The sequence below is a fragment of the Paraburkholderia sp. J76 genome, from assembly GCF_905220295.1.
In the GTDB taxonomy this organism is placed as follows: Bacteria; Pseudomonadota; Gammaproteobacteria; order Burkholderiales; family Burkholderiaceae; genus Paraburkholderia.
Map to the genome: position 1 here is coordinate 1 of NZ_CAJMZJ010000021.1, position 57671 is coordinate 57671.

At 63.2% G+C, this 57671-nt stretch carries 49 protein-coding genes and 1 pseudogene (1 of these 50 running past the window's edge); 21 read left to right on the top strand and 29 right to left on the bottom strand.

Going from position 1 to position 57671, the window contains the following annotated elements:
* Positions 1-617: 617 nt before the first annotated feature.
* From U5768_RS29435 to U5768_RS29445, 3 genes are all read right to left on the bottom strand, one after another.
* Positions 618-1655, bottom strand: coding sequence for a ParB/RepB/Spo0J family partition protein (locus tag U5768_RS29435; RefSeq protein ID WP_322033841.1), 1038 nt, complete (start codon positions 1653-1655; stop codon positions 618-620).
* The gene (parA, locus tag U5768_RS29440; RefSeq protein WP_322033842.1) at positions 1645-2331 is read right to left on the bottom strand and encodes a ParA family partition ATPase; all 687 of its coding nucleotides are present in this window, start codon (positions 2329-2331) and stop codon (positions 1645-1647) included. The genes U5768_RS29435 and parA overlap by 11 nt, the downstream gene beginning before the upstream one ends.
* 915 nt (positions 2332-3246) lie before the next feature.
* Positions 3247-4620, bottom strand: coding sequence for a replication initiation protein (locus U5768_RS29445; RefSeq protein ID WP_322033910.1), 1374 nt, complete (start codon positions 4618-4620; stop codon positions 3247-3249).
* A gap of 1484 nt (positions 4621-6104) precedes the next feature.
* Here U5768_RS29445 and U5768_RS29450 point away from each other — a divergent pair.
* Together U5768_RS29450 and U5768_RS29455 are read left to right on the top strand one after the other, a co-directional pair.
* Positions 6105-6281: a hypothetical protein gene (locus tag U5768_RS29450; protein ID WP_322033843.1), complete on the top strand. Its 177-nt coding sequence runs from the start codon at positions 6105-6107 to the stop codon at positions 6279-6281.
* 447 nt (positions 6282-6728) lie between these two features.
* The gene (locus U5768_RS29455; protein ID WP_322033911.1) at positions 6729-6989 is read left to right on the top strand and encodes a helix-turn-helix domain-containing protein; all 261 of its coding nucleotides are present in this window, start codon (positions 6729-6731) and stop codon (positions 6987-6989) included.
* 555 nt (positions 6990-7544) lie between these two features.
* On the opposite strand, the gene U5768_RS29460 is transcribed toward U5768_RS29455, so the two are convergent.
* Together U5768_RS29460 and U5768_RS29465 are read right to left on the bottom strand one after the other, a co-directional pair.
* On the bottom strand, positions 7545-8987 hold the full coding sequence (locus tag U5768_RS29460) for an MFS transporter (RefSeq protein ID WP_322033844.1): 1443 nt from the start codon (positions 8985-8987) through the stop codon (positions 7545-7547).
* Between the two features lie 45 nt (positions 8988-9032).
* Entirely contained in the window at positions 9033-9635 is a 603-nt protein-coding gene (locus U5768_RS29465; protein WP_322033845.1) for a TetR/AcrR family transcriptional regulator, read from the bottom strand.
* Between the two features lie 174 nt (positions 9636-9809).
* Between U5768_RS29465 and U5768_RS29470 the strand changes: the two genes are divergently transcribed.
* Positions 9810-10898, top strand: a complete 1089-nt coding sequence (locus U5768_RS29470) for an HPP family protein (protein WP_322033846.1) — start codon at positions 9810-9812, stop codon at positions 10896-10898.
* Between the two features lie 7 nt (positions 10899-10905).
* Here the strand turns inward: U5768_RS29470 and U5768_RS29475 are convergent, their stop codons facing one another.
* Positions 10906-11904, bottom strand: a complete 999-nt coding sequence (locus tag U5768_RS29475; RefSeq protein WP_322033847.1) for a sodium:calcium antiporter — start codon at positions 11902-11904, stop codon at positions 10906-10908.
* A gap of 773 nt (positions 11905-12677) precedes the next feature.
* On the opposite strand from U5768_RS29475, the gene ugpB reads away from it, so the two are divergent.
* A complete protein-coding gene (ugpB, locus tag U5768_RS29480) occupies positions 12678-14024 on the top strand; it encodes a sn-glycerol-3-phosphate ABC transporter substrate-binding protein UgpB (protein WP_322033848.1) in 1347 nt (448 codons plus the stop codon).
* 87 nt (positions 14025-14111) lie between these two features.
* Here ugpB and U5768_RS29485 read toward each other — a convergent pair whose 3' ends face one another.
* The 5 genes from U5768_RS29485 to U5768_RS29505 all read right to left on the bottom strand — a co-directional run bounded on the left by U5768_RS29485 (position 14112) and on the right by U5768_RS29505 (position 20719).
* A complete protein-coding gene (locus U5768_RS29485) occupies positions 14112-15968 on the bottom strand; it encodes an acyl-CoA dehydrogenase (protein WP_322033849.1) in 1857 nt (618 codons plus the stop codon).
* Positions 15969-16079: 111 nt separating this feature from the next.
* Positions 16080-17102 carry a CaiB/BaiF CoA-transferase family protein gene (locus tag U5768_RS29490; RefSeq protein WP_322033850.1) on the bottom strand — a complete coding sequence of 341 codons (1023 nt, stop codon included), beginning with the start codon at positions 17100-17102 and terminating at the stop codon, positions 16080-16082.
* Positions 17103-17146: 44 nt separating this feature from the next.
* Positions 17147-18277: an acyl-CoA dehydrogenase family protein gene (locus U5768_RS29495; protein WP_322033851.1), complete on the bottom strand. Its 1131-nt coding sequence runs from the start codon at positions 18275-18277 to the stop codon at positions 17147-17149.
* Positions 18278-18359: 82 nt separating this feature from the next.
* Complete coding sequence (locus U5768_RS29500) at positions 18360-19895, bottom strand: acyl-CoA synthetase (RefSeq protein WP_322033852.1); 1536 nt, start codon at positions 19893-19895, stop codon at positions 18360-18362.
* The gene (locus U5768_RS29505; RefSeq protein WP_322033853.1) at positions 19874-20719 is read right to left on the bottom strand and encodes an IclR family transcriptional regulator; all 846 of its coding nucleotides are present in this window, start codon (positions 20717-20719) and stop codon (positions 19874-19876) included. Before U5768_RS29505 ends, U5768_RS29500 begins: the two co-directional genes overlap by 22 nt.
* 349 nt (positions 20720-21068) lie before the next feature.
* Here U5768_RS29505 and U5768_RS29510 point away from each other — a divergent pair, with 349 nt between their 5' ends.
* From U5768_RS29510 to U5768_RS29520, 3 genes are read left to right on the top strand one after another with little or no spacing between them, the layout of a single operon-like run.
* A complete protein-coding gene (locus U5768_RS29510; RefSeq protein ID WP_322033854.1) occupies positions 21069-22262 on the top strand; it encodes a thiolase family protein in 1194 nt (397 codons plus the stop codon).
* Between the two features lie 24 nt (positions 22263-22286).
* Positions 22287-23066 (top strand): SDR family NAD(P)-dependent oxidoreductase, encoded by a 780-nt coding sequence (locus U5768_RS29515; RefSeq protein ID WP_322033855.1) that lies wholly within the window; start codon positions 22287-22289, stop codon positions 23064-23066.
* Between the two features lie 12 nt (positions 23067-23078).
* Entirely contained in the window at positions 23079-23843 is a 765-nt protein-coding gene (locus U5768_RS29520; protein WP_322033856.1) for a crotonase/enoyl-CoA hydratase family protein, read from the top strand.
* Between the two features lie 24 nt (positions 23844-23867).
* Here U5768_RS29520 and U5768_RS29525 read toward each other — a convergent pair whose 3' ends face one another.
* From U5768_RS29525 to U5768_RS29550, 6 genes are all read right to left on the bottom strand, one after another.
* Positions 23868-24629: an aldolase gene (locus U5768_RS29525; RefSeq protein WP_322033857.1), complete on the bottom strand. Its 762-nt coding sequence runs from the start codon at positions 24627-24629 to the stop codon at positions 23868-23870.
* Positions 24630-24811: 182 nt separating this feature from the next.
* The gene (locus tag U5768_RS29530; RefSeq protein WP_322033858.1) at positions 24812-26044 is read right to left on the bottom strand and encodes an MFS transporter; all 1233 of its coding nucleotides are present in this window, start codon (positions 26042-26044) and stop codon (positions 24812-24814) included.
* A gap of 56 nt (positions 26045-26100) precedes the next feature.
* On the bottom strand, positions 26101-26649 hold the full coding sequence (locus U5768_RS29535) for a hypothetical protein (RefSeq protein WP_322033859.1): 549 nt from the start codon (positions 26647-26649) through the stop codon (positions 26101-26103).
* 51 nt (positions 26650-26700) lie between these two features.
* Positions 26701-27450: a hypothetical protein gene (locus tag U5768_RS29540; protein WP_322033860.1), complete on the bottom strand. Its 750-nt coding sequence runs from the start codon at positions 27448-27450 to the stop codon at positions 26701-26703.
* A gap of 150 nt (positions 27451-27600) precedes the next feature.
* Positions 27601-28986: a sigma-54 dependent transcriptional regulator gene (locus U5768_RS29545; RefSeq protein ID WP_322033861.1), complete on the bottom strand. Its 1386-nt coding sequence runs from the start codon at positions 28984-28986 to the stop codon at positions 27601-27603.
* Positions 28971-30458: a HAMP domain-containing sensor histidine kinase gene (locus U5768_RS29550; protein ID WP_322033862.1), complete on the bottom strand. Its 1488-nt coding sequence runs from the start codon at positions 30456-30458 to the stop codon at positions 28971-28973. The genes U5768_RS29545 and U5768_RS29550 overlap by 16 nt, the downstream gene beginning before the upstream one ends.
* 176 nt (positions 30459-30634) lie before the next feature.
* Between U5768_RS29550 and U5768_RS29555 the strand changes: the two genes are divergently transcribed.
* The 5 genes from U5768_RS29555 (at position 30635) to U5768_RS29575 (ending at position 34414) form a co-directional block, all read left to right on the top strand.
* Positions 30635-31591, top strand: coding sequence for a helix-turn-helix transcriptional regulator (locus U5768_RS29555; RefSeq protein WP_322033863.1), 957 nt, complete (start codon positions 30635-30637; stop codon positions 31589-31591).
* Positions 31592-31747: 156 nt separating this feature from the next.
* Positions 31748-32284 (top strand): peroxidase-related enzyme, encoded by a 537-nt coding sequence (locus U5768_RS29560; RefSeq protein WP_322033864.1) that lies wholly within the window; start codon positions 31748-31750, stop codon positions 32282-32284.
* 48 nt (positions 32285-32332) lie between these two features.
* Positions 32333-33157 (top strand): isocitrate lyase/phosphoenolpyruvate mutase family protein, encoded by an 825-nt coding sequence (locus tag U5768_RS29565; RefSeq protein ID WP_322033865.1) that lies wholly within the window; start codon positions 32333-32335, stop codon positions 33155-33157.
* 42 nt (positions 33158-33199) lie between these two features.
* Positions 33200-33592 carry a RidA family protein gene (locus tag U5768_RS29570; RefSeq protein ID WP_322033866.1) on the top strand — a complete coding sequence of 131 codons (393 nt, stop codon included), beginning with the start codon at positions 33200-33202 and terminating at the stop codon, positions 33590-33592.
* Between the two features lie 18 nt (positions 33593-33610).
* The gene (locus U5768_RS29575; RefSeq protein ID WP_322033867.1) at positions 33611-34414 is read left to right on the top strand and encodes a hypothetical protein; all 804 of its coding nucleotides are present in this window, start codon (positions 33611-33613) and stop codon (positions 34412-34414) included.
* Between the two features lie 108 nt (positions 34415-34522).
* Here U5768_RS29575 and U5768_RS29580 read toward each other — a convergent pair whose 3' ends face one another.
* Together U5768_RS29580 and U5768_RS29585 are read right to left on the bottom strand one after the other, a co-directional pair.
* Positions 34523-35641 (bottom strand): porin, encoded by a 1119-nt coding sequence (locus tag U5768_RS29580; protein ID WP_322033868.1) that lies wholly within the window; start codon positions 35639-35641, stop codon positions 34523-34525.
* A gap of 173 nt (positions 35642-35814) precedes the next feature.
* Positions 35815-37332: a DUF1254 domain-containing protein gene (locus U5768_RS29585; RefSeq protein ID WP_322033869.1), complete on the bottom strand. Its 1518-nt coding sequence runs from the start codon at positions 37330-37332 to the stop codon at positions 35815-35817.
* A 217-nt stretch (positions 37333-37549) separates the two neighbouring features.
* Here U5768_RS29585 and U5768_RS29590 point away from each other — a divergent pair, with 217 nt between their 5' ends.
* Entirely contained in the window at positions 37550-38494 is a 945-nt protein-coding gene (locus U5768_RS29590) for a LysR family transcriptional regulator (protein ID WP_322033870.1), read from the top strand.
* A 174-nt stretch (positions 38495-38668) separates the two neighbouring features.
* Here the strand turns inward: U5768_RS29590 and U5768_RS29595 are convergent, their stop codons facing one another.
* The 4 genes and pseudogenes from U5768_RS29595 to U5768_RS29610 form a co-directional block, all read right to left on the bottom strand.
* Positions 38669-39538 carry a MipA/OmpV family protein gene (locus U5768_RS29595; RefSeq protein ID WP_322033871.1) on the bottom strand — a complete coding sequence of 290 codons (870 nt, stop codon included), beginning with the start codon at positions 39536-39538 and terminating at the stop codon, positions 38669-38671.
* Between the two features lie 186 nt (positions 39539-39724).
* A pseudogene (locus U5768_RS29600) lies at positions 39725-39892 on the bottom strand (transposase domain-containing protein); the annotation flags it as partial.
* A 133-nt stretch (positions 39893-40025) separates the two neighbouring features.
* Complete coding sequence (locus tag U5768_RS29605) at positions 40026-40400, bottom strand: hypothetical protein (protein WP_322033872.1); 375 nt, start codon at positions 40398-40400, stop codon at positions 40026-40028.
* Between the two features lie 23 nt (positions 40401-40423).
* The gene (locus U5768_RS29610) at positions 40424-40912 is read right to left on the bottom strand and encodes a cache domain-containing protein (RefSeq protein WP_322033873.1); all 489 of its coding nucleotides are present in this window, start codon (positions 40910-40912) and stop codon (positions 40424-40426) included.
* 593 nt (positions 40913-41505) lie between these two features.
* Between U5768_RS29610 and U5768_RS29615 the strand changes: the two genes are divergently transcribed.
* Positions 41506-41655: a hypothetical protein gene (locus U5768_RS29615; protein WP_322033874.1), complete on the top strand. Its 150-nt coding sequence runs from the start codon at positions 41506-41508 to the stop codon at positions 41653-41655.
* A gap of 56 nt (positions 41656-41711) precedes the next feature.
* Positions 41712-42794 carry an HAD family hydrolase gene (locus U5768_RS29620; protein WP_322033875.1) on the top strand — a complete coding sequence of 361 codons (1083 nt, stop codon included), beginning with the start codon at positions 41712-41714 and terminating at the stop codon, positions 42792-42794.
* 263 nt (positions 42795-43057) lie between these two features.
* Here U5768_RS29620 and U5768_RS29625 read toward each other — a convergent pair whose 3' ends face one another.
* The 3 genes from U5768_RS29625 to U5768_RS29635 are packed head-to-tail and all read right to left on the bottom strand — an operon-like array spanning position 43058 to position 46760.
* The gene (locus U5768_RS29625) at positions 43058-44437 is read right to left on the bottom strand and encodes a DUF1254 domain-containing protein (RefSeq protein ID WP_322033876.1); all 1380 of its coding nucleotides are present in this window, start codon (positions 44435-44437) and stop codon (positions 43058-43060) included.
* Positions 44438-44491: 54 nt separating this feature from the next.
* A complete protein-coding gene (locus U5768_RS29630; RefSeq protein WP_322033877.1) occupies positions 44492-45457 on the bottom strand; it encodes a DUF1254 domain-containing protein in 966 nt (321 codons plus the stop codon).
* Positions 45458-45482: 25 nt separating this feature from the next.
* Entirely contained in the window at positions 45483-46760 is a 1278-nt protein-coding gene (locus U5768_RS29635) for an MFS transporter (RefSeq protein WP_322033878.1), read from the bottom strand.
* A 175-nt stretch (positions 46761-46935) separates the two neighbouring features.
* Between U5768_RS29635 and U5768_RS29640 the strand changes: the two genes are divergently transcribed.
* Positions 46936-47763 (top strand): Crp/Fnr family transcriptional regulator, encoded by an 828-nt coding sequence (locus U5768_RS29640; RefSeq protein WP_322033879.1) that lies wholly within the window; start codon positions 46936-46938, stop codon positions 47761-47763.
* Positions 47764-47810: 47 nt separating this feature from the next.
* On the opposite strand, the gene U5768_RS29645 is transcribed toward U5768_RS29640, so the two are convergent.
* Positions 47811-48722, bottom strand: a complete 912-nt coding sequence (locus U5768_RS29645; RefSeq protein ID WP_322033880.1) for an alpha/beta hydrolase — start codon at positions 48720-48722, stop codon at positions 47811-47813.
* Between the two features lie 434 nt (positions 48723-49156).
* On the opposite strand from U5768_RS29645, the gene U5768_RS29650 reads away from it, so the two are divergent.
* From U5768_RS29650 to U5768_RS29660, 3 genes are all read left to right on the top strand, one after another.
* The gene (locus U5768_RS29650) at positions 49157-50923 is read left to right on the top strand and encodes an alkyl sulfatase dimerization domain-containing protein (protein WP_322033881.1); all 1767 of its coding nucleotides are present in this window, start codon (positions 49157-49159) and stop codon (positions 50921-50923) included.
* 99 nt (positions 50924-51022) lie between these two features.
* Positions 51023-52348, top strand: coding sequence for an MFS transporter (locus U5768_RS29655; protein WP_322033882.1), 1326 nt, complete (start codon positions 51023-51025; stop codon positions 52346-52348).
* A 78-nt stretch (positions 52349-52426) separates the two neighbouring features.
* Positions 52427-54130 carry an AMP-binding protein gene (locus U5768_RS29660; RefSeq protein WP_322033883.1) on the top strand — a complete coding sequence of 568 codons (1704 nt, stop codon included), beginning with the start codon at positions 52427-52429 and terminating at the stop codon, positions 54128-54130.
* Between the two features lie 67 nt (positions 54131-54197).
* Here U5768_RS29660 and U5768_RS29665 read toward each other — a convergent pair whose 3' ends face one another.
* Entirely contained in the window at positions 54198-55100 is a 903-nt protein-coding gene (locus U5768_RS29665; protein WP_322033884.1) for an SDR family oxidoreductase, read from the bottom strand.
* 274 nt (positions 55101-55374) lie between these two features.
* Here U5768_RS29665 and U5768_RS29670 point away from each other — a divergent pair, with 274 nt between their 5' ends.
* Both U5768_RS29670 and U5768_RS29675 read left to right on the top strand, forming a co-directional pair.
* Positions 55375-56160 (top strand): SDR family oxidoreductase, encoded by a 786-nt coding sequence (locus tag U5768_RS29670; protein WP_322033885.1) that lies wholly within the window; start codon positions 55375-55377, stop codon positions 56158-56160.
* 69 nt (positions 56161-56229) lie between these two features.
* Positions 56230-57357, top strand: coding sequence for an iron-containing alcohol dehydrogenase (locus tag U5768_RS29675; protein ID WP_322033886.1), 1128 nt, complete (start codon positions 56230-56232; stop codon positions 57355-57357).
* A gap of 41 nt (positions 57358-57398) precedes the next feature.
* Here the strand turns inward: U5768_RS29675 and U5768_RS29680 are convergent, their stop codons facing one another.
* A protein-coding gene (locus tag U5768_RS29680; protein ID WP_322033887.1) for an acyl-CoA dehydrogenase crosses the window boundary here: on the bottom strand, positions 57399-57671 show its 3' end. The gene runs 1530 nt beyond the window's last position; only the last 273 of its 1803 coding nucleotides appear in the window; its start codon lies beyond the right edge, outside the window; the stop codon is at positions 57399-57401.

A 57671-nucleotide genomic window follows, 5' to 3' on the forward strand; every position in this document is an offset into this window, starting at 1 on the left:
CGGAGGTAGTCGTTTTCGTCGCCGCGGGACTGCGGGCTACCCGAGGCTCGAGCGGCTCCGGTTGTTTGGGTGGCGGGACGACTTTGGTACACCTGCATGACGGCTCCTGTATTCACTTTCGTTTTAACCAGGAGGCGGCAACAAAAAACCCGCCTCTTGGGGCGGGTTGTTGTCACTGCTGCGAGACGTGCGCTAACCCACCATTCGTTGAATGGTGCGAATAATCAGCGCAATCGTGACAAGGCGGCAGTTCATGTCTGTGAGAATGACCTGGAGGACGAAGGTTGTCAATTGCGCACAAGCTTCTGCCTTTTGATGGACTACAAATTACGTTCTATTTGTTACGTTTCTTGAGGTAGATGACTTTCTTTGCCGTTAGGTGCGTAAAAAATGTGTTTGAGCCCCACTCCGCAGGCGATACTCCGTGAAACATTCTAGAAAATACGTCATAACTCATTGTTTATAAACGGCTATATCTGAATCTCGATGTCTTCACGTCTGTTTCACGGATTCGACCCCGGTCGCTTCTTTCGATTGCGGGAGGACGACGGTTAGCCAATGAAAAAGGGCGTCTTTGACGCCCTTCCCTGCACGCCATTCAGCCGCATTCGCGACCGTCAGGTCGCTTCAGACGGATCCATTTCCGACGCCCACTGCTCGATGGCGGCCTTCACACGTTCGGCCAGGCGCTGCTGATCAGCGGGGGCGATGCCCTTCAGACTCAGCTCCGCCCGCCCGTCGCCGAACAGTTTCAGTTCGCCCAACGCGACGCCATCCCGTCGATTGAACTGGACGCGCGACTGGTAATGCGTGCGGCGCGGTCCCACGCTGCGCGCACCCGCTTCAGCCGATGCCGCCGCCTCGAGCTTGCGCACACTCGCCTTCCCTTCGATCACCTGCTGAAGCCAATGCTCGGCGACTGTGGCGCCCGCGCGGTCGAAGATCAGCTTGATGTTGTACGCGTGTCCAAGTCCGACATCCTTGCGATTCTGAGCCATTCGCTGCAGCAGATAAGGCGGCAGCGACGTGAGCGCAATCACCTTGCTGATGTGCTTCGGATCTTCGCCTACGGCCACGCCAAGTTCGACCTGGTCGACGTACACGCGGTCATCGAGCAGTTTCTTCCATGCAAGCGCGTCGTCGAATACGGTCTGCTCCTCGCGTTCCTTGTTGGCGTGATAGGCGCGCAGATACAGATTCTGGTTGTCGAGGCCTTCGCGGACATCAGCGTCGATGAACTTGTCGCCGCGCGAACGCGCAGCGCGAATACGCCGCTCGCCGTCGACGATCACATACTGGCCGGGAAACGCCGCGAGTTTCGTGACCAGGATCGGCGTAATCTGCCCTTGCGTCGCGAAGCTCTCTGCCAGCTCGTCAATCGTCTCGGCGCTGTAGAACGCGCGCGGGTTGTACGGATTGGAGACGACGGCTTCGACCGGAATCTTTCGAACGGCGTGCAGCGAAAGCGGTGCCTCGGAGATTTCGGAAGGCCGTGGGGCCGGCGTGTCGGCGACATCGGGTGGGGCGCTCGGTGCGCCAGCATCGCGTTGCGCGATATTGACGACATCGGCTTCGGCGAGACGCTCGCCAGCCGAAACGCGCTCGGCGGCCATACCTGCGCGCACCTTGCTGGTGAAATTCAGCTTAGCGGCCATCGACGACCTCCTCTTCTTCCTGAACAAGCGCAATGATCTCGTTGTAGACGGCGCTAATCTCGTCCTTCGCGACCTTCGTTCCGCGCACACCGCGCACGTCGTAGACGGTGCGACCAAGCGCTGCCGTCTGTCGATAGAGTTCCCGCTGCTTGATGGTTGCAGCGAACACCCGGACATTGCTTTCGGCAAGGATGGCGCTCATCTGCGTGTGCAGCAATGTCTTCGAATTAGATTTATTCAACAAAATTGCGAACTTTCCAGCGGGATTGGCGACACGGGTACGCTCGACCAACTCCATCATTCCTTCGCTACTCCAGATGTCGATCGGCGAAGCATCTGTCGGGATGACCGTCGCGTCAGCGACCGCAAGCACGCGTGCGGTAGTGAGGTCGTTGATATTGGGCGGACAGTCGACGATGACGACGTCGTAGTCGTTCGCCAGCGCGGCGATTTCAGGCCCAATCATCTTCTCCAGCTTATGGATGCTGCCCACACGGAACGGCAGAGGTGTTTCGGGACCAGCCGCCGCACACCAACTCATGCAAGATTGCTGACCGTCGGCATCTGCAACATAGACCTTATAACCCTCAGCCTGAAATGCCCCGGCCAGATTCATGCTGGTGGTAGTTTTGCCAACCCCACCTTTCTGGTTCGCTACGGCTATCACGAGACCCATTCGTTTCTCCATGCAATTGTTCAACAGCGGACGAGCCTCCCGGCACACTCTCCACGTGGAGACTCCAGCAAGTCATTCCGGAGTCTAACGGCAACTTAAAGTAAATTCTAGGATTTCTGCCTCAGACGTTGCCGGTTCACAACCAAATGGCTAAACGGATAAGGGAGTGGGAGCAATGAGTTGCGTTGAATGGCGGTTGAATTGGAGGAATTGGGATGTTTCATCGCGGCGACGGTGATCTCCACGTGGAGATTGAACACTGGACATTGACGATGTCACGCGACGCTGCGCAGGATTGTCGGTGGGCTCGCGTACCGGAGGGAGAGGAATAAGGTACGCGAAGTGGGTAGCATGACCCGTTCGTCGATGGGAATCTCGGCCCAGCGCTGAATCTCCACGTGGAGATTCCGCCCGGCTCGATGCGGAGCAGCTAGTGGAGGCGGTGAATCGGCGGATACGCGATTCGGCCGCGACGTGAAACCATTGATTCTCCACGTGGAGAATCAGCGATGGGCATTAAGAGCGCTTATAAGATGGACGTATCAACGAAGCCATCGTAGCGAGCAGTATCCTGTTATGAGTCTGCAGTAGATCGGCACACACATTGTCCGCACCAAAGAATGGACTCTCCACGTGGAGATCAACGATAGACGACAACCTACCGAAGTCGCATCGGCACCTAGAGTCCCCGGGATGGGGCACATAAATGACTGTGAGGCATTCACGCACTCGGAATGGAGCAGCCGGGAAAACGCGAGATCATCTTTCAGGGCAGGGGCATCAGATTTATATTTAGCTACAATTTTTAGGTCGCTATATTTATCCAAATTTTCTTGTTCGCGACCCTATCTGCACACGGAGAATCACCCAAAAAAATGGCGGCCGGAGCCGCCATCTTCCTGTCCTTCTGTCACCTCACTCGTCCCGCGCTTTCAACGCAAGCTCGATATCCCCAGCCTGTACACCTTCGGCGCCTGCTGGTGCCTGTTGTCCACTCAACAAGAATTCGAGCAGGTCAGCAGCAGTCGGCTGCCCCCAAGTGTCCAGTACCACCCACCGGAAGAAGTTCGTCGATGCCATCTTGCTCGGCACCTTCGTTGTCGACACCTTGAGCTTGTCCATGCCGACCGTCTCGTTGTAGCGCTTGATCAGCGCGGTCTGGTCGTCGTACTCGAGTTCGTTGAAGTAGGCGCGCGCCTCGTTGATCTTCGCGGCGATATAGCGGTCCTTCACCTGATCCTGGCTTTCGCGCGCACGGCTCGCGTCGGCAGCGGGCGCGGCAGCATTTGCTCCGGGCAACTCGTAGCCTTCCGTCAACGCCTTGCGGAAGTACGCCGCAACGTTCGCCAGTGGCGCTGCGTTTTTCTGCGCCACGCGCGCCGCCGTATACGCCACAGCGGTACGAATCTTCTCTTCGCCGTACTGCTTGAGCAGGCGCCGCGCTTCGGAAACCGGAATGCTGAACTTCGACATCTCCCCGATCAGCAGCGTCTCGTTTGCCCGCAGTTCCTGGGATGGGTCGGTCTCCGGTTTGCGGGTAACACGGAACTGCAGCGCGACAACCGAGCGTCCCACCTTGTGCTCGATAAGCTCGAACATGTGATCCGAAATCTCGTTCACTTCCTTGATGCAGGGCACCAGCACGCGGCTCTTGAACTGCTTGTAGAGCTTGTACGATTGCGCCGAAGTATCTTGCCCAAGGATCAGGTCGCGCAGCGTCGCGAGCGGAAAGCGCGCCGTCACACCCACGGCCTCGTAGCGGACGACGTTCTCCCACAGCGCGAGCGAATGCGCCTTCCTGAACTGACGCGTGATGCGCATGTCGATCATCGCGTATATTTCAGGATTGAGCAGTTCGCCGCGAATCTGCTCGGAAAAGGTATAGCGCAATACCGATCGCTCGAGTTCCGCGCCGGCAAGCAAACCGGACGCCTTCCAGATGCTGCGCTTGTCCTGCGTGAGGTAGTCCCAGTTGACGACCGTGCTGATAAGCGAATTGATCGTTTCCTTGACGTACTCGGTGTTGTTGCTGTTCAGATCAACGTCCTGGGAGAGGGCGGAAATCGTGATTTCGAACGATGAGCGGCCGCGATCAAGGGAATCCTGGCGAATGGCGTTCTTGATCAGCGAGCTGAACATCTTGCGCTGCTGCAAGCTGATCGACCCGGACTTCGGTGCGATATGGATCGCCGGGACGGCCTTGCGGAACAGATCAGGCGGCTGGCCTTGCTGGAATACGAGTGCACCTTGTTTGTCGGCGTCGCCGGCTTCGGCCTTTTTTCTTGCCATATGACCCACGTTGAAAGGGAACCTGGTCGGTTGGTAACTGTATACCAAGCGAACAGGTGACTCAAGGCCGCGAACGCAATCGTGGCGCAGCACGACACCCGAGGGCGTAAAGCATTGACAGTCAGAGATTTTTCAACTTACCGGCCATCGCGAAACCTCTTCGGACACCGGGAATAGATTCCGCGTAAAGACCCATAACCTGTGACCTTCGGCTCCGGAAGTCCGGAGGAACGTCCCATAGACGGCGACCTTTCAGCTGAATGTGAGTACTCACTCCAAATAACTAGCCCTAAAAGGTAGCCGTCCATGGGACTTTTCGCTTGGCGCGCCCAAGGATGGCTGCGTGTCCTTCTGCCAAGCGTTTGTGCGCCCAAGGCGCCCATAAACGGTGACCTTAAGCGACTCCCATAACTGGCTACCCAGGCTGACGCAAAATCCGCCTTGCTAGATCGGCGCATCTATCTTTTGCTCCCATAACGGGCAACCCAAAGGAGATCCCATAGCTTGTTACCTTCGTTGGGCCATGCTGGCCCATGGAAGGATGCACGCGGAGGGGGCGATTCGCCCCCCGGACCGCCCACATCTTCTTCTTCGAAAAGCCACCATATCCGGTTACCCAAGCAAGCTCCCAAAAACGGTTACCTGAGTCCATGCGAAAAGCGCTCAAGAACGCCCTCGCGCACGGCAAACCGTCCCATAACTGGAGACCTTCCCAGGCTCCCATAAACAGCGACCTACAGCCAAATTTGCTCCTTTTCCCATAGTGGGCGACCTTCTTCCCATATCCACAACCCGTAAACCCCATGCCCGGCTACCGAAGTCCCATATCCACAACCCGAAACTCCCATACCCGGGACCGCAAATCCCATAACGCGCCACCAAATCGGCCGCAAAGCCTTGCCTGATAAGGGTTTGCGGCGGCTAAAGGTTTACTAAAGTTGTTAAAGCGTAAAAGGTAAACACTGAAACACGCGTTCGATGAGAAAGACGTCTCCCAAAACCGGGGACCTTAACGCATGTAAGTGGTCACCAACCTCCGCAACCCCATTCCTGGTTACCTAGCGGGTCTAGTGACGCGGGGTCGACACCATAAATCACTACCTAAGGCGCATTTTCCTCACGCTTAACATTCAAATATGTCGTTAAGTTTATGATTTAAAAAGATAATATATCTTATGGTATCCGTCTATGGTGTCACTTCTTCGCTCAAGGTAACTGCATATGGGATTGGATTGACTGGCGGTCCAAGACGTCCGTGTAGGAACAGCGAAGGCCTTCCGGCCGGCCCCTGGCCGAAGCGTAGTTCAGTTCCCAAAAAGCGCGCACGTGAAATCCCTATGCTTGAACAGCGCCCCTCCCATGTCTGGTTACCCCGTTCAGGTCACCGGATATGGGAACGAGCATCGGTCCCAATCGGCCGATACCCAGCGGACCAGATAAAGCTCCGCGGTATCCAGCCAAGGTGCACTGCACAAAACATCTCGGTGACCTTCCATGCGCGCAGCTTCTGCTGTCACTCCGAAATCGCGGGAAAGGTCCACCTCGGCGGCGGCGTGCTGCGGCAGGCGATCGCGGCGATACACATCGGCGAGACGTTGCTGGGCGGCTTCGATATCGGCGGCGTAGTTGTCATCGTCAGCGTGCGGCTCGTCGCTCCTTAAGTCCCCGTATCACGTCCGCATGGGTGACCTCGCGAGTCTGCTTGACGAACGGGTAGCTGTGACATTCCTGTTGCGTCAAATTCCGATGTGCGCCACGTGCGCGACGAACTACTAAAGGCATTGTTCGGCGGCGGCCTCCGTCATCGCGCTCGACGGCACATTACTCTCCGCGCTGCACGGCATTCTTCCCGGACCTGCGACGGCCACCACCGGCGCGACGATCATCGCCATGCTCAGGCATCGAAACGCGCACGAGCGAGCGCTCGAAGGTGCTGTGCGCGGGTGCCGATGCTTGCTTTCGCTGTCCGTTTTCGTTCATCGAAATGCACGAGCGCATGCACGCGCTTTTGCGCACCGTGGCGACGTGCATGATGCATAGCCTGCGCGGGCCGCCACCGGCGCACAACCCGTCCGGAGCGCGCACAACTCGACGCGGGTACGCGTGAGATCGAGGAGGGCGCGCCCCGCGAGTATTTTCTCGTCGAACGTTTGCTGCGTCAGACCAATGTACCCGTACCGCGCGAACAGACGATCCGTTACGCGCGGCCCGAGAAGGACGACATCGACGCTTCGACGGTCAACGTCGTCGTTTCGCGGCTGCGTCGCAAGCTCGCGCGTCAAGGCATCGAAGTGCGCATCGAAACCATCAGCCGCTACAACTATCAGCTCACGTTGCCCGCGTTCAATGGATGCCTTGCACCGAGGTAACCGTTTGTGGGAACCGGTTACCTATCCGGAGCCGGACGCATGGGTTTGTTAACGTCGAAAAGGAAACGGCACGCTGGGTGCGTGCCGTTACTCCAGCGCTTGAAAAGCCCCCCTGTCGTGCTCAGTGTGCGTACAGCGTGGAGTTCGGATACGCAAGCTGACCGTCCTGTTCAGCCTGAACCACTTCGTGGTAGGCCTCGGCACGCGTCTTTTCATGCATGGCTTGCCCATAAGGCGGTACCCATCCGTCGGCGCCGAGGTTTGTGCAAAAGCGGACGTGGTGGCAACGAAGCCGGCGAGCGCCGCGATGATCATGAGAGCCTTCATGTGACTATTCCTTCGAAGGTGAGATCGATGCAGCACCATGAAGAAATGTTGATCGGCGTGAGGTCGTGCTCGCCGATTTCGTCAGGAATGCGTAGCATACGGTGGCGCGCGAATCCGGCGAGGTTGAAACTGCTCAGATTTCCCCTCATGGCGGTATCGCGTGCGCAATGTGTTAATCAAGAGGCCCGAAAGATGGCCATTGTTTCATGCAGCACGCGGCGCTAGCACTTACTCCGTGACCTCTTTGCGCAATTGCAGCGCGAGATGATTGCGTCCACCGGCGAGAAACGCGGCAATGAAAAGCAGAAGGCCGATTATCGCAACGGTCGTTGCAAACGCGCGAGCGACCTGCGCGCCGCTCGATTGCGGCCCGGCAAGCGCGAAAAACAAGCCGCCGAGCAGGGCTACGGCGAGCGCCGCGCTCACCTGCAACACCGAGCTGACGAGCCCCGCGGCGAGACCCGACCAGCGTCGGTCGACACATTCGACATTGCGCCTGACGAGCGCGGGCAACGCCACGCCCTGACCGAAGCCGATCAGAAAGAGCGGCGCGTTCAGCGCGTGGAGCGAAGCCGCGTGAATAAGCATCGCAGTCCAAAGTAATCCGCAACCTTCGATGACCATGCCCGCCGCCGCCGCGCGATGCCCGAACCGGCGCACGATTAGCGGATTGAGCAGCGGTCCGATCAGAAAGCCCACGCCCAGGGGCAGAATGCGCAATCCCACTTCGAGCGGGGCGAGCCCGAGCGTACGCTGCACGTAAATGGCAAACATCATGAAGAACGGTGCGAGCGAATAAAAGAAGAGCGTGGCAACGAGCCCGCGCACGAGCCCAGGCGCCGCGAAGATGATCGGCGGCACGAGCGCATCGCGCCCGGCGTTCGCCACGCGTGCCTCATAGCGCCAGAAGAGCGCGAACAGCGGCGCGGCGCCAATGAGCAGCGCCCACGTCCAGACCGGCCAGCCGCGCTCGCGGCCTTCGATCAGCGGGACCACGAGCGCGGCGAGCGCCAGGGCGAGCAAGACCATGCCGCCGGGATCGAGCTTCGCGGGGTGCTCCGAGCGGCTTTCACGCACGAGCCAGTACGCCGCGGGCGCGGCCACGATCACCACAGGCAGGTTGATGAGAAAAATGCTGCGCCAGCCAAGCCCAAAAGCGTTGGCCGAAACGAGCACGCCGCCGAGCGCCTGGCCGGCCACGGCGGCGATGCCGTAAGCGGTGCCGAACAGGCTGAGCGCGAGCCCCTTCTGATGCACGGGAAAAAGCGCATGGATCGACGCGAGCGCCTGAGGCGCCATGACGGCCGCGGCGGCGCCCTGAAGGATACGCCCCGTCACCAGCGCAGCGGGCGAACTGGCGAGCCCGCAGACCGCCGAAGCGGCCGCGAACGCCAAAATTCCCGCGAGGAAGATGCGCCGCCTGCCGTACAGGTCGCCCAGCCGGCCGCCAGTGATGAGAAAGATGGCGTACGTCGCCGCATAGGCGGAGATCACCAGTTGCGCGATGGCGGGGCTGGCGTGCAGGTCGGCCTGCATGGACGGCAGCGCGACGTTGACGATGAAGAAGTCGAGCGGCGGCAACAGCGTGCCCGTTAGCAGCACGGTTAACGCCCACCAGGTGCGTGCGCCCGCGCGCGCGGTGGGCAATTCCACAGTAGAAACGGTTGTCATACGGCCTCCATATGGAACTAATCGGTTCCTAATTAGCCAAAAAAACTAGCGGATGGCACTCAGCGCGATTTCAGCAATCGCATCGATCGCCTTTTCGCCGGCGTCGGTTTTGCCCAGCACGCGCATGCCTTCGATCGTGCAGAGCAGGAAGCGCGCGAGATCGTTTGCGTTCTGGTCGGCAGCCAGTTCGCCCGCTGCCTGGCCACGCTGGATCGCGCCGGCGAACAGCGCCTGCATGCGCGCGAACATCTGCGTAACGCGTGCCTTCACTTCGGCGTCGAAGGGCAGGCATTCGGTGGCGGCGGCTGTGACGGGACAGCCCGCAAGCCCTTCGAGACCCACGGAAAGGCGCACGTAATGACGCAGCGCCTCGCGTAGAGCGGTGCGCGCCGAAGCGTGCCGCAGGTTGCGCGTGAGCCGCGCAATACCGCGCTCGCTATAGAAGTCGAGCGCGGCGAGAAAGAGTTGGTGCTTGTCGCCGAACGCTTTGTAGAGGCTGCCGCGCGAGAGCTGCGTGCCTTCGATCAGATCGGGCAGCGACGTGGCGGCATAGCCGCGGGCGCGAAATACCTCCAGCGCGTTCTGCACGGCTTCCTGCTCGTCGAATTCGCGCGGACGGCCGGGGCCGGAACGGGTATCGGATTTCATGTGGATATTTTAGACCAAACGATTCCGAATTGCAGGAAAAATCGTATGCCACAAACTCAAACATGCATACAGAATGAATTATATGTACGCACAGAAATATCAATTGTTGATATTTGGCGCGCGTCGGTAATCTTGCCGACATACCGACCATCGAGCCTGCCAGCAAGCCCCACTATGCACCGCACCGCACTCATCGAATGGCTGACGGGTTTCGTGCCCAACCCGGCCGCGCCGCAATGGCGCGAGCGCGGCCGGCGTTGTGGCGGGGCGTTGATCGGCATCGCGTTCACGGGGCTCGCCACCCACCTGATGTTCGGCGCGACGGGCGATATTCCGGTGCTCGTGGCTCCCATGGGGGCCTCCGCGGTGCTGCTCTTCGGCGCATCGGACAGCCCGCTTGCGCAGCCATGGTCGATTCTCGGCGGCAACTTCGTTTCCGCACTCGTGGGCGTGGCGTGCGCGCGATGGATCGCCTCGCCAGTCGCGGCGGCGTCCGTGGCGGTGGCGCTCGCGATCTGCGCGATGTTCCTGTGCCGCTGCGTGCATCCGCCTTCAGGCGCGGTCGCGCTGACCGCCGTGCTTGGCGGCCCGGCTGTTCATGCGTCAGGTTTTCACTTCGTGCTCGCGCCTGTCGCGTTCCAGTCGGTCGCGTTGCTGAGCGCCGCGCTTCTCTACCACGCGCTGACCGGGCACCGCTATCCGCGCGCTGCGTTCCGTCCCACGCCGCAGGCCGTTGCTTCGCCGCTTGCCGCGCTCTCGCAACATCTGCTGGAGCCGTTGGAACTCCCGCAGAAATCGTTCGAACAACTAACTTGCGAGGAAATCATGTCGATCGGCTGTCCCGCCGTGCCCGCGACGATGGGTGCGCGGGCGGCCCACGAAATGTTCCGCCGCCACGGTGCCTCGACGCTGCCCGTCGTCGACGCGATGGACCGCGTGGTTGGCGTCGTCACGCATCACGCGCTCGGCGACCTGACGCCGTCGGCGGGCCTCGAGCGCATCCGGAGCGCGCTGCAACGCACGCTGCGGCGCGAGTCGACGCGTATGGAGGAAACGGTGGAAGCCGTGATGGCGGCCGGGGTGCACGCGGTCCATCGGGCCACGCCGATCGCGCACCTGGTGCCGATCTTCGTCGAGCAAGCCTGCCACGACATTCCGGTGATGGACGATGCGCGGCGGCTGGTTGGGGTGGTCAGGCATTCGGACATGATCCGCTGGCTCCATCACCACGCAGGCGCAGCCCAGGCCGCCGCCGCGGCCTGAGTTTGCGTCACACCACGAACAGCAGCGCCGCGAACACCGCATAAAGCCAGCCGACGTGCGTGAGTTGCTGGCTGCGCACCTTCGGCGCGCGAAACGCCCATTGCAGGAACAGGATCGCGACCATGGTCGTCACGGCCGCGAGAATCGAAGGCGTGCCGAGGTGCCATGGCGTGAAGAACAGACCGAACGCCGTGGGAATGGTGGCCTGAATCATCATCGCGCCGCTGATGTTCGCCAGCGCCAGCCGCTCCTTGCCCTGACGCACCCAGATGATCGCGTTCATGATTTCGGGCAGCTCGGTTGCGATCGGGCTGAACAATACGGCGCTCAACTGCGGGCTCAGACCGAGCCACGGCCCCACGGCTCCGATCTGCTGCACGAACAGGTGCGATGCCGCGAAGATCACGGCGAGCGCGCCCAGCGTCTGTAGCGCAATCCACACCATGGCCGGATTTTCATCGCGCGGGCGCAGCTTTAGCGGCTCGAGATCGCCTTCCACCTCGCCGCCATCTTCGGCGGAAAGCTCCTTCCAGCAGTAGAGCGCATAGGCCGCGAGAAACGCGATTCCCAGCAGGGGTTTGAAGCTGAACACCACGAGCCCGAGCGCGATCTTCGCGACGAAGATCGCGAGGAACCAGAGCTGGTCCCGGCGCAGGCGGCGCGTATTCACATCGACGGTGGCCGCGCGTTCGCGGCCCACGCGCTTCGCTGTCGCAAGCAACGCGAAGCCCACTACGGCATAGGCGATCGTGCTGAGCGCGAGCGGGCCGCCAATCGCGGCGCCCACGCCGATTTCCTTGTGCGCGGGATCGCCGCTGAACGCGACGGCAACGAGCGTAACGACGCTCTCGGGCAGCGCCGTGCCGAAAGCGGCGAGGATCGTGCCGGTGGCGGTTTGTGTGACCTTGAGCTTGTGGCCCAGCCACTCGATGCTATTAACGAAAGTCTCGCAGGACAAATAGATGATGCCGGCCGCGGCAATGAGCAAGGCGAACGTCAGGATCATGACGAACGCTCCGTGGCGCAAAAGCAGGGGGAATGCGGGGCGAGACGAGTCATTATTTTTGCCGTTATGTGCGAGCCGGGCACCGAAACCATGACGCTTCCCTTCGCCCGGCCCGGGTGAAAGGGAAAACGTCATAGGTCTCGTCAGGCCGCGCAGTGGCAGCGATACACTGCGGCACCTTGCAATACGGCTGCCGACGCCACGGTGCAGACGCACCAATTATGTTGACGGCGGCGCAACGCCGAAGCTGGCGTTGCAGACTACTCCCCTAAGACAGGGAGGCGATTATAGCCGAAGTTCATGGCAGCGGGCGGTTTCGCGCGCGCCGCGCGCTGGTGTCGCTTTTTTCGTGGCCCCTTTTTCCGATTGATAAGAATACCTAATTAAACTGTTCGACGGCGCGCATAATACGCGTTCGGGCTGCGCATCCACGAGCAAAAACGAGGCGTTCGGCTTCGTGCTGAAAATCCGCGAGCCCGACTACCCCTGGGCGGCCTGGATGGAACCGGGCGCGCCGCGCCCGCTCTGTTTCTCCTGCCACGATCCCGCAAGCAATTGACGCGCCGCCGCACGAGCCATCACACGGGCGTCCCATTCGCTGTGCTACCCTTGCCCTGCCTTGGGCCGAGGGTGCCGAGCGCTCGTACGAGCGACCGCCGGCGGACGGCCCGGTGTATTGAAGTCGAGAATCGAAGTCCTGAACCAAAGTCCCGAGCCGCGCTTTATCGCGCGCGTGCATCGGGACAACGATCAATAACAGGAAGAAGACCCAGATGAAAAAGCACGAGACACAACGCGCAGGTTCGCGCGGTCGCTTGCGCGCGCTGGTTGCCGCTGCGGTGCTGGCGGGCGGCGCGCAAGCCGCGCATGCCGCCACCGAAATCCAGTTCTGGCACGCCATGGAATCCGAACTCGGCCAGCGCGTGAACGAGATCGCACAGCAGTTCAATGCGTCGCAGAGCGAATACAAGATCGTGCCCGTCTTCAAGGGCACCTACGACCAGACGCTCGCCGCCGGCATCGCCGCGTATCGCAGCGGGGACGCGCCTGCCATCCTGCAGGTGTACGAAGTCGGCACCGCCACGATGATGAACGCGAAGAAAGCCGTGCTGCCCGTGTACGACGTGATGAAGACCGCCGGCGTGCCGCTCGACGAAAAGGGCTTCGTGCCGACCATCGCGAGCTACTACAGCGACGCAAAAACGGGACATCTCGTGTCGATGCCGTTCAACAGCTCGACGCCGGTGCTCTACTACAACCGCGACGCCTTCAAGAAAGCAGGCCTGCCCGACGCGCCCCCGAAAACCTGGCCCGAAGTCGCGGCGGATGCCGCGAAGCTCAAGGCATCGGGCATGAGTTGCGGCTTCACCACGGGCTGGCAGGGCTGGATCCAGATCGAGAACTACAGCGCGTGGCATGGCGCGCCGATCGCGACGCGCAACAACGGTTTCGACGGCCTCGATGCGCAGCTCGAAATCAACAAGCCGCTGCAGGTCGCGCATGTCGCCTTCCTGCAAAATATGGTCAAGCAGGGCACGTTCACCTATGTCGGTCGCAAGGACGAGGCCAATGCCAAGTTCTACAGCGGCGACTGCGGGATCATGATGGGCTCGTCGGGTGCGCTCGCGAACGTCCAGCAATATGCGAAGTTCAAGTTCGGCACCGGCATGATGCCGTATGACCCGAGCGTGAAGGGCGCGCCGCAGAACGCCATCATCGGCGGAGCGAGCTTGTGGGTGCTGGGCGGCAAGAACCCCGAGGTCTACAAGGGCGTGGCGAAGTTCCTCGCTTACCTGAGTTCGCCGGCCGTGGCCGCGAAGTGGCATCAGGACACGGGCTATCTGCCGGTCACGAAGGCCGCCTACGAACTGACGCAGCAACAGGGTTTCTACGCGTCGCACCCCGGCGCCGACACCGCCACGAAACAGATGCTCAACAAACCGCCGCTGCCGTGGACCAAGGGCCTGCGCCTTGGCAACATGCCGCAGATCCGCACGGTCGTCGACGAAGAACTCGAACAGGTGTGGACGGGCGCGAAGACGCCGCAACAGGCGCTCGACTCGGCCAGTTCGCGCGGCAACGAACTGCTCAGGCGCTTCGAGCAGCAGGCGGCCAACTAACGTTCGCGCGCTGGTGAAGGAAAGCGATGCCTCGCGAGGAGGCATCGCTGTGTTTTCGCTCGAAGCAGTTGCCGCAGGAGCGTCGGGTCAGAACCAGGCGTCTTGCATGTCCAGCGTCGTGCGGTCGAGCGAGGCGAGCAGATCGAACTGCGCGTTTGTCTTCGGCAGTTCCCACGCAAAGAAATAAGCGGCCGCGGCTAGCTTGCCGCGATAGAAGTCCGCCTCCTCGCCGCTTGCCTGCGTGCGCGTCGCGAGCGCCGCGCATGCCACGAGCGCCTGTTCGAGCCACACCCAGGCCATGACCACGTGGCCGAACGCTTCCAGGTACACCGAAGCATTGGCGAGCGTCACCGCCGGGTCGCCTGCTGCCCACAACTGCCGCGTGACTTCCGTGAGCCGACGCAGCGCCGCTTCGAGCGAGCGCGCGTGAGCGCCGTCTTCGTCGGCGCCGGACGAATGCGCGCGATCGAGCGTCGCCTGCACACGCTCCACAAAGATCTTGAGCGCCGCACCGTCCTTGATAACGACCTTGCGGCCGAGCAGGTCGAGCCCCTGAATCCCGTGCGTGCCTTCGTGAATCGGATTGAGTCGGTTGTCGCGATAGAACTGCTCGACGTTGTACTCGCGCGTGTAGCCATAACCGCCGTGTACCTGAATGGCGAGATCGTTGGCGGCGAGACACCATTGCGAAGGCCAGCTTTTCGCAATGGGCGTGAGCAGGTCGAGCAGCAGAGATAGCGATTCGCGTTGCGCTCCGCTGGCGGCGTTCGCTTCGTCCACGAGTTTGGCGCACCAGAGGTTGAGCGCGAGCGCGCCTTCCACATAGCTCTTTTGCGCAAGCAGCATGCGGCGCACGTCGGCATGTTCGACAAGGCGCACTTGCGGCGAAGCCGGGTCCTTGCCCGCCGCGCCCAGCGGACGCCCTTGAGGACGATTGCGCGCGTAGTCGAGCGCATGCAGATAGCCGGTATAACCGAGCATGGTCGCGCCGAGCCCCACGCCAATGCGGGCCTCGTTCATCATATGGAACATGTACGCGAGGCCCTGATGCGGCTCGCCCACGAGATAGCCGATCGCGCCTGCCCGGCCGCCCGGCGTGTACTTCGTGCCTTCGCCGAAATTCAGCAGGCAGTTCGTCGTGCCGCGGTACCCCATCTTGTGATTGAGGCCCGCGAGCACGACGTCGTTGCGCTCGCCGCGCGTGCCGTCTTCGTTCACGAGGAATTTCGGCACGACGAATAGCGAAATGCCTTTTACGCCCGGAATGAGTTTGCCGTCGGGGCCGGGAATCTTGGCGAGCACGAGGTGCACGATGTTCTCGGAAAGCTCGTGCTCGCCGCCCGAGATCCACATCTTGTTGCCGCGCAGACGATATTGCGCGCCCACCGGAGAGTCGCATTCGAAGTCGGCGCGCGTGGCGACATCGGAAAGCGAAGAGCCCGCCTGCGGCTCGGAAAGACACATCGTGCCGAAATAGCGGCCTTCCAGTTCGGGCCGCACGAAGGTGTCGATCTGCTTTGCGCTGCCGTGCGCGAGCAGCAGGTTCGCGTTGCCGATGGTGAGGAACGGATAGGCGCTCGTGCCCACGTTCGCTCCCTTGAACCACGCGAAACCCGCCTTCTCCACGACGAGCGGCAATTGCATGCCGCCGTATGCGTAGTCCTGGCCCGCGGCCATCAAGCCTGCGTCGCTGAATGCCTTCAACGCCGTCTTGACCTCGGGGATGATGGTGATCGCTTCGCCGTCGAAGTGCGGTTCGTGCTGATCGTTTTTCTTGTTGTGCGGCGCGAAGAGGTCCGTGGCGATCTTCTCGCAGGTGTCGAGCGCGGCGTCGAAGGTCTCTCTCGAGTGGTCGGCGTAACGCGCGATGCGCGTGAGGCTTTCGACATCGAGCCATTCGTAGAGCAGGAAGTTCAGATCGCGACGGGAAAGGATCAGCGACATGGCGGAAGGGTCTCGCATCTTGAGAGAAGAAGTTGAGAGACTACCTAAAATAGAACGATCGTGCTATTGATAATTTCTCCGGGTGAGAGATAAAAATAGGGCCGTGCCACGTTAGCTGCCTTCGCAGCCGTAGCTCAGGAAACGCGGCGCACATTGCGGCTGCCACGCACCGCCGCTTTGCGCAAACGCGCCGCGCGCACTGTTGTGCGCATCGAGCGGCGCTTCCGCCAGACTTAGCACGGGCGTGACGCACGCGTCGCTGCCCGCGAACGCGGCGGCCCATTCGTCGCGCGTGCGCGTCGCGATCGCCTGCGCGATGCGCGACTGTACACGCGGCCAGTGCGCGCGGTCGCGTTGCGGCAGTTCGAGCAGATCTTCCGCGCCAATCCCCTTCATGAATGCCGCATAAAACTGCGGCTCGATGCAGCCCACGGCGATATAACGGTTGTCCGCGCAACGATACGTGCGATAGAACGGCGCGCCGCCGTCGAGCAGATTCGTGCCGCGCTCGTCCTGCCAGTGCCCCGCCGCATAGAAGCCGTACATCATGCTCATGAGCATGGCTGCGCCATCGGTCATCGCGGCATCGACCACGCAGCCCGCTCCCGTCGCTCGCGCGCGCAGAATCGCGGCCACGACGCCGAACGCTAGCAGCATGCCACCGCCGCCGAAGTCGCCGACCAGATTCAGCGGCACCACGGGCTCGCCGCCCGCGAGACCCACCGCATGCAGCGCCCCCGAGATCGCGATGTAGTTGATGTCGTGGCCCGCCGTGTGCGCGAGCGGCCCCGTTTGGCCCCAGCCGGTCATGCGTCCGTAGACGAGCGAGGCACGCCGCGCATGGCAGACTTCGGGGCCAAGCCCTAGCCGTTCCATCACGCCTGGGCGAAAGCCTTCGATCAGCGCATCGGCGCTCGCGATCAGATCGAGTGCGCGGGCCACGTCGTCGCGGCGCTTGAGATCGAGCGCGACGCATTCGCGCCCGCGCGCAAGCGGTCCCGATGGCGCGGCGGCCCCTTCGCGGCCGATGCAGATCACGCGCGCGCCCATTTGCGCGAGCAGCATGCCGCAGAACGGCGCGGGACCGAGCCCCGCGAACTCCACGACGGTAACGCCTTCCAAAGGCTTGATCATGTGTGCGTACCTGCCTGCTTCGCGTGGTGTCGATTCACGCGCCGTCACAGCGTGCGCGCGATGATTTCCTTCATGATCTCGTCGGTGCCGCCGTAGATGCGCATGACGCGCGCATCCACCCACGCGGTGCCCACCACATATTCGGACATGTAGCCGTAGCCCCCGTGCAACTGCAGGAATTCGTCGAGCAACTGGTTCTGCAGTTCGGTGGCGTTGAGCTTCGCCATGGCGGCGTCCACGGGCGAAAGCTCGCGCCGCAGGTGCCGCGCAATGCAGTGATCGACATAGGTGCGCACCATCTCCGCTTTCGCGCGCGCATGCGCGAGCTTGAAGCGCGCGTTCTGGAAGTCGAAGATGGCCTGGCCGAATACCTTGCGGTCGCGCGTATAACGGATCGTGCGCTCGAGCATGCCCTCGATCGACGCGGCCGCGCGCACCGCGATCACGAGCCGCTCCTGCGCCAGTTCGCGCATGAGATACGAGAACCCCTGGTTCTCCTCACCAAGCCGCTGCGTGACGGGCACGCGAACGTCCTCGAAGAACAGCTCGGACGTGTCCTGCGCGCGCAGACCGATCTTGTCGAGCTTGCGGCCCTTGCCGAAGCCGGGCGTGCCTTCTTCCACCACGATGAGCGAAACGCCCTTGCCGCCCAGTTCGGGCGCGGTCTTGCACACCACGATCACGAGGCTCGCGTTCTGTCCGTTCGTAATGAAGGTCTTCTGGCCGTTGATGACGTAGTGGTCTCCGTCCTTGCGCGCCGTGGTGCGGACCGACTTAAGATCGCTGCCGGTGCCAGGTTCGGTCATGGCGATGGCGCCGATATGCTCGCCGCTCGCGAGCTTCGGCAGCCACTCGCGCTTTTGCTCCTCGGTGCCATACGCGAAGATATAAGGCGCGACGATGTCCGAATGCAGCGGAAAGCCGACACCGCTCGCGTTCACGCGCGCCAGTTCCTCGATCATGATGGCCGCGTGGCCGAAGTCGCCGCCACCGCCGCCGTACTCCTCGGCAATCGTGCAGCAAAGCAGGCCTTCCTCGCCCGCGCGCCGCCATACCGACTTCGGCACAATGCCTTCTGTTTCCCATTGATGATGAAACGGCACGATTTCGCGCTCGATAAATCGCCTCGCCTGTTCGCGAAATATTTCGTGATCGTCGCGGAATACGGTGCGCATGCTTTATGTCTCCAGTACTTTTATTGCTTCGTTATCCGTACAAAACGGACTCAAGCGGATTCAAGCAGACTCAAGCGGAAAGCTAGCGGTAGCGTTCCTTGAGAATGCGCCGCAGCAGCTTGCCGTTGTCGTGGCGCGGTAGCGCTTCCTCGAAATCGATCGAGCGCGGCACCTTGATGTGCGAAAGGCGCTCGCGGCAGAACGCGATCAATTCCTCGGCAAGCTGCGGCGTGGCGGCGTCGCGCTCGCGCGGCTGCACCACGGCCTTCACGGCCTCGCCGAACTCGGGGTGCGGCACGCCGATCACGGCCGCATCGGCCACAGAGGGATGTTCGGCGAGCACGTTCTCGATTTCCTGCGGATACACGTTCACGCCGCCGCTGATGATGAGATCCACGCGCCGGTCGCTCAGGTACAAGTAGCCTTGCGCATCGACATGGCCGATGTCGCCGTAGGTCGCCCAGCCGTGGCGGTTGTAAACGCTGCGCGTCTTCACCGGATCGTTGTGGTACTCGAACGAAGGACCGCCTTCGAAAAACACGCGGCCAACCTCGCCCGCAGGAAGTTCGTGATCCTCATCATCGATGATATGGATCTGTCCATATTTCGAGCGTCCCACCGAGCCACGATGCGCGAGCCACTCTTGCGAGTCGATCGCGGTAAGCCCCACGCTTTCGGAGCCCGCGTAATACTCGTAGATCACCGGGCCGAACCACGCGATCATCTGCTCCTTGACGTGCGGCGGGCAGGGGGCAGCGGCGTGAATCGCCACGCGCAAACTGCTCACGTCGTATTGCGCACGCGTGGTCTTGGGCAGATTGAGCAGCCGGATGAACATCGTCGGCACCCACTGGCTGTGCGTGACGCGGTAGCGTGCGATGGCGTCGAGCGCGGCCTCGGCGTCGAACTTGTTCAGCACGATGGCGCGTCCGCCCGTGTGCAGCAGGCGCATGAGGTAGCGCAGCGGCGCGGCGTGGTAGAGCGGCGCGGTGCTCAGGTACACGGAGTCTGCGTCGAAGCCGAACGTCTTGCGCCACGCCGCCGTTTCGGTGTCGTCGGCATCGCGCTGCCCGAATGGCACGAGCGGCTTGCGGATGCCTTTGGGCAGGCCGGTCGTGCCCGACGAATAGAGGAAGTCGCGACCGCGCGGCAGGGGCGGCAACGGCGCGCTGGCATCGACAGCGGCCAGCGCCGTTTCGAGCGAGGCGAAACCGGGCAGCCCTTCGGAACCGCCCGCCACGAAGCAGGCAACGTCCTGCGCCGCGCCCTCGGCCACGAGCGTCGCGGCGAGTTCGTGCATGGCCTGCGAGACGATCAGCACCTTCGCGCCGCAGTCCTTGAGAACGTGCGCGGCCTCGCGCGTTTTCAACTGGATGCTGATGGGCGTGTAGTAGAGGCCCGCGCGCTCGGCGCCGATGGCGATGACGGCGAGCGCCGGATGATTCTCGAACAGCAGCGCGATGCCGTCGCCGGGTTGCAGGCCGAGGCCGAGAAGCCAGTGCGCGATGCGCTCCGCGCGTTCGTCCAGCTCCCTGTAGGTGATGCTCTCGTTGAGTGCGGGGAAGCACAGGGCTTCCCGCGTGGGTGCAGCTACAGCTAGTTCGCGGACACGCTCCACGGTCTCGTCTCCATGTCATGCGCGGCCCCAGTCATGCTGCCGAGCGCTGCCTCCACGCGCCTGACGAGCGACATCAGCCGGGGGGCGATGTCGTCGGTCAACTGGTTGCCGCTGATGTTGAAAACTGCAATCGAACAGCTAAAAACCCAATATTCGTCGTCGATCGGGGCCGACAACGGAATTGCCACCGAATGGATCTCGCGCTGCATGTCGCCGTGCGAGATCGTGCAGCCGTGCGCGCGCAATTCCTGTTGTGCCTGCGCGAGCCGCTGCGCGAGCAGTTCGCCCTTCGCGGGGTCGCGCGACAGCGTTTCCTGCAGGTACTGCTCGCGCTGCGCGCCCGGCACCGTCCACAGGTACGCGCGGCCCGACGCCGTGCGCGAAAGCGAGAGCCGCGTGCCCGTTTCCGAGCGGTACACCGCGCTGCCTTCGCCCTGAATCACCTCGGCGTACGCCATGTTCAGGCGATAGCCCACCGCGAGCGTGACCTGACCCTGGCAGTAGTCGGCCAGCTCCTGCATCATCGGCCGCGCGATCTGGCGGATCGTCATGCGGCCGAGGGCCGGGGCGGCGAGGCTCAGCATCTCCGTGCCGAGCACATATTTCGAAATGCGCTCCGAGTAGCGCAGCAGGCCGAACTCCGCGAGCGTGTTGATGAGCCGCAGCGCCGTGGGCTTGGGCAGCCCCGTACGCTCGACCAGATCGCGCGCCGACAGCTCCGCGTCCCCCATGGAAAAGCACTGCAGGATCCGGATGCCGCGCGCGAGCGCGCTTACGAGCTGCGAGTCGGCGTCGTCGGTGCGGGGGTTGGCCTGGTCGTTCATATGCGGTCCTTCGTCGGAGTTAGGGCGTGGCGCGCCGCGCGGTTATGGCTCGGCTCGCAGCAAACCCCGGATTCTAGCTTTGCGCCGAACGGCCGCCCACCTTTCAAGACGGCTGGCTCATTTTTTCGCCTCCGCGATGTCGCGCCGCTCATGGCCGCCTATTTGTGTCTCCTTTTCGGTCTCTCAGGTTCAAGCTGTGCACACAGTGTTGCGGATTATGATTCAGAAATCAATAAAAATGATACATAGGTATCGAAATATGTTTACCACTATTGAAATCGCCAAGGTGTGAGGTGTATTTTGAGTCAAGCGATTCATTTTTCACCACCCTTCAACCGTTGAGAGAACCATGACCAACAGCGCGGTAATCGTCGATGCAGTGCGCAGCCCGATGGGCCGGACCAAGACAGGCGGCGCTTTCGTCGACCTGCATCCCGTGGATTTGCTCTCGCAGGTCCTCAAGCAACTGATCGGGCGCAACGACCTCGATCCCGGCAGCGTCGACGACGTGATGATCGGCTGCGTGAGCCAGGTGGGCGAGCAGGCCTCCACGCCGGGCCGCCTCGCGTGGCTCGCGGCGGGCTTCCCGCAGCACGTGCCGTCCACCACCATCGAGCGCAAGTGCGGCTCGAGCCAGCAAGCGATCCATTTCGCGGCGCAGGCGATCATGGCGGGCGTGAACGACATCGTCGTGGCCGGCGGCGTGGAGTCGATGAGCCGCGTGCCCATGGGGTCGTCGCGCATCGGCCGCGATCCGTATGGCGCGCTCTACCATGCGCGCTATCCCCAGGGCATGGTGGGGCAGGGGGTGAGCGCCGATCTCGTGGCGCAGAAATGGGCGCTCACGCGCGAGGAGCTCGACGCCTACTCTGCTCAATCGCACGCCCGCGCCGATGCTGCGCGCGCAGCAGGCCAGTTCGCGCGCGAGATCGTGCCGATCGAGGTGCCGGGGCCCGAGGGCGTGCGCCGCGTGGACCTCGACGAGACCATCCGCGCCGGCACGACGGTCGAGCGGCTCGCGGGCCTCGCGCCCTCGTTCGAGAGCGCCGAACTCGCGGAGCGCTTTCCGGGCATCCGCTGGAACGTGACGGCGGGCAATGCCTCGCAAATCTCGGACGGCGCATCGGCGCTGCTCATCATGAGCGAGCAGAAGGCGGCGCAGTTGGGGTTGAAGCCGCGGGCGCGCATCGTGGCGTTCGATGTTTGCGGCGACGATCCGCTCATGATGCTGACCGCGCCGATTCCCGCCACGCAACGTCTGCTGAAGAAACGCGGGCTCACCATCGGCGATATTTCGCACTTCGAAGTGAATGAGGCATTCGCCGCCGTGCCGCTCGCGTGGCAGAAGTCGCTGGGCGCGGACGCCGCGCGACTGAACCCGGCGGGCGGCGCGATAGCGCTGGGGCATCCGCTCGGCGCCTCGGGTGCGCGCCTCATGACCACGATGCTCAACGCGCTGGAAATGAGCGGCGGACGCTACGGACTGCAAACGATGTGCGAGGCGGGCGGCATGGCCAACGCAACGCTCATCGAACGCCTTTAAAAAGCAACGAAGGAGAGACGACACATGAACGAGCAGAACAAATTCGCCGGCACCGTGGCGGTGGTAACGGGTGGCGCATCGGGGCTGGGTCTCGCGAGCGCGAAACGCCTGCTGTCGAAAGGCGCGCAGGTCGTGATCGCGGACCTCGCCGGCTCGCGCGGCGCGGCCGTGGCCGATGAACTGGGCGCGAACGCGAGCTTCGTGCCCGCCGACGTGACGAGCGCCGACGACATGACGGCGGTATTCGAAGCGGCGACGAAGCGCGGCACGCTGCGCTCGCTCGTGCATTGCGCGGGCCGCGGCGGCGCGGTGCGTCTGATCGAGAAGGACGGCTCGCCGGGCTCGCTCGAAGCCTACGAAAACGTGGTGCGCGTGAACCTCTTCGGCACCTTCAATGCGCTGCGTCTCGCGGCGGCGGCCATGGCGCGCAATGAGCCCGATGCAGGCGGCGAGCGCGGCGCGTGCGTGCTCACGGCATCGGTCGCGGCGTACGAAGGGCAGATCGGGCAGGTGCCGTATGCGTCGTCGAAGGCGGGCGTGGTGGGCATGACGCTCGTGGCCGCGCGCGATCTGGCGAGCAAGGGCATCCGCGTATGCACGATCGCGCCCGGCCTGTTCGACACGCCGCTGCTCGCACGGCTGCCCGAAGAGATTCGCGAATCGCTGGGCCGTATGGTGCCGTTCCCGCCGCGCCTCGGGGAATCCGACGAATTCGCCGCGCTCGCGCTGCATATTCTCGAGAATCCGATGCTCAACGGCGAGACCATCCGTCTTGACGGCGCGATTCGCATGCAGCCGCGCTGAGTGAGGCCGACCATGAGCGACGAATTGCTGATCGAGTATCGCGACGGTATCCAGATTCTCACGATCAACCGTCCCGAGGCGCGCAACGCCTGTACGAAGGCGGTGGCCGAAGCGATCGCCGCCGCGCTCGACGAACTGGAGCAGCGCGACGACTTGCGGCTTGCCATCATCACCGGCGCGGGCGGCACGTTTTGCGCGGGCATGGACCTCAAAGGGTTTCTGAAGGGCGAACGGCCGAGCCTGCCGGGACGCGGCTTCGCGGGGCTCACGCAAGCGCCGCCGCACAAGCCGCTCATCGCGGCGGTGGAAGGCTATGCACTGGCGGGCGGCTTCGAGGTCGTGCTGGCGAGCGACCTCGTCGTAGCCGCGAACAACGCGCAGTTCGGCTTACCCGAAGTGAAACGCGGGCTGTGCGCGGCGGCTGGCGGATTGTTGCGTCTGCAACAGCAGTTGCCGGAGCGCATCGCAATGGAACTCGTGCTTACCGGCGACATGTTCGGCGCGCAACGCGCGTTCGAGTTCGGCCTCGTCAACCGCCTCACGGCGCCGGGCGAAGCGCTGGCGGGTGCCATCGAACTCGCGCGGAAGATCGTGGCGAACGGGCCGCTCGCGGTGGCTGCGAGCAAGCGCGTGATGCGCGAGTCGCGTGACTGGTCCAGTGCGGAGATGTTCGCGCGCCAGCGCGAGATCACCGACCCGGTCTTCGCTTCCGCCGATGCGCGGGAGGGCGCAGCGGCATTTGCGGAAAAGCGCAAGGCGGTGTGGCGGGGAAAGTAGGACTGCGCACGATCGACCCGCGCGTCAAGCAGATGTGAGCGTTCTTCGCAGCGCCGCGAAGAACAGCTCCGACTGCAAACGCTCGCCCTGAATCTGATCGGCCACGCGCTGCGCGAGATCGGCCGCCACGGGCCGCGACGCGCGCCCGGTCGAACCCGCGAGCACCTGCGCGGCGCAGGCGCGTTCCAGGTAATAGAGGTCGTCGAACGCGTAGTCGATACGCGCGCCGCACACCACCACGCCGTGATTGCCGAGGAAGCCGATGTCTCTGCCGTCGAGCGCGTGCGCAATGCGCTCGCCTTCCTCCGGGCCAAGCGCAAGCCCGTTGTATTCGCGGTCCAGCGCGACGCGGCCATGGTAGCGCATGGCGTTCTGCGACAGGGTCGTGTCGAGCCCGCAGTCCTGGGTGAGGGTGAGGGCGGTGGCATACGGCATGTGGGTATGCAGCACGCAGGATTTCTTCGCAATGGCGTGGATGGACGCGTGAATGAACATCGCCGTCGGTTCGACCGCGTGGCGTCCCGCCATCGCGCGGCCCTGCGCATCGACAATGACGATGTCGTCGGCCGTCACCTCGCTCCACATCAGGCCGCGCGGGTTCAGCAGAAAGAGGCCCTTTTCGCCGGGAAGCGCGACGCTGAAGTGATTGCATACGCCTTCGCCCAGCCCGAAGTGCGCGGCGGCGCGCAGCGCGAGCGCGAGGTCCGCACGCAGCGCCGCGACCTGCGGCTGATGGAACAATTCGTCGCTTTCAACGGTTTCGGCGTGATGCACGGCGTTGCTCATGTCTCGTGGCTCCTGTTTTCAAATGACCGCGTTGCGTCGAAATGCGTGTGCTTCATTCGCCGTCCAGCGCGAGCGGCAGTTCGGAGAAGAATAGCTCGCGCGTGAGTTCCGTGTACGGGTCCATGCTGGCACCGCGAAAACGAGCACGAAATCACACTCGCCCCCGGGAAGGAGAATCGGATTCATGTCGCGAGAGAGCCCGGGTTGTCGAGATCGCTGCAACTGCGGCAAGCCTTCTTCAGGGAGGGGCCGAACAGCAGCCATAGCGCGAGCGATCCGGTCGACACCGCGCCCAGCACGAGGAATGCCGCGGCATAGCCCAGATGCTGGGCGAGCACGCCGCCCAGCACAGGACTCAGCGCCGCGCCGATGCCTTGCACCGTCATCACCACGCCCTGCCCGACGTTGACGCGCCCGGTGCCCTGAAGAAGCCGCACGACGAGCGCGGGAACGGCCACGCTTTGCAGCCCCGCGCCGATGCCATCGAGCGCCTGCACGGGCCACACGCCCCAGGCCGTGATGAAGAGTGCCGCGACCAGGCCGCGCAGCGGCAGCGCGAGAAAGGTGATCAGAATCACCCCCCAGTACCCGAGCCGCAGGATCAGCCGGTTCGCGAAGCATGCGGCGGCGACCATCACCAGTTGCGCGACCACGATGGTCTGCGCGGTGAACGCGCTCGGATTGCCCTTGTGCGCGGCGACGACCGCGAGGCCATATAGCGGCAGCATCGCGGCGTTGCCGAGATGAAACATCGCGAGCGCGGCGGAGAGCAGCAGCAGCGGGCGGCAGGTCAGCAACACGCGAAAGCCGCTCGCCTGCTCGTGCTCCTGCCCGGACGCCGCCGCGGCGCCTCGTGCGCTGTCGTGATCGATCGAATCGCCACGGATCAGCAGCGTCGAGACGACCGTAAGCACGCCGAAGCAGCCTGCGAGCGCGAACACCGCGCCGAAGCCATAACGCCAGCCGAGCAGGCCCGACAGCGCCGCGCCCACGACATTGCCCGCGTGATTGGCCACCTGGTTGCGGCTGAACTGCCGGTCGAAGCCGCGTGCATGGACGATGCCCAGCGTCACACCGGCCACTGCCGGGCCGAGCGCTGCGCCCGTAACCGCCGCGAGGGTCTGCGCCGCGGCGACCATCCACCAGCTATGCGCCACCCACAGCACGAGCGAGGCGAGCGTCGTCATCACCCCTGCCGCCACGATGATGCCGCGCTTGTGACGGGTCGCGTCGATGAGTGCGCCTGCCGGCGAGGTTGCGAGCATGCCTGCGATGCCACCGAGCGTCATCACGGTGCCGATGGCGTCGGGATGCCAGCCCTGCGCCTGCAGATAGACGCCGAGAAACGGCCCGACGCCCGCCTGCACATCAGCCATGAAGAAGTTCAGGGCTTCGAGGGCGTACTGAGGGTTCATCTTTCGATCACCGTGCGTGGCCGTTCTTGATGGGCGCCAGGGCTTGAGGCGGCGAGTCACATGTCGATCAGTTCGGCGATCTCATCCACGTCGATGGTGCGCCCGTGCCGGTTCCTGATACCTGCCCCCCATGCCTGGACATGGAACCCCGGCGCGAGATACGACGCGAGTTCGGCCGCGGCATGAGGCGCCATGCGCAACGACGTGCCGTCGTCCAGCAGCGCGCCGCGCAGTTCGCCCTTCGGACCGAACAGCGACAGCAGCACTTCACCGCTCGCCTGCATCGGCTCGCGCTCCACCTCTGGCCGTTGGCGATGCTCGCCGGGGCCCTGCGGGCCTTCGTCGAGAATCGCCTTGCCGCTCTTCGTGGTGATGGAGACCGCTGCGATCATGTCTGCGCCGCGCGGCTTCACGCCGCGTATGCGGACCTCGTCGCCCACAGCGACCAGCCGTACGACCTGCGGCGACAGGTGAGGCGGAAAGTGAACCTGCCGCAGTCGACGCGAGCCGAGCACGAGGCCGTCCAGTTCGCCGTGCGGGTTCAACAGAAAACGACTCACCGTGCCGCGTGTTTCGGGAAGGCTGTCGGGATCGATCCAATGCATGTTGTTAGTCCTCTTTCAATGTTGGCCATGCCGGGTGAAGCCGGCCCAGGCTCAGGGAGCGGGGGGCTGGCGATCGTAGAGCTGCGTCAGGTTGCCGGGCGACCCGAACGCCGTCGCCTGCAGTGCCGTGCCGTACTGGTTGCGGGTGCCGTAGCCTTGCGCCGAAACGTTCGCGCCCGTTTGCAAAAGCGCCGGAAACTGCTGGGCGATCGGCGGCGTGAGCTTGATGACGGTGCCGTCGGCCAGAATCACGCCGTCCGGCTCGCCGCGCGGTGCAGTCGTCACGTGAGCCACCTGCCCCTGCACGCTCAGACGCGACAGCGCAGCGGCCCGCAACTCAGGCGGCAATGGCGGCGGGCCCGCAGGCGGCTGATCGACTAGCTGCTGGCCGCTGCGTGTGTCGGCGATCCGCTGCGCCGCGAGATTGCCGCCTGGGCCGCGCCATCCGCTCACCTGCACGTGGTCGCCCGGACGAACCATGGCAGTGAGCTGCGGGCCCATGTGCGGCGGGAAATGCACGAGCATGCCGTCGCTCGTCAGAAAGCCGTCGACGTCGCCATCGGGGTTGGTGAGAAAGCGGGCGACGACAACCTGCGCGATAAGGGCAGCGCCGGCATCGGCAAGCGGTGCGGGGGCGATGGCTGATGGCGGGGGCGGCGCCACGGCGGCGATGCCGGATGGCGGCTCGGGTTGGGTTTGCGCCGCACATCCGATGCTCGCCAAAGTGAACGCCGCGAGGCTCATGACGTTCAACGCGAGTGCTGCAACCCCTCGGCATGGATATTTCAGGTTCGCTTGCATGGTCCACTCCTTTAGCTGGCATGGCCTCTTTTGCAAGGCCTGTGCCATCGCCCGGAAGCGCCGTGCGGGTGGGGATCAGAGCGATGAAGCTGGCCCGCAGTGTCAATCAACCGGACAGGTGCCGTCCGGTTGATTGACAGAGGCGCGTCGTCAGGCGTCGGGGTCGGACAGGCCGAGACTCGCCAGACGCGTATAGAGCGACTGGCGGCTGATGCCGAGGCGGCGTGCGGCTTCAGCGCGATTGCCGCCGGCGAGCGCGAGGGCCCGGGCAACCAGTGCGCGCTCGAGCTGTGCGAGCGCGTCGTGCAGCGGAAGGTCGATGAGACGCGGGGGAATCGTGTCGGCGGCGTTCGAGGCCGGATCGAACAGAAACGCGAAGTCTTCGCGCGTGAGCAGGGTAGCCGGGGCAAGCGCGCTCGCGCGTTCGATCGCGTTGGCCAGTTCGCGCACGTTGCCGGGCCAGGTGAAGCTGGCGAGCAGCCGCTGGGCATCGGCGGAAAGATGCTTGCGCGCTGACTCTGGCGCGGCTGCCACGCTCGCGAGAAAGTGCTCCGCGAGCGGGAGGATGTCCGCCACGCGCTCGCGCAGGGGCGGCAGGTGCAGCGGAATCACGTTGAGCCGATACGACAGGTCCTGCCGGAAGGCGCCCGCCGCGACCATGGCCGGCAGATCGCGATGCGTCGCGGCCACGATGCGCACATCGACCGCGACCGTCCGGCTGGTGCCGAGCGGCGTGATCTGCCGCTCCTGCAGCACGCGAAGCAGCTTCGCCTGCATGGCGAGCGGCATGTCGCCGATCTCGTCGAGAAAGAGCGTGCCGCCGTGCGCCTCTTCGAACCGGCCGCGCCGCTCCACATGGGCGCCGGTGAACGCGCCCTTGCCGTGACCGAAAAGCTCGCTCTCGAGCAGGTCTTCGGGAATCGCCGCGCAGTTCACGGCGATGAACGGGCCGCCGGCGCGCGGCGACGCGCGATGCAGCACGCGCGCCGCCACTTCCTTGCCGGTGCCCGTCTCGCCGGTGATCAGCACCGTCGCGTTCGTGCCCGCTGCACGGCCAAGGCGCTTCTGCACGTCGCGCATGGCTTCGCTGATGCCAAGCAACTGCGGCTCGCTCGACGGTGTTTCATTCGCGAACGGGCGGCTCGTTGGCGCAGCGACCGTATCGGCGCGCGTCGCGAGGATGCGCGCGAGGAGCGCCGCGATCTCGTCGCGGCCGACCGGCTTCGTCAAATGCTCGAAGGCGCCTAGCCGCATCGCGCCGATCGTGTTGTCGCTGGTCGCGTACGCGGTCAGCATCACCACGGGTATCTGCTGGAGACCGTCCGTGGCGCGCAGTGCTTCGAGCACCGATAGGCCATCCGCGTCCGGCAGCCGGAAGTCGAGAAAGACGCAGTCGGGCGGCGGCGCCTCGCGCAAACGTACAAACGCCTCTTCACGCGAGCGTGCCTCGAGGGCGGTATGCCCAAGGTCCTGCACGGTTTCCGCGAGGCCGTCGCGGAAGGCTTCGTCGTCGTCGATGATCAGGATGGTCGCCATGGCAATTCGATTACAAAGCAGGTCAACTCCGAATCTTGCGCGAGCCACGCGCGGCCGCCATGCGCCGATGCGATCTCGCGCACCACGGCAAGGCCGAGACCCGAGCCGTCGGGTCGGCCTGTCACGAACGGCTCGAAGATGCGCTCGCGCTCCGCCGCACACACGCCGGGCCCGTCGTCGATGACTTCGAGCCGCAGCCGCCGCTCGCCACCGTCGTCCGTTAAGGCGCGCGCCCGTACGGTGACGTGGCCGCCGGCCGGCGCATGCCGCAGCGCATTGATCATTAGGTTGTCCAGCGCGCGCGCCACCTGCTCGGCATCGAAGACGGGCGGCGGCGCGGGGGTTTCGACTTCCGCCCGCAACGATATCTTCCGGCTTTCCGCACGCGCTTCGTGGCTGTGAACCCGTTCGGCGAGCCACGCGCGCAGCTCGACTTCCTGCGCGCGGACGGTAACAGGCTGCGTGAGCGCGAGCAGGCTCGTGAGCTGCGTTTCGATGCGCCCCACCTGCTCGATGATGACCTTCAACGCCGATATGCGCCGGGCGTCGTCGGCCGCGAGCGCGTTTTCAGCCTTGAGCCGCATGGCGCCCACCGGATTGCGGATCTCGTGCGCCATCTGCGCGGCCATCTTGCCCAGCGCGCCGAAGCGTTCCGCCTGCCCGAGCTTCGCGCCCAGTTCGCTCGCCTCGCACTGCAGGCTCTCCGCGCGTTCGACATAGCGGTTGAGTGCATCGACGATGTGATCCAGATCGGGTTCGCCGAGTCGCTCGAGGCGCTCGCCCTGCTCCAGTTTGCCGTCCGGCGCGAGCGCCTGTTCGAGCCGCGTGAGGTTGCGCTTCCAGCGCCTGAGCGCCAGCGCGAGCAGCAGGGCCAGCGCCACGATGATCGCGAGCACGCCTGCAAGAAAGGACGCGGCGCGCTCCCCATACGGCCCGAGCGGCGGGCGCGCGCGGGTGAGCATCCAGGCGAGCAGGCCGGCATGATGCGGAACCGGGCACGCGACGGCGATCACCGCATCCGCGCCGCTGGCCACGACGTCGGCGCGCGTCTGCCCAGTCCCGGCAACGTTTCGAAGCGTGCGAAGAATGAGCGGTGTCTCGGCTTCGGGGACGTCGCGTTTCACGCCGCTTCCTTCGTACGTAGGAAAAGCGTAGGCGAGAAATCCATTCGGTGCGCCAGGCGCGGGCGCAGGCGTCCAGAAGCCGCCTTCGATGCCCTCAGTACGGACCAGCACGAGGTCGAGCACGGCATGCATGAGATCGACGTTGGCTTCACCCGGCCGCTGCATCGACAGGTCGTAACGCGACGCGACCGCCATGCAGGTTGCGGCCGCCTGCTGTTTCGCGACCGTGACGCGTTCCCCGAGCGCCGACGACAGCACCAGCCACACGACACCCGTTAGCAGGCTGCACAGGATGGCGACGAGAATCCAGAGCACGTAGAGTTGGGTGGAAAACGACGGTCTCGGCATGAAAAGTCCGAAAGGGCGCGGAGTTAGGACAATCGGTAGCAAATATACTGCCAGCACCCAGTGGAATACGCAGCATGATTGGGAGCGCGTGGTCCCGGTCGCTCCACGCGGTAGTCGTGCGACAATCCGTCATCGCGTTCCAGATTGGGTCCGCATTGCCGCGGACTTCCGAACGAATGTCCCTCCCAACGCCTTCTCCGCGCATTTCCACGGCGCATCTCGACGAACTCATCGCGCTGCTCGAGATTCGCGTACTGGGCCTGTCCGAGTGCCTTGTCAGCGAAGGGTTCGTGCTCGAACTCGACGGTAACGAGGCTCCGGGCATTCACTACATCCTTTCCGGCAGAGGGCTTCTGCATATCGCAGGCGCCGACGCGGTACCCCTTGCGCCGCACACGCTGCTGATCGTCCCACCGCGTCATCCGCTGAAGCTGGAAGTGCCCGCGAACCAGGCGGGGATCGCGCCGGTCGTCGTGTCCGGCCGCGAGCACAAGCGGGTCGTCGATTCGATCAACCGGTTCCGCGCTGGATCGACGGAGCCCATGACCGTGATGATCTGCGGTTACTTCAACGCAGTTTTCGGCGCCTCGATCAATCTCTTCGAAACACTATCGACGCCGATCGTCGAGCAATTCGATCCGTCCGACCGGCTCGACGTCTACCTGCGCACCGCCTTCGACGAACTCATCGCGCAGGAAATCGGCGCCGGCGCCATGTCGGGCGCGCTGCTCAAACAGGTGATCGTCGCGCTGGTGCGTCGCTCGCTGAAAACCAGCGCGCTGTGGATGGAACGCTTCGCGCTGCTCCGCGATCCGCAGATTGCGCGCGCGTTCGCCGACATGACCGCACGGCCTTCCGCGCCTCACACGGTCGAGAGTCTTGCGCAGATCGCGTGTCTGAGCCGTTCCGCGTTCATGGCGCGCTTCTCCACGGCCCTCGGCCAGGCGCCGATGCAGGTGCTTCGCGACATCCGGATGCGTCAGGCCGCCGTCCAGCTTCGCGCAGGCGATCTCCCGCTCGACCAGGTGGCGCGCAACGCCGGCTACGCGAGCCGCGGCGCCTTCATACGCGCCTTCCGTGAAATCTATGGCGCGGCGCCCGCCGAGTATCGGGCCGCACTCCCTTCGTCCTGACTCACTCGCGCCGCTGACGCAGCGCCGTCGCCGGACTCTCGCGCACGTTTGCCGGATCCCGTGCACGGCGATCGCTCCTAGACTGCATCTCAATGCAGGAACGTCTGTTCCCGCAGCGATCAACCGCAGTTCGAACCGAATCCAGGGAGCACTACCATGAGCCGTATCGCCATTCCGCACGATATCCCCGCCGGGTCCAAGGCTGTCGTCGACGCCGTGTCGCGCCAACTCAAACTCACGCCGAACCTCTTTCGCATCATGGCGCAAAGCCCACAGGCACTGAATGGCTGGGCCGGGCTGCAGGGCGCGCTTGCCAAAACACTGGACATCAGGACGCGCGACGGCATTGCACTCGCCGTTTCGCAGGTCAACGGCTGCCAGTATTGCCTCAGTGCCCACAGCTACGTAGCCAGCCAGTTCGCCGGCCTTTCCAGTGACGAAATCCGCCGCAACAGACTGGGCGAGTCGGACGAGCCTCGCGTGGCAGCCGCTGTGGCGTTCGCACGCAAGCTGATGGAAACGCGCGGCAAGGTGACGACGGGCGACCTTGACGCAGTGCGCGCCGCCGGCTACAGCGATGCCAATATCGTCGAGATCATTGCGTTGAGCGCACAGTTCATGCTGACGAATTTCATCAATAACGTTTTCGACACGGAGATCGATTTCCCGGTGGTCGAGACGGAAATTGCCTGAGCGCGTTGGGAAGCCCGCAGGGGCTTCGTCCTTTTCTGGAGTTCTGCCATGCCACGCACCACGGCTGAAAAGCGCGCAGCATTTCGCGCCATGCACGAAACCGGTTGTTTCACGCTGCCTAACCCCTGGGACGCGGGTAGCGCGCGCTATCTCGCAAGCCTCGGCTTTCAGGCCATCGCGACCACGAGTTCGGGATACGCGTGGTCGACCGGCCGCGCCGACAATCAGGTGAGTCGCGACGACATCCTCGCGCACCTGCGCGCAATGGTCGAGGCTACCGATCTGCCGGTCAATGCGGACTTCGAAAGCGGCTTCGGCGACGATCCGGCCGCAGTTGCCGAGAGCGTAAAACTCGCGGTCGCGACCGGCGTGGCGGGTCTCTCGATCGAGGACGCGACCGGCGATGCGGCCGCGCCGTTGTTGCCGGTCGAGACCGCCGTGGCGCGGCTCGCTGCGGCGCGGCGAGCGATTGACGAAAGCGGCGGCGATACGGTGCTTGTCGGTCGCGCGGAAAACTTTTTCGTTGGCGTGCCCGACCTGAACGACACCCTCGCGCGCCTGCAGGCGTACGCGGCTGCGGGCGCGGATTGCCTGTACGCGCCCGGCATCCGGACACGCGAGGAGATCGCTGCCGTCGTCGCCGCAGTGGCGCCCAAACCGGTGAACGTGCTGATCGGCGGTAATCCGGCCCTGACGTTGCAGGAGCTGGCGGCACTGGGCGTGCGGCGCGTAAGCGTAGGCGGAGCGCTCGCGCGGGCGGCTTGGGGCAGCTTCATGCGCGCCGCGCAGGCACTGTCCGAGGGGCGCTTCGACGGCTTCGCCGGTGCCGCGTCGGGCCCCGATCTCAATGCCCTGTTCGCTGGCGCCGCGTGATGGCGGCTATTCATTGATCGTCTTGCACTCAAGGAGCCACAAATGCCTCGCGAAATCATCCGTGTCGAACCGCTATCCAGTTGGCTGGAGCGCTGGAAGGCGCCGACCTCGGTCGCCACGCGTCATGGCAATACGCTTTACGTGTCCGGCTTGCCGCCGTTCGATCCACAGACCGGCGAAGTGCTCGATGCGCCGATCGAAGAGCAAACTCAACGCGTACTTGAGCAACTGAAGCTTTGCGTCGAAACCGGCGGATCGTCGCTCGATCAGGTCCTCAAGTGCAACGTCTACTGCACGTCGGTCGAAAAGTTTTCGATCGTCAACGAGATCTATGCGCGATTCTTCGGTCCGCAGCCGCCGGCACGGATCTTCATCAACGTGCCCGCGTGGCCCGGACGTTTCGACATCGAGATCGACTGCGTTGCAGCGGTTTGAGCCGTGGCGCACACGACCATGATTCGCCCGACCGATGAACGGATCGAAGCGGCGCTGGCCGACAGGACCCGGCCTCGCCGCGATCGCGCCCGCGATGAGCGTGACAGCGCCGCCGAAGTGCTTGGCTTCATCGACATCGGGCCCGGCGATCAAGTGCTCGACTTTCTGCCGTTTCGCGGCTATTTCACGCGCCTGTTCGCGTCGCTGGTCGGCGACAGCGGACGCGTGTTCGCGGCGATTCCCGCTGAGCTGACAAAGATCGAGCGCATCGAGGCGGGTCGGCAGGAGGTCGAGCAGTTCGCGCGCGACCGCTGCAATGTCACGGTGCTGGCGGGCAGTGCGGCGGAGGCCGGCGCACCGACGGAGCCGATCGACGTGTTTTTCATCGGCCAGAACTACCACGATCTCCACACGCCGATGATGGGTCCTGTCGACGTTCGCTCATTCAACGACGCGGCTTTTCGCGCGTTGAAACCGGGCGGCCACTACGTGATCGTCGATCACTGCGCGCGGCCCGGTACGTTGACGGAGGACGCCAATGCACTGCATCGCATCGATCCCGCGTTGGTGCGACGGGAAGTCGAGGCCGCGGGGTTTGAATACGCGGGAGAAAACGACGTTCTACGGAGTCCTGATGATCCGGGGACATCGAGCATCTTCGCGCGCGGCGTCCGGTACCACACAGATCGATTTATCGTGAAGTTCAGAAAGCCTGTGGAATTGGGGCGTCGCACCCATCGCCGTGTCATAGGTAATGATCGGTCGAATCGTGAAGTCGTGGCAGCGGAAACGTCGAGTCGGTCGGCCAGTGGCTCCGTGTAGATGGCGATCGGCTGCACTGTGTACATCACGCCAACCTGCGCGCAGTGCCATGCGGCGGCTACGCTGTGCATAGCGCAGCCGTTTCGCGGCCGGTAGATCGTTTGAGAATCAGAACCGGTGGGTCATGCCAATGGCAGTCATGAACTGATTCGTGGCCATTTCGGAAACGCTGACGCCCGGCCAACTGACGGTAGCCGTGCCATTGTTCTTGAAATAGCCGACTCGAGCGTAGAGGCTCGTGCGCTTTGAAATGAAGTGATCGATGCCGGCTTCAAAACCCGGTGTGTTGTCGTGAGCGCCGCGCACATTCCGGTAGAGCGCCGCTAGTTCGATGCTGTCGGCCGAGCTGGCCTGGATCGTGGCACCAAGCTCCGCGATGCTGAGGGAGTGTGCAGTGCCCAGCACGGCCGCTAGCGAATGTGCAGACGGGCTGCTCGCGCGTTGATAAGAATAGTTAAACTGCAGATTCACGAATCCGAACCTGTAGGCGAACGCGCCAATAAAATGCTCGGTGCTCAGTAAGGACAGAGGCGCGGGCAGCGTCGTGATCGTCTCCGTGCCGGGGTGCTGGTTCATGTAAGCGAACCCCGCGTACAAACCGGCACCGCTATAGTTAATTCCGACGTTCAGTGCGTTGCCCGTTGTCGCGGCCACCGGCTGTGTCACCGTCGCCGCGAAGCCGTACATTGCATATGCTCGCAAGCCCACGAAACTGGGCGTCTGGTAGAGAACCGAGTTGCTCAGGCGTCCCGGATCATACTGATTCGATAGCGAATTCCGGTCCGGCGTCAGAACCATCGCAGAGAAAGGCGACAGCGCCTCGTTGATGGCAAATGGATCCGTCGGGTAGACGACGCGGAAGCTCACGTCATACTGTCGACCAAAAGTCAGCGATCCTAGCTTTTCGTCCTTGATCCCAACCCAGGCTTGCCGGTAGAACAGGTTGGTGGTGTCGGCAAAGAGCGATCCATTGTTGAGATTGAATCCTGTCTCGACATTGAATTGCGCAGTTAGGCCTCCTCCAAGATCCTCACTGCCTTTTAGACCGATTAGTGAACCGGTTGAGCCGCCGCTTTTTTCTGCAATCGTGTGCTGGCCGCCGTTGTCCAGGTACTGCAGGTACGTATCCGCAACCCCATACAGCGTGACGCTGGATTCACCTGCCGACGCGGTACCCGCCGCCAGTGCAAGCGCAATGCCGCACACACCATGTCTACAAACGCGCATTGATGCTTCCTCTTTGTCGTTATGGAAATGTCACATCGGGAAAAACGGTTGTTGTCGGATTCGGACTGTCTCGGTGCGTAGCGTTGCGCCGAGACGAGACTCATGACGGAGCAATACGAGTTCACAGGGTTGCGTGGATGGTGATTCGCCGTATTTCAACGGCTACGCTCGCTTCAGCGCGTTGCCTCGGTCACGTCGGGAGGTACATAGCGCTGGTCGAGCAAAGCCTCGCCCGGGATGTAGGTGCGCATTAGCAAATAGAAGGGCGTACCGTGGCGCGAAGGCAGCCAGTTGCCTTCCTTGTCTTGACCCGGAGAATCGGCCTGAATATAGAGCGTCAAGCCGCCATCGGGATCTTTTTTCATGCCTTGCGACCGGTCGCCAAGGGAGTAACGGTTGATCGGGTTGTCGATAAAGTTGCGGTCGTAGCCGTACATCGTGATCGACCAGAATGCCTTGCAGTCCGGATACTGACCGGGGCCGAAGTGCATGACATAACGTTTGTCGCCGCTCAGCGGGTTTCCTGCCACATCGGTACGGGCGTTCAGATAGATGGCTTCGGCAGGATCGTTGGCGATAATGCCGATCAGGCTTTGCAGGCCGCCGCGTACGAGAAAATCATCGGCGGCCGTGGTCTTCCCGAAGGTCGTTGGCGAATAGCGCCAGCCGTTACCGAGGCTCTTCATGTGATACGCCGTCGCAGACGTGCCGTTGAGAATCAGCCACCCTTCTTTCGCTGCCCGTGCAAGGCCTCGCTTCGTTGCGTCATCCATCTTGTCGACGTCCATTCCCGGGCCAATTCCGATCGTGGCGAATGTCTTCAGCAGCAGTGCGTCGCGCGAAGAAGGCGGATTTTCAGTCATGGCGCGGTTCATGGTCTTCCAATGGGCGAGCGGATCAACCGCAGGATCGGACGGCGCCCAAACGTCATGACTTTCTGGCGTGACGGCGTTCTTCTTGCCCCAGAGCGAGAGTGGCGTCAGCCTGTATTGATGCGCAATTGCCTGCGCGGCTGGCATATCCTGATCGCCTGCAACGAGCGTGCGTCCCCATATCAACGCCCAGCGGGTTGGAGACGGCGCTAGCGCCTTGACCCCCTTGGGCAGCACGCCCTTCCAGTCCGGACCGACGATGGCGTAATTCGCAGCGTGGTTGCCGGTGTTGCGCTCACCGACGCTTGCGAAGTCGTCGGAGTCCATGCCGGTCAACTGGATCGTGTAATAGCGGTCGCCTGTGTCCGGGACGCTGAGGATCAGGGGCTCCTTGCCAAGATCGACCCAGGCAATCGAGTAGAGCGTGTCATTGTTCGGCGTGCCGCCATCACGCCATTTCGCCGTTACAAGCCGCGGGGTCGTCCAGAACTGATTGATCGCCATGTGGGCCGTATCGTCGTTCACGTATTGCGTGATCCACTGGTGACGCAACGTGGCCGCATAAATCCATGGATACCCGAAGATATAGGCCTGAATGCCCACCGCGTACGCGTACTCTTCGCGCCAGTCGCCGAACTTGCCGGGTACGTACTGCATCCCTGGTTCCGGCGTGGGCGCGAGGGCGCTTGCAGGCCCGCTGTACAGCGAAAGTCCCAATCCAGCGGCGCAGAATATCGTCGCGATCCATTTCGGAAGGGGTCCGCTCTTCGATGTGGGCAGAACGAACGAGGGGCGGACAAGGAAGTTGGCCGGTGGCATGCGTGTCTCCATTGTTGTATTGCCGCTCGTCGTCGCAGCTAGCCGTGCCAGTTGACGCGGCGCTGTCATGCGAGCGATTCGTCCGGATTCTCGGTCCTGTGCAGCCAGATGGCTATTGCATTCTTTTCATGACAAGCTTGCAGAACGTGCATGGGGAATCATTGGCGTTTACACCCTAAACTCGCTATGAATGGGTTCCGTATGGAGATCGAGCGTTATGCATGAACTGAGTGTTCGCCGTCTTTCGCATGTCGTTGCGCTTGCCGAAGAACTAAGCTTCGCCCGCGCCGCTGAACGCGTCCACCTGACTCAGCCGGCGCTTAGCCGTAGCATTCAGGCGATAGAGGAGGAACTGGATCTCAGGCTATTTGACCGTGCGGCACGAGGGGTTGCGGTGACCCCGGCGGGCAAGATGGTTGTGGACCGGGCGAGACGCGTGCTGTTCGAGGCGAACTGCCTCTCGCGGGATGTGGAATTATTGAAGTCGCATGAGTCCGGCGAAGTGCGCATCGCTCTCGGCCCCTATCCGACGACCGTCCTGATGCCCGATCTACTGGTGGAGTTTGCAAAACGCCATCCCGCCGTTGAGATGAAAATTGCGGTCAATCAGGATATCCGTATGGTGGAGATGCTTCTCGCGGAGGAGGTCGACTTCCTGGTGCTGGATCGTCGTGTGCTGCCGGAAAACGCCGCGCTGGCCATCAAGCCGATGAAGCGCCACGAGGGCGCATGGTTTGTTCGCGCAGGACATCCGCTGACGCGGCAGGGCGTGGTGTCAGTTCATGCGTTGCGCGCTTACCCATTGGTCTCGGTGCCGTTGCCTCCATTCATGCGGACGTCCGTACAACGTCTGTTGAAGATTCGTTCGCACGAGAAAGTTGCGCTTCAACTGGAATGCAACGACTTGCACGTGCTCAAGTCGTTTACCGAGCGAACCGATGCGTTGTTATTCGCCACGGCTGCGTCGGTGCGCCACGAACTCGCAGCCAGGACACTGGTACCCGTTCCCGTTCGGGACGCACCACGCATGGGCCTCGACCTCGCTCTCGTCGTGCTTGCGGAACGAACACCTTCGCCGGCCGGAGAAGTCGCATTCACACTGGCCGAAGAATTGCTCCTGAGTGCGCAGAAAGCTCCGACGCTTCATGCGCCACGCGTCTGATTGACCAAACACCGTTTTTGAGGGCTGAAGCGGGCACTCGAGCGTCGCCTGTCGAGCGATGCCAATGACGCGTTTTGGCCCGCACCCGGTCCGATGGCCGTCGGCACCTCACTGAACCACTGCATTCATGCGCAATGCATTCAAGCAATGCTCGCGGTTATGGGACCAGATCGCCTAAAAAAGGTAGTTAAAGAAGAGTCCGTACGTTATCTGACTCGTCTTCTCGGTGATGGGGCTGTCGGTTGCATCTCCGCGCAGCCACGCGAACGAAACACTCGCGCCAACGTTCACACGCGGTGTAATCCGGTAAGCACCGTTGACCGAAAAGCGTAACTGGTTCAAACCGGATCCGGCCGAATAGGTTGGCAGTCCGGACCGGGCGCTCTGTTCCGATGTCACGCCGAAGTAGGTTTCGTTATATTTGCTGCTCGCCCATGTCAATCCCGGGCCTGCGGTAAGCGTGAGTGCGGGAATCGGCTGATATTTGCCCAGCAGATCGAATGTCGCGACCGTGCCCCGGTCGTTGCCCGCGATGTCTGTCAGCACACTGGCGCGCGCCGAGATGAACTCATAGGTGTAGATGCCGAACAATTCGGCGTGGGCGGTCCGTTTGACGTCCCCAAGTCCGCGCAGCCGGGAGTCATCCGATTCGCTACGCGGCTGTATGAAGTCGTAAGTGACGGCCGCGCCTATACGCCAGTTACTGTCACGGTAGAGATAGGCACCCAGCGACAGCAGCGACGCGGCATCAGGATTGGACCCAATGAAGAAGCGGTCATAACTGGCGCTCACCACCGGCACCCCTTCCCATTTGGTACCGCTCGCGCCGGGGAATTTCGGCATGTTCACGACCCCGGCTCCGACCGCGAACCGCCACGGGCTCGTGTTCGCGCCGGGCGCCTGGTTGACCTCCGGCGAGCCTATCGAAAACAGGCTCTCGGATAAGCCGAGTGTGTCGTCCGCCATCGCAGCGAGCGAGAACAGCGACAGCGCGGAACCTGCCAACACCCTGGTCATGCGTGGATTCAACACGTCGACGATCATTCCGTTTCTCCGTGGCAGATGAACGGGCCGTACGCGATTGCGCCGCTCAGGACATTTATAGATTCACTGTGCGTACTGAAATATAACGTAAGCGACTCGGCTGGGCCAGTTCCTCGTTCGCGCGCGTGAGGCATGATGGTGATGGCGTGGTGGAATCCGTATAGATCACGGAGGATCCAGATCTATTTAGATCTGCCTGGTTAAGGGTGTAGGCGGAGAGACCGGCTTCAGTTTGCCGGCCACGTTCGAGGACAGCGATTCGTCGATGCGTGGGATCTTGTGATCAGCGATATAGGTCAGGACGTATTCCAGGTAGGCGCGCGGGTTGATCGCGTTGAGCTTTGCCGACCCGATCTCTTCGCGGGAACTCACCACACGGCAAGGCAAGATGTTCACACATCTGAAGCGCTGGTACAGCAGCCGAAGCGCTGGAGATGGCAATGAGCACCAACGCAGAGCTACTCAGGCTATCCGGTCATCGCAATCCCTAACCGCGCAAATCGGCATGCTCGAACAAGGTGCGTACGCGGATCTGCTGCCCGTAGACGGCAATCCGCTCGATGATCATCGACCTGATTGGCAATCCAGACCAGAATCTGCGCATTGTGATGAAGAATAGAAAGTTTAATAAGAACACGCTCAGCGCCTGGCGATCGTAATACGTGTAGGTCATCGCAATACATGACAATGACCGTTGACCGAAGATTGGACGATTCGTCTGGTTGCTGAGATTTACATAGCGACGTCTGGAGTTGGCCGATCTTTGGTCGCGGCGGCGGACTGTCTTCGACCCGAAGCGGAATTTCAATCTGTGAATTTCGAGCACCGAAAGCAGACGCTCAACTTTCGACGTGACCCGCATCGGCGAACGCCGCCTGCCCGAACCTACTTCGAATAGAAGCCCGAACCCACCAAGCCTGGAACCCCGTCAATCTTGACTGCCTTCACATAGGTCCATTTATGCGATGGCTCAGTCTGCCCCGGTCTGAGGAACATGTAGTCAACCCAGCCCGATCCGGTTGTTTCAGCCGTCTGTATCATGGCGTCATGAAACAGCTTGCCGTTGGTATCTTTCTGGCCGTGGACGTTAGTCCCTTCCCGTGCAGGGAAGGCCGGATTCAACAGGACGTTTGCGTTCAGATCATAAGCAAAGAGATAGGTGTCGCCATGGAACCACTCACTGTCTTTGATTCTGAACTCGGAAAATGCGGCTTTGCCTTTACTGTCTATCAATGCGGCGGCCCTGTCGACCAGCGCTTTGGTTTGTTTTGCTGTTTCGGACGCTGGAGGAGATGACTGAGAAAATGCAGGTGATACGGGGCAGAAGAATCCGGCCAGTAATAAGATGCCGGTAAAGAGGGTTTTGCCGTTCATTGCATGACCTCCAACCATTGACTACAGCGCTGCACCGACGGACAGCGTGTGGAAGAGAAGCAACTACCCGCATGCAAAAGACTAGTCCACGAAGCGTAGCTCGCCCAGAATAGTTTTTGCCGCACGGTATAGGCGACTCGATAACGGACGTTCGCGAATGTCAGTAACTGGCCGACCAGCGCCCGACGACCGAACGCGGCGATCGCCTTGAGTGCCTTTTTTATGCTGAATGTCCCGGACCGAAGAACGGCTGCTTCGGATCAGCACCCTGCCGCTGCTCTGTCCACCCCGCCCAAGGATCATCGATCACGCTACGACAGTCGCCGGATTTGAGCGGTGTTTAGTAAGGCATCGCCCAAAATGCCAATCGCTTTTCCCCTTACCCCAATGGTATCCGGCGCGGTTTCGGAGAACACTTGTTGCCAGTCATCATGACAGGGACGAATTGCGCATGACGCGACTCTATCCAACTCGTGGCGAAATCCTGACTGAGCGCGCCATATTTATTGCTCACAACACGAGGCAACGCCGGCCGTTCAACGATTGTCAGGGGAATCGTATGCTGCTCAATCTCGACCGCATGGCCGAAAAGGATGAAGACCTCCGTTCAGTATCCGCCGCGCAAGGCGCAGGGCGAGGCTTACTCGTGGCCTATCACGCTTAGCCAGCACGAGCGGTTCCAGTACATCCGCGATTCACTCCAGAAGAACGGCTTCAACATACCCATGCCAGGCGGTAACTGACCGTTCGGGCGTTGTTATATTGGCGTATATCCGCGTCAACAGAGGATCGAATCACGATGCGACCAGCCCAGCACCTTTCCGGCGCGCGCAGCGTGCGACAGGGCATTGCCGCTTTTGTGGCATGCGCGTGTCTCGCCCTTTCCGCCTGCGCAAGCCATGAACCGCCGCCGCCCACAACCCAGGCCGCTCAGGCCGTTGCAGCAGGAGCGCCGGTAGCCGAGGCGCTGCCCTCCTGGCAGGATGGCGCGGCTCGCGCGGCGATCCTCAAGTTCATCGCCGACGTTACTCAGGATGGTGGCCCGCGCTATGTTCCGCCGGAGGCGCGCATCGCCGTCTTCGATAACGACGGCACACTCTGGAGCGAGCAGCCAGTGCCATTCCAGGTTGCGTTCATGATCGACCAGCTCAAGAAGGCCGCACCCCAGCACCCGGAGTGGAAGCGCAATCCAGCCTTCAAGGCGCTGATCGCGCACGACACGGCTGCGCTCGCGAAAAACGAGAAGGCGCTTCTGCAATTGCTGGAAGTGGCCAATAGCGGCATGACCACCGAAGCGTACGACCAGTCGATTCGAACGTGGCTCGCGAGCGCGAAGCATCCCACGCTAAACCGGCCTTTCACCGAACTCGTCTACCAGCCACAACTGGAATTGCTCGACCTGTTGCGCGCCAATGGCTTCACGGTCTGGATCGTCTCGGGCGGCACGGCGGAATTCATGCGTGTCTGGGTGGAAAAAGCCTACGGCGTTGCGCCGGAGCATATCGTGGGTAGCGAAGAGAAACTGAAATACGACGTACGCGAAGGCAAACCCGTGCTGATTCGCGAACCGGGCTTCGACTTCTGGGACGACGGGGCGAACAAGCCGGTGGGTATTTTCCGGGCGATGGGGCGGCGCCCGATCCTCGCATTTGGAAACTCCGATGGCGACCGCCAGATGCTCGAATACGTGACGGGCGGTGACGGTCCTTCGCTTGGACTGTTGCTCCATCACGACGATGCCGCGCGCGAGTTCGCCTACGACCGCCATGCTGGATCGGCGAGCCTCGACAAGGCGTGGGATGAAGCTGCCACGCGTGGATGGGTTGTCGTGAGTATGAAGCAGGACTGGAGGGCCGTGTTCCCCGCGCCGGGCGCGCAATGAGCCTGAGCGCATCGGGTTCGCCAGTCCGTGCCTGAATTCGCGCTGCTCGACGACGCCTGGTGCACGTGTTCAGGTATCCGAAGATTTCACGACCACGCGGGATCGGCTCTCCGGAGACTGGCCGCCCCAATCAGCCTGACGCCAGATGAGAGCGCCGGGCCGCGCGGACCCTCGTGCGCTGTTCAACACAGCCGAGCCAACCGTGCAAGCGCCATGGCAACTGGTTCCGTTTATCCACAAGGCGCCGTCTCCGGAGCAACCATTCATTCGGCTCGTTGCAGCCCGGGCGCCTTCCACGTACCGTTTAGCGCCTCCGGCCTGGGCCAGTACAGACGTCCCGCGATCACGAATGGGCCGTGCGGTGCGGGAAGCCAGTTCGACTCGCGCCCGGCGCCAGGAGAGTCGGCCTGCACGTGAATCGTCACACCGCCATCGGGATCGCGCTTCAGATCGGGCAGCATCGCGGAATTGATGAGATAGCGGCCAAGCGGATTGGCGATCAGCAGCCGCGATGGCAGTGCATACAGTGTCAACGACCAGAAGGCGTGCACTGGCGGCAACTGCCCGGGCGCGTAGCGCAGCACGTAGCGGTGCGAGGCGCCGTTCAGCGGTTCGCCGTGCGTGTCGAGATAGTACGGCGGGTAAAGCGTCTCTTCCTTCGAGTTGCCATAAAGACCCGTGGCGCAGGCACGCATCCGGTACAGATAGTTGCCCTGCAAAAACTCGCGACTGCCCAGCAGGTCCGCCGTCGATACCGTGCCCGCGGCAATGCGCTTGCCCAAGGCCTCACAATCGTTCCACGCGTCGGCCATGCCATCAGCGATCGCCGAGCGAATCTGTGGCGGCAGCGTGGATGCATCGAACGTCGCGCCCGTGCCGATGCCCAGCCGCGCAAAGCGCTCGCGCAGCGTGCGCTCTTCGGGATGCGGTGTGCAGTACTGCAGCACGTGGTTCAGGACATCGAAAAACGCCAGCGAGTGACGTTGCGCGTCGGCATCGAGCGGCGCCTTGAATGCATCGGGCGATGCTGCCGGCGGCGCGTCCCGGCCGAGCCACGCGGACAAGGTCTCGACCGCGTACCCGGCTTGCACGGCCTTGACGTTTTCGATGTCGGCGGGGCCGAACAACTGGGTGCGAAAGAACACGAACGCCAGTTGGGTTTCCGAACGGATCACGCGGTCGATTCCTGGCGGCGTTTCGCCCTGCCATGCGGGACCGGCCAGCAGATATCGCCCCGCGCCGTTGCCCGTGGCGCGGCTGCCGACGTACGCGAAATTGAAGGTGTTCAGATCGACGAACTGCAACGAGTAGTAGCGGCCCTCGTCGACCTTCGGCACGGTGATGACGAGCGGCTCGGCGCGAAGATCGGCGCCGAGTTGCGAATACGGGGTGTCGGAATTCGGCGTGGGATACACGGTGTCTTCGTGCGTGTACACCCGCGCTTCGTTGTGAAGCCGGTTCCAGGGCGCCTTGAACTCCGGGTGCGCGGAGTTCGAGAAATAAGTGTGAAGAACGCGATAGTTGTCGACGAGCGGAAAGCCGTAGACGTACGCATCTCTCGCGATCAAGCGCGCTTGCGCGGGCGTGAGTGTCGCGTGACCGGGGACATCCTGAGCAGGGTCGTTACTCGTGCTTGCGAGCATTGTTGTATTCCGCAATTGGGTGCGTTGAAAGCAGATCCGGCGCGCTGCGCAGAATCACTGCTGCGGCTGTGCTTCGGGAAAGCGCCATTCGCCGTTCAGGATCGACGCGTGAGGGCGGTAGAGCCGGACCATGTAATTCCAGCCGGGCGTGATGGGCAGCCAGTTGGAAGCCGCTGCGGGGTCGCCGCCGAACTGAATGCGGATCGCTCCGTTGTCGTCGCGTTGCGCCGTGAGGTTGTTGAGCGTGTACGCGCCGTGCGGGTTCGGCTCGAAATAACCTTCGCGGTTGTAGACGCTGATCGACCAGAATCCGTCGAGTGGCACCTCGCCGACCTGCAATACATGGACGGTCTGGCCGTCGTTGGCTCGCGGCGCGACGGTCAGGTACAGCGCATCACGCTCCGGATTGCCGCCCCAGGCGGTCGCGCAACCAATGAGGTGCCGGACCGGCTCGACCTCGTCCGGTGCGCCGAACATTCCGCGCGAGTCGGGCAAGGTCGCGCCGAGCGCGCGCAGTGCGCCCCGCACATTCGCCTGGCTGACGGGATCCCATTGCGCAACCTCGAATTCGCCCTGCGCGGGCTGCATCACGGCAATCGAATCCTGCAACGCGTGCGCGCGGGCGATCTGCGCGGGGTCGGCGGGATCGATGAGCGTGCGCACGCCCAGCAGAACGTAACGCGTGCCGATCTGCTCGCGGGTGAAGGTGTGCTCGCCCGCGTCGTAGACGACCGCCCGCACATGGTGGTTCATGTCGATGACCTGAAGCGAGCGGAAGTCTCGTCCGGCTTCAGGCAGCGCGATAGTCAGAGGGCCCGCGTCCAGATCGAAGACCGCGGCGGAATAGAGCGTGTCGCGATTGGCCCGCACGATGGATTGCTGGTCCACGGGCATGAGGTCGCGGCGATGGTGAAAGCGACCGAAGCCGCCCTGTCGCACGGCTGCTGCGAAATAGAAGTCCGATTCCGCGCTGACGAAATTGTCGGCGGTCACGAGCGGGAGCGAAGTGTCTGGTGTCATGGTCGGAAACATTGGGTTAAAGGCGTCAGGGCGATTCGGGGGTTAGCGTGGCGGGCGTGTCGTGACGTTGGCGGTCGGGATGAAGGTAGCAGGCGGCTAGCAGCGCGGCGATCACCATCAGCGCGGCGCCAATGAGAAACGCCGTTTCGTAGGATCGAGCATTCGCCGCGCCATAAGCCTGCAACACACGGCCCGTGACCGGCGGTGCGATGGCGCCGGCGACGCTCGCGAGGGCCGTCATGATGGCGATGATGGAGGCGCGCTGAGCCGATGGCACGAGTGTGGCGACGACCGGCACGACGAGAGCGAAGCAGCACATGGGCAGCGCGCTCGCCAACGCGAACACCACGACCTTTTGCAGCGGCGTGAGACTCAGGGTCGCGAGGGCGAGAAACAGGGCGGCGCTGAGCACGAAGCAACCGTTGACGATCTGCACGCGTGCGACGCGCGTGGAGGTGCCGCGGGCCAGCAGCCGTCCCGAAAACCACGAGACCCCGATGGTGACAGGCGCGCTGAAGAGAACCACGAGCGCGAAAATGCGGCCGGCGCTCACGCTGTCGTAGCCGAGCCCGGTCTGCAGATACGAGGGCAGCCAGGTCAGAATGAGGCCGAGGGTCCAGTAGGCGGCAAAGCTCAACAGGAAGACGAGCAGGATCGCCGGTTGCCGCAGGATGGTCCGATAGGGCACGCGCGCGGCAGTCTCGCGCGCGGCGCGATCCGCCAGCGTGCCCTCCTGCCCGAAGCGCAGCCACAGCACGCACCAGGCGACGCCGATAGCGCCGAGCACCATGAAGTTGACCCGCCATCCCCAGTGGTGTGTGACAAGCGGCATCAGCAGGCCGGCGAGGATCACGCCGAGCGCGGCGCCCTGATTGATGATCGCGATGGGCAGGCTGCGCTTGTCGTCGGGGAACCACTTGAACAGCGCATGAACCGAGACGGGAAAGGACGGACCCTCGGCCGCGCCCAGCACGACCCGGCACACGACGAGCGTGACGACGCTTCCCGATGCTGCGAGCGGCCATTGCAGCAGTGACCAGATCGCCGCCATGCCCAAAAGCAGCCAACGCGTGGGAAGGCGATCGGCCAGCAATCCGCCTATCACGTTCGAAACGGAGAAGAGCCAGAAGAAGCTGCCCGCGACCATGCCGAACGCGGCCGGCGACAGGCCGAATTCGGCCATGAGCGGCGTGGCGACCATACCAAGCACGACCTTGTCCAGAAAGTTGATGGTCGCGAGCGCCGCCAGCAGGACGGCAACGGACCACGCTTGGCGGGGACGGTAGTGGGACGCTGAAGTCAAGATCTGTCTCGTGTCAGTGGAGGTGGCGGAGTGCCTTCGGCAGCACGCTCGCCGCGCGGCACAAAAAAACTTCGCGCGCCGGTATAAACTTTCGCGATGCGTTGCTGCCTGTGCAGTTTTCGCGGCACAGCCGCCCCTCTTGTTATGTGTGTAGCCGTGTTCGGCTTTTTCTGGAGTGAAGCGTGTCCGGTACGCTCGTTGCCAGTGTCATGGTGATTTTCGGTGTGATGCGCCGCATCAATCTGTCACCATGACGACAGAATTCGCAGATTCGTCGTGGCGCGCGCTGGCGCACCGCATCCTCACCCGTTCGGACATGCTGCGCGGCACCGCCGAAACGACGCTGGAGCGCTTCGTCGAAACGGGGCGCATCATGAAATTCGCCGATGCGAATTTGCTGTCCTCATATGGTCAGCCGATCGAAACCTTGCTCGTCGTACTTTCCGGGGCGCTCGAAATCGGGGTATCGACGCTCGCGGGCAAGCACTTCGTTATCGCGTATCTCGGTGCGGGCCTGATTTACGGACTCATTCCGATCATCGACGGCGGCGGATCGCTTTATGACGCGCGCGCTCACGGCGAAGCGGTCGTGCTGGGAATTCCGCGTGATGTCGTTCTCGAGGCGCTACGTCAAGACCCAGGCCTTGCCCACGCTTTTCTGCTGCTGTTTTGCAAGCGCTCGCGGGTGCTGTACGGCGGTGCCTCCGCCAACGCGCTCGCACCGTTTCGCGTGCGTGTCGCGCGCGCGCTGGCTTCGCTGCTACCCGTTCACGGAATCACGCGGGGCGAAACCGTGACCCTGGCGCTGAAGCTATCGCAGGAAGAATTCGGCGCGTTGCTGGGCGCGTCGAGGCAAGCCGTCAACCGGGAACTCAAGGCGCTCGAAAGCGCCGGCGTCGTCTCGCTCGCCTATTCGACGATACAGGTGCTCGACTGCGACGCGCTGGGCAAGATTGCTGAATTCGATGACGGCGTGGTTCGGGACGTGAGTATTCGGCCCTGAGCAGGTTGTCCGGCAACGACCGCTTGCGGACTCAAGCGGTCTCCAACTCACTCGCAACGATCGCTGACAAAGCGTTCGATGGCGCGGTTCACTCGCATGCCTTGCTCGTGCACCACCCAATGGCTCCCCTCCGGAATGCGCTCGATACATAGTTGCGCGAAGTATTGTTCAGCGCCGTCAAGACATCCGGGCAAGAGCAGTTTGTCCTGCTCCCCCCATATGACGAGCGTTGGCACTTGCACGGTGAGCGCGTGCGCAGCGATTGCGAGCTGTTCCGGCTGTGTGCTGTCGCGGCCGCTCTGATGCGGCACCGCGGCACGATAGTAGGAGAGCCCGGCGCGAACCGAACCAGGTCGCGACCACATATGCCGATACTCGGCCTGCAGCGTGTCGTCGAACCAGGACGGCAGGCTTTCGTAGTTGCCTCCCTTCACGATAAAGCCACGCAGGTATTCGAAATCGTTCGCGCAGACCTGCGCTTCCGAACCCTCCTGCACGAACAGGCGGATATAGGCGCTGGCGGCCTGCTGCGCGGGATTGGTCGCGAGTTCGCGCTGGAATATGGCCGGGTGCGGGATGTTGATCATCACCAACCCGCGCAGGCGCTCCGGGTGAGCGAGCGCGAACGCGCAGGCAATCGCGCCACCCCAGTCATGACCGACCAGCACACATTGCTCGTGGCCCAGGTGGTCCATCAGCGCGCGTAAATCGTCCACCAGATGAGGCATGCGATAGCCCCCGGTTTGCGCCGGGCCGCCTGACTCGTTCACGCCGCGCGTGTCCAGCGCGACCGCGTGATAGTCCTGACCGAACCAGGCGAGCTGCGCCTGCCATGCGCGCCAACATTCCGGGAAGCCATGAACGAAGAGCAGGAGCGGACGATCGGGCGCCCCACAGCTCGCGTAATGAAACGAATGGGTGTTGATGGTCACATAGTGATGCTGGATCGGGGCGGGCACGCGCGTCTCCTTGGGAGTGGGTCCAGGTGGGTCTGATCGGGCATGTCGCAGCCATGGTCTAGCTAACCAGGCAAATGCGAGGCAAATACCAGGCAAATTCCAGTCAAGACAGCGCTGCCCATGTGTCGGACAGGGAGCGTACCGCCTTGGCGTCGGGCTCTTCCCCCTAGTTAAGAGGGGGGAGGAGGATAGCGCTTTTATGTTGTGATGACGTCTGATCAGTCTCGTTGCAATCGCCGTTCAGGCTAGCTGCCCGGGCGCGCAGCAGCAGCGCGACTGGGGCATCCGCCCGGGCCTGAGGAGACGGGTCCGTTACACGTGAGGCCGGGGCCTACTGGCCAGAAGTACTGGCGGCGCGCCGCGCAGACAACACACTTCAGAAAAGCAGGAATTCGAAGATCATGACTATCGCACCTCCCAACGACAAAAACGATATGACCCTCCCGAGGACGCCAGACGTTCACGCCGCGACGATCGCGCGTTACATGGGCGCGCAGGTGGAGCTGGCGAGCGCGCCGAACGGCGCCGTCGTCAATCGGGTCGCGCTGGAACGCCTGCACGCCTCCGAGCCGCACACGCCCGAGGTTCGCAAGATCGTCGATGGCGTCTGGTCGGTGATCGGGCACAGCCTTGTCAATGTCCACGTTATCGAAGGCGAGCGCGGGCTGATCGTCTACGACACGGGGTTCAGCGTCAAGGAGGCCGAAACGATCCTGCGCGACATTCGAAAGATCAGCGCCAAGCCGGTAACGGCGATCATCTATAGCCACTGGCACTACATCTGGGGCGCCGGCGTGATCGCGGAAGGCAACCCGGACGTGGAGATCGTGGCCCACCCGAATCTGCCGAAGAATCTGGCTTCCCCCGATTTGCCGATCCCCGAGCTGGACATTCTTCAGAATGTTCGCGCCATGACGCAGTTCAACAACTTCATGCCGGCGGAAGGACCCGACGCCGCCATTGCGCCGCTGATGGACTTCAAGCCGGAGCGGGCGATGCTGCCGCCCACGCGCCTCGTGCAGAACGACGAGGAGATCGTCATCGACGGCGTGCGCATGAAGTTCTTCACGCGCTACGGCTCGGATGCGGACGATTGCATCACGCTGTGGCTGCCCGATTCGAAGGTCGTTCTGACCAACCTGCTCTGGCACGCGATTCCCAACGTCTATCCGCTGCGCGGCGCGGCATTCCGCGACCCGCGAAGCTGGATCATGGGCCTGAGGGAAATTCGCGACCTCAATCCGGCATACGTGCTTTCGACGCACACGTTCCCGATCATGGGGGAAGAAGCCTCCCGCAAGACGGTCACCGGGTATATGGACGCACTCGCGTTCATCTATGACCAGACCGTGCGCGGGGCGTTGAAAGGCATTTGCCTGCAGGATCTCAAGCACACGCTGGCGTTGCCGAAGGCGTTGCGCGACATTCCGCAGAACGCGGAGGTCTATGGCGAGTTGTCCGCGTTTCCGCAGGCCATTTTCCAGCATGCGCTGGGATGGTTCGATGGCGACGCGGCCAACATCAACACGCTGCCGACCACGGTCGAAGCGCAGAAGATGGCCGAACTGGCCGGCGGCCGCGAAAAGCTGATGGCCGCGGCGGAAAAGGCGCTCGACGCGAAGGAATACGCGTGGGCCGCGCAACTCGCCAACTATCTCTATCGCCTCGATCCGTACGATGCCGCCGTGCGTCGCGTGAAGGCCACGGCGCTGCGGAAAATGGCGCAGGCGGCGACCGGTTCGATCGCCCGTGCGTTCCTTCTCTCGCAGGCGCGTGCGCTCGAAGGCAGCGTGAAAATCCCGCGCGTTCTTTTCATGCCGGCGGCGCGCCTGATGCTCACCAGCCCCGCCGTGCTCGTGAATCACTTCCGTGTGCGCGTCGATCCGCAGAAAGCGGAGGGCGTCGACCAGGTGCTCGCCGTACGATTCACGGACGTCGACAAGACCTACGCGCTGCACGTGCGCAATGGCGTTGCGGAGTTCGTGGCGGAGCCGGCGCGTCACTACCATGGTCCGGACGACACCATCGCGCTGCCGCGCCTCGCGTGGGCGAAGTTCTACACGGGCGAGTACGACGTGGATGCGCTGCTCAACGATTCGACCGCCGTTATCGAGGGCAGCCGCGAGCGCGTGCACGCATTCCTCGCCTGCTTCGATCACTTCGATCCCCGAACGAACTTCAGCATCCCGCCGCTTCGCTAATGCCGTAGACACGGCCGATGCCCGGCTTGCCGCGCATCGGCCATGAGACGCCTATGGCGAACCCGCAGCGGTTCGCACCTCATCTTCGGAGAAGCCTGCATGTCGGCAGAGAATTACCAACCCGCCAAGGCGTGGCGCACAGCCAGCCTCCTGTTCTGCTTCACGGCGCTGAACTATATCGACAAGCTCGCCGTGGGCATGCTTGCCGTGCCGCTCATGGTCGATCTCAAGCTCACGCCGACGCAATTCGGCCTCGTCGGCAGCAGTTTTTTCTGGCTATTCGCTGTGGCGGGCGTCGCGGGCGGCTTCGCCGCCAACCGGATACCCGCCACCCGCATGCTGCTGTTGATGGCGCTCACCTGGTCAGTCCTGCAGATTCCCATGGCGTTGTCGTCGAGCCTCGCGGTGCTCGTGGTCTGCCGCTTGCTGCTCGGTGTCGCGGAAGGGCCCGCGTTCCCCGTCGCGATTCACGCTTGCTACAAGTGGTTTCCCGACCGCCGCCGCGATGTCGCAACGGGCGTGCTCGCGCAAGGCGGCGCTGTCGGCATGGTGGTCGCCGGCATCGTCATTCCCCTCGTCACCACGCATTGGGGGTGGCGCGCCAACTTCTACGTGCTGGCGTTGACAGGGCTGCTATGGGTACTGGTATGGCGCGCGTTCGGCCGCGAAGGCAACGTGGAGAGCGGCGCGGCGGATGCGGACCCGGCGCTTGCCTCCATGCGGGTGCCGTACCGGCATCTGCTTCGCCGGCCCACGGTGCTCACCTGTTTCGTATTGCACTTCGCGGGTTACTGGTGCTTTGCGCTCGCCATCACCTGGCTGCCGGCGTATCTGCAGATCGGGCTGGGTTATCCGGCCATCCAGGCAGGCCGCGTGTACGCATTGCTTTCGGCGCTCATCGTGGTTTCCGGTGTGGTGGGCCCCATGCTCGTGGCGCGCTTGCTGGCGCGCGGCGTATCGACCCGCAATGCGCGCGGCCGCGTTTCCGCGCTGATGTTCATCGTCGCGGGCGTGGCGCTGATGTCGGTCTGGTTCACGCCGTATGCGCGCCTGGGGAGCGTGATCGCCATCAGCCTCGCATTCGCGAGTCCTGCCGTATACGTGGCGATGGGCCCCGCACTGCTGGCCGAAGTGGTGCCCGCTTCGCAGCGCGCGGCGGTGCTGGCGATCGACAACTCCATCGCGTCGATTGCCGGCTTTATCGCGCCCCTCGTTACCGGCCGCGTGGTTGAACACCTTGCGGGGCGAGGCGGCTACGAAGCGTCTTTCGCCATCTGCGGGGCGATGATGCTCGCGAGCGGCTTGCTGGCCATGATGACGATCGCGCCTGAAAAAGACGCACGGGCGCTGTCTCGCTATCGGCGCGTTCAGCCCGCCGGTGAAGACGGAATGGCGCTTCCTCCGGAAAGGCCGCTGGCGCGGTAGCATGACTTCGGCGGCAGGCGCCGCAAGCGCCTGCCGAAAAGATGACGCAAAATCAGCAGGAAAAAGGTGGAGACATTGATGAGCAGTACAGATTCGGGAACCCTGATTCATCGCTTCCTTCACTGGGAGCGCGTGCAGCCCGATGCGATCTATTTGACCGAGCCAACGCCGGACGGACGGATCGTGGACTACACATGGGGCGCGGTCGGGAACGAAGCCCGGCGCATGGCCGCCTGGTTGCAGTCGTTGCAACTGCCGCCGCGCAGCGCGATATCCATCGTGGGCAAGAACAGCGCGCACTGGATCATTGCCGACCTGGCGATCTGGCTCGCCGGCCACATATCGGTGCCGGTCTATCCGACCGTCAACGCGGGCACCGCGAAATACGTGTTCGAACATTGCGACGTGCGTCTGGTGTTCGTCGGCAAGCTCGACGGCAAGACCGACGCGTGGGACGAGATTCGCAAGGTTCTGCCCGAAAGCGTTCGTCTGGTGGGCCTGCCGATGTCCCCGCCCGTGCCGCCGATGGAGCAGTGGAGCGACATCGTCGCCAGCACCGCGCCGCTTCAGGACGTGCATCTGCCTTCGCCCGACGAGCTGGCAACCATCATCTATACGTCGGGCAGCACGGGGCAGCCGAAGGGCGTTATGCACACCTTCGGCACGATCCATGCCTTCGCTGTACAGTCCGGCATCTTCAGCGCATTCACGCCGGACGACCGCGTGCTCTCGTACTTGCCGCTGGCCCACACCGCCGAGCGCTCGTTTGTCGAGGCGAATTCGCTGTGTCATGGCTTTCATGTGTACTTCAATGACGGTCTCGCGACCTTCGCCGAAGATCTGAAGCGCGCGCGTCCAACGGTATTCATCTCCATGCCCAGGCTGTGGACGAAGTTCTACCAGGCCGTATGCGCGAAATTGCCCGAAAGCCAGCAGGCCTTGCTTCATACCTCCCAACCGGAAGCGGCAGCGCTCAAGCGGCAGATTCTGGCCATGCTCGGTCTGGACGCCACGCGTCTCGCCTTCACGGGTTCCGCGCCGCTGCCCGAGGAAATCACGCAGTGGTACCGCACGCTGGGGCTCGAACTGCTGGACGTGTACGGCATGACCGAGAACTTCTCGTATTCGCACTACAGTCGCCCTGGGCTCGTGCGAAGCGGGTACTCGGGCCAGGCGATGCCGGGCGTCGAATGCAGGATCGCCGGAAACGGCGAAATCCTGCTCAAGGGGCCGACCATGATGACCGGCTACTACCGGCAGCCCGAACTGACGGCGCAGAGCCTGTCCGAGGACGGTTATTTCATGACCGGCGACCGTGGCGAACTCGATGAAATCGGCAGGCTGAAAATCACCGGGCGCGTCAAGGAGATCTTCAAGACCAGCAAGGGAAAATATGTCGTGCCGGTGCCCATCGAAAACAAGCTGAGCCATCCGAAGGTGGAGGCGGTTTGTGTCACGGGCCCGGCTTTCGCGCAACCGTTCGCACTCCTGATGCTGTCGGCTCCCGCGCAAGGCGAACTGAGGGATGCGGCGGTGCGCGAAGAGCTGCGCGCCGAATTGCGCGCCATGCTGGACGAGATCAATGCGACGCTGGAGGATCACGAAAAGCTGGACTTCTTCGTGGTCGTCGACGAACGCTGGGCGACGGAAAACGGCTTTCTCACGCCGACGCTCAAAATCCGGCGCGCCGTGATCGAAGAACGCTATCTGCCCGTGGCGCATGCGTGGGCTGAAATGAAGCAGGCAGTGATATTCGAATCGGAAGCCAGAGCGCTTCAATAGTCTGTGAGCCGGCCCGCCCGGTTTCGATACGCCCGCGTGCCAGCACGCGGGCGTATTTCCATCTGGCCTAACCCCGCAGTGCCCTGGCGAGGTTCTCCCGAAGCTCGGGACGCCCTGCATAGGGGTCGCCCGGATTACGCCCGGCAATCAGATGATCGAAGCGGCTCGTCACAGGCTGCATGGCGTTGGGGTGCGAGTAAATGTAGAAGTCGGCTGCGTGCACGGCGTCGTAGGTCAATTGCGCAATCTCCTGGGCGCTGATCTTCGCCGAGGTGACGGCCTTGTCGGACATATGTTGCGCAACCTGCTGCGAGCGCGTGGGCGTTTGAGCGTTCGCCAGGTTGGCGGGCCGGTTGCGACGGGACTGGTTGAAGCCGGTCGGAACGAAGTAAGGGCACAGCACGGAGCAGTGAATCTGATCCGTGACGAGCGCGAGGTCGTGGTAGAGCGTTTCGCTGAGGGAGACCACAGCATGCTTCGAGACGTTGTACACGCCCATGGTCGGCGCGTTGACGAGGCCCGACATCGAAGCCGTATTGACGATGTGCGCTTCGTACGCCGCGTCGCGCGCCGCCGCTTCGAGCATCAACGGCGTGAAGATGCGGATGCCATGAATCACGCTGTTGAGATTCACGCCGAGCACCCACTCCCAGTCCTTTTCGCTGTTTTCCCAAACCAGGCCGCCGGCGCCCACACCCGCATTGTTGAACAGCAGATTGACCTCGCCGAACGTGTTCATGGCCAGATCCGCGAGCGCCTGCACCTGGCTCGATACCGACACGTCGGTACGCAACGCCGCCACCGTCGCGCCCTGAGCGCGGAGTTCGGACGCCGTGGCGTCGAGTCCATCCTGCTGGATGTCGGCCAGCACGAGTTTCATGCCGAGCTTCGCGCCATGTGCGGCAAACGCCTTGCCGAAGCCAGAAGCCGCACCTGTAATGACGGCGACCTTACCGTGGAATTGATTCATTGTTCTTCCTGCGAAGAGAAGGAGCAGCGCTCGCGCGATTGATCTGCGGGAAAGCGGATGACGCGAGGAGTGAGCGAGCAGAAGCGGGGAAAAAGCGGGGTAAAAACGGGAGCGTCCCAATCCCGTCAAGAGAATAGGCCGCAGGGTCGCGCGGGCGGCCCACTCCTAACGAGGGGAGAGCGCCGGCTCAAAAGCTGATTAACTGGGTGTGCTGCACCCATGCGGCCGCGCGCCGGCGCGCCATGGCAGAACTTCCAACCGTAAAGAAGCGACTATGCGTACAGTGAAACAACTCTTCGACCTGAAGGGGAAAACGGCCCTCGTGACGGGCGGCTCGCGCGGGCTTGGCCTGCAGCTTGCCGAGGCGCTCGGTGAGCAGGGCGCGCGCGTCATGCTTTCGGCCCGCAAGGCGGACGAACTGGCGCAAGCGAGGCAATTGTTGCGCGATAGCGGGATCGAGGCGGAATGCATTACCGCCAATGGCGCAAGCGAGGCGGATATCGCGCATCTCGCCGACCAGACGCTGGCGCAGTTCGGACGCGTGGACATCCTCGTGAACAACGCCGGGGCGGCCTGGGGCGCGCCCGCCGAAGATCATTCGATCGAGGCGTGGGACAAGGTGATGAACCTGAATATCCGTGGCCTCTTCCTGCTCACGCAGCGCATCGGCAAACTTTCGATGATTCCCAACCGCTACGGGCGGGTCATCAACATCGCCTCGATCTCGGGACTCGCGGGCAACGTGCCCGGCACGATGGAGACGATCGCGTACAACACGTCCAAAGGCGCGGTGGTGAATTTCACGCGCGCGCTGGCGGCCGAATGGGGCGAGCATGGCATCACCGTCAACGCGCTCGCACCGGGCTTTTTCCCGTCGAAGATGACTCAGGATTCGCTGCACCGCTGGGGCGTCGAGAACATGTGCGCCCGCGTGCCGCTGCGGCGCCTCGGCGACGACGAGGATCTGAAAGGCGCGGCCGTCCTGTTTGCGAGCGACGCAGGCAAACATATCACGGGGCAGATACTGGCGGTGGACGGCGGCGTGAGCAGCGTCGCCTGAGCATGCTTACCCGGTCTGGATCGTAAATTTTCGCAGGGTGGCGGATTGACAGACTTCTCGTTCAGCACAGTGCGCTCGATCGTGGTCGAGCGGGCAGGGGCGAGCCGCCTCGCGTCGCATCTGCGCAAACTGGGCAGCCGATCGGTGCTGGTCGTAACCGATGCGGCATTGGGTTCGTCAGGACCCGCTACGTATATGCCACGGGCCCTCGAATGCGAGGATATCCAGTGCAGGGTGTTCCGCGACGTGCAGCCGCGTGCGCAGGAGTCAATCGTCGAGGCGGCCGCGCAATGTGCGCGGGTGGGACAAGTGGATTGCATCGTCGGGCTCGGCGGCGGCAGCTCGCTCGACACGGCGAAGATCGCGGCTTTGCTTGCGAGGAGCGGAGAGTCGCTGGCGGATGTGTGCGGGGTGGATCGGGCGCGCGGGCCGCGCTTGTCGCTCGTTCTTGTGCCGACGACCGCTGGCGGCGGCGCCGAAGTCAGCGCGCGCGCAGTCGTGACGCGACGCAGCGGCCGGTGCGATTTCGTTGTCTCGCCGCACCTGCTCGCGGACGTCGCGCTGCTCGACGCCACGCTGACCACCGCATCGCCGCCGGAAATCACGGCGGCGACCGGTATCGCCGCGATGATTCGCGCGATCGAGGCATTCACTTCCCCTCGGCTGAAAAACCCCATCTCCGATAGCTTCGCGTGCAGGGCGCTGGATTTGCTGGCGTCGAATGTGCACACCGCCTGCCACAATCCCGACGATATCGAGGCGCGGGAGCGGATGCTGACCGGCGCCTGCCTCGCGGGCATGGCGTTCGGCAACGCGCCGGCGGCGGTCGTGCAGGCGCTGGCGCATCCGCTCGGCGCGCATTTTCGCGTGTCGGATGGTGTTGCCGACGCGCTCGTATTCGCGCAGTTGATGCGCTTCAATCTCCACAGCGCGGCCGACCTGTACGCGCATCTCGCGGGCTATGTGTTGCCCGGCATTACGGGAACGGTGGCGAGCAGGGCGGCGTTGCTGATCGCGTATTTCGAGGCGCTGCCGCGCTCGCTGGGACTGCCTGCGCGCCTGCGCGATGTCGGCGCGGGGGATGCCGACATCGAACAGCTTGCCGCGGACGCGATGAACGAGGCGCCGTTCCTGGCCACCAGCCAACGTGAACTCGCGCTGGACGACGTGCGCGGCATCTATCGCGCCACGCTCTGAGCGGCGCGACGATATCGCCTGCACCGGGCACGCCGCCGCGCTCAGAAGTCATCGTCGCCGAGCGCGAGCACGCCTTCGTTGCTTCGCTGGCTCAAGATCGTGACTTCGAGACTCAGTGCGCGCGGCAGGATATGCGTGGCATAGCAATGCGCGGTCGCCATTTTCGCGCCGTGGAACGCCGCGTCGAGCGAGAGGTGGTCGTATGCCGCGATCAGCGCGCGCGCCATCTGCCAGCCGCATAGTACGATGCCCGAAAGCAGCAGATACGGCACGCTGCCTGCGAAAGCCACGTTGGGATCGGCCTTCGCATTGGC

What these genes read in the sequence shown, in the direction of transcription:
- U5768_RS29620 (WP_322033875.1), top strand. Translation starts at nt 41,712, where the DNA reads ATGCGACCAGCCCAGCACCTTTCCGGCGCGCGCAGCGTGCGACAGGGC.
- U5768_RS29530 (WP_322033858.1), bottom strand. Translation starts at nt 26,044, where the DNA reads ATGAACCCTCAGTACGCCCTCGAAGCCCTGAACTTCTTCATGGCTGAT.
- U5768_RS29540 (WP_322033860.1), bottom strand. Translation starts at nt 27,450, where the DNA reads ATGCAAGCGAACCTGAAATATCCATGCCGAGGGGTTGCAGCACTCGCG.
- U5768_RS29585 (WP_322033869.1), bottom strand. Translation starts at nt 37,332, where the DNA reads ATGCCACCGGCCAACTTCCTTGTCCGCCCCTCGTTCGTTCTGCCCACA.
- U5768_RS29525 (WP_322033857.1), bottom strand. Translation starts at nt 24,629, where the DNA reads ATGAGCAACGCCGTGCATCACGCCGAAACCGTTGAAAGCGACGAATTG.
- U5768_RS29670 (WP_322033885.1), top strand. Translation starts at nt 55,375, where the DNA reads ATGCGTACAGTGAAACAACTCTTCGACCTGAAGGGGAAAACGGCCCTC.
- U5768_RS29535 (WP_322033859.1), bottom strand. Translation starts at nt 26,649, where the DNA reads ATGCATTGGATCGATCCCGACAGCCTTCCCGAAACACGCGGCACGGTG.
- U5768_RS29490 (WP_322033850.1), bottom strand. Translation starts at nt 17,102, where the DNA reads ATGATCAAGCCTTTGGAAGGCGTTACCGTCGTGGAGTTCGCGGGGCTC.
- U5768_RS29570 (WP_322033866.1), top strand. Translation starts at nt 33,200, where the DNA reads ATGCCTCGCGAAATCATCCGTGTCGAACCGCTATCCAGTTGGCTGGAG.
- U5768_RS29560 (WP_322033864.1), top strand. Translation starts at nt 31,748, where the DNA reads ATGAGCCGTATCGCCATTCCGCACGATATCCCCGCCGGGTCCAAGGCT.
- U5768_RS29565 (WP_322033865.1), top strand. Translation starts at nt 32,333, where the DNA reads ATGCCACGCACCACGGCTGAAAAGCGCGCAGCATTTCGCGCCATGCAC.
- U5768_RS29660 (WP_322033883.1), top strand. Translation starts at nt 52,427, where the DNA reads ATGAGCAGTACAGATTCGGGAACCCTGATTCATCGCTTCCTTCACTGG.
- U5768_RS29520 (WP_322033856.1), top strand. Translation starts at nt 23,079, where the DNA reads ATGAGCGACGAATTGCTGATCGAGTATCGCGACGGTATCCAGATTCTC.
- U5768_RS29515 (WP_322033855.1), top strand. Translation starts at nt 22,287, where the DNA reads ATGAACGAGCAGAACAAATTCGCCGGCACCGTGGCGGTGGTAACGGGT.
- U5768_RS29495 (WP_322033851.1), bottom strand. Translation starts at nt 18,277, where the DNA reads ATGCGCACCGTATTCCGCGACGATCACGAAATATTTCGCGAACAGGCG.
- U5768_RS29435 (WP_322033841.1), bottom strand. Translation starts at nt 1,655, where the DNA reads ATGGCCGCTAAGCTGAATTTCACCAGCAAGGTGCGCGCAGGTATGGCC.
- U5768_RS29630 (WP_322033877.1), bottom strand. Translation starts at nt 45,457, where the DNA reads ATGACACCAGACACTTCGCTCCCGCTCGTGACCGCCGACAATTTCGTC.
- U5768_RS29475 (WP_322033847.1), bottom strand. Translation starts at nt 11,904, where the DNA reads ATGATCCTGACGTTCGCCTTGCTCATTGCCGCGGCCGGCATCATCTAT.
- U5768_RS29555 (WP_322033863.1), top strand. Translation starts at nt 30,635, where the DNA reads ATGTCCCTCCCAACGCCTTCTCCGCGCATTTCCACGGCGCATCTCGAC.
- ugpB (WP_322033848.1), top strand. Translation starts at nt 12,678, where the DNA reads ATGAAAAAGCACGAGACACAACGCGCAGGTTCGCGCGGTCGCTTGCGC.
- U5768_RS29470 (WP_322033846.1), top strand. Translation starts at nt 9,810, where the DNA reads ATGCACCGCACCGCACTCATCGAATGGCTGACGGGTTTCGTGCCCAAC.
- U5768_RS29650 (WP_322033881.1), top strand. Translation starts at nt 49,157, where the DNA reads ATGACCCTCCCGAGGACGCCAGACGTTCACGCCGCGACGATCGCGCGT.
- U5768_RS29665 (WP_322033884.1), bottom strand. Translation starts at nt 55,100, where the DNA reads ATGAATCAATTCCACGGTAAGGTCGCCGTCATTACAGGTGCGGCTTCT.
- U5768_RS29590 (WP_322033870.1), top strand. Translation starts at nt 37,550, where the DNA reads ATGCATGAACTGAGTGTTCGCCGTCTTTCGCATGTCGTTGCGCTTGCC.
- U5768_RS29445 (WP_322033910.1), bottom strand. Translation starts at nt 4,620, where the DNA reads ATGGCAAGAAAAAAGGCCGAAGCCGGCGACGCCGACAAACAAGGTGCA.
- U5768_RS29615 (WP_322033874.1), top strand. Translation starts at nt 41,506, where the DNA reads ATGAAGACCTCCGTTCAGTATCCGCCGCGCAAGGCGCAGGGCGAGGCT.
- U5768_RS29505 (WP_322033853.1), bottom strand. Translation starts at nt 20,719, where the DNA reads ATGAACGACCAGGCCAACCCCCGCACCGACGACGCCGACTCGCAGCTC.
- U5768_RS29595 (WP_322033871.1), bottom strand. Translation starts at nt 39,538, where the DNA reads ATGATCGTCGACGTGTTGAATCCACGCATGACCAGGGTGTTGGCAGGT.
- U5768_RS29460 (WP_322033844.1), bottom strand. Translation starts at nt 8,987, where the DNA reads ATGACAACCGTTTCTACTGTGGAATTGCCCACCGCGCGCGCGGGCGCA.
- U5768_RS29545 (WP_322033861.1), bottom strand. Translation starts at nt 28,986, where the DNA reads ATGGCGACCATCCTGATCATCGACGACGACGAAGCCTTCCGCGACGGC.
- U5768_RS29580 (WP_322033868.1), bottom strand. Translation starts at nt 35,641, where the DNA reads ATGCGCGTTTGTAGACATGGTGTGTGCGGCATTGCGCTTGCACTGGCG.
- U5768_RS29575 (WP_322033867.1), top strand. Translation starts at nt 33,611, where the DNA reads ATGATTCGCCCGACCGATGAACGGATCGAAGCGGCGCTGGCCGACAGG.
- U5768_RS29605 (WP_322033872.1), bottom strand. Translation starts at nt 40,400, where the DNA reads ATGCGGGTCACGTCGAAAGTTGAGCGTCTGCTTTCGGTGCTCGAAATT.
- parA (WP_322033842.1), bottom strand. Translation starts at nt 2,331, where the DNA reads ATGGGTCTCGTGATAGCCGTAGCGAACCAGAAAGGTGGGGTTGGCAAA.
- U5768_RS29485 (WP_322033849.1), bottom strand. Translation starts at nt 15,968, where the DNA reads ATGTCGCTGATCCTTTCCCGTCGCGATCTGAACTTCCTGCTCTACGAA.
- U5768_RS29610 (WP_322033873.1), bottom strand. Translation starts at nt 40,912, where the DNA reads ATGAACGGCAAAACCCTCTTTACCGGCATCTTATTACTGGCCGGATTC.
- U5768_RS29550 (WP_322033862.1), bottom strand. Translation starts at nt 30,458, where the DNA reads ATGCCGAGACCGTCGTTTTCCACCCAACTCTACGTGCTCTGGATTCTC.
- U5768_RS29655 (WP_322033882.1), top strand. Translation starts at nt 51,023, where the DNA reads ATGTCGGCAGAGAATTACCAACCCGCCAAGGCGTGGCGCACAGCCAGC.
- U5768_RS29465 (WP_322033845.1), bottom strand. Translation starts at nt 9,635, where the DNA reads ATGAAATCCGATACCCGTTCCGGCCCCGGCCGTCCGCGCGAATTCGAC.
- U5768_RS29510 (WP_322033854.1), top strand. Translation starts at nt 21,069, where the DNA reads ATGACCAACAGCGCGGTAATCGTCGATGCAGTGCGCAGCCCGATGGGC.
- U5768_RS29625 (WP_322033876.1), bottom strand. Translation starts at nt 44,437, where the DNA reads ATGCTCGCAAGCACGAGTAACGACCCTGCTCAGGATGTCCCCGGTCAC.